This is a genomic window from Paenibacillus rhizovicinus, from assembly GCF_010365285.1.
GTDB lineage: Bacteria > Bacillota > Bacilli > Paenibacillales > Paenibacillaceae > Paenibacillus_Z > Paenibacillus_Z rhizovicinus.
Genome location: NZ_CP048286.1, coordinates 3,181,491 through 3,239,161, shown reverse-complemented (window position 1 = coordinate 3,239,161; position 57,671 = coordinate 3,181,491). Strand labels below are relative to the sequence as shown.

Here is a 57,671-nt window from a genome sequence, read left to right as displayed (position 1 = left end):
ATGATCTCCCTGCCTTTGATCGACTCGATTTATTTGGTCCGCACGAAGGATCAGATGGTGCTCAGCAATGCGACGGGCGGCACGCTGAGCGACTTTCTGGACAAACCGTTCGTGGAGCTGCACATGAGCAAGCCTTCATCCAAATGGACGGGAGCACGGATATATCGGCCGTTTACGGTGATCGAGGGCAAGCGAGTCGTGAGTCTGGTGAGGGATGTTCCTTTCATTACGGGCGAGAAAGGCTTCATCGTCGTGAACGTGGCGACGGACTCGCTCTCCAAGATGATCGCGGATCTCTATGATGCCGATGCAAGCTTCATTCGCGTCAAGGATACCTCCGGAAGCTCGCTGCTCAAGGAGGACGAGGATACGAAACAGGCGGTGCAGTCTTCCCACTACGTCTCGGGCTATACGGGGTGGACCTACCAAAGCGGAATCGTCAACGGGCGATTGATACGGCTGATTTCGCAGCTGAACAACATCTGGTTCCTGATCGGCATCGTGATGATCATCGGTTCCTTCATATGGTTAATTTACGTCACGCGGCGCAATTACAAACCGATCGAACATATCGTGACGAAAATCCGGGATTTTACGAACCCGCAAGCCGGCAGTTTGACGAAGACCAACGTCGGGGACGAATTCTCGTTCATCGAAACGGCGTTGGAACACATGATTACGGAGCATAGCCAATATCAGCGCTCCCATAAAGAAGGGCTGCCTTCGCGCACGCACTACTTGTTCCAACGGTTAATCGAAGGCGGATCGTCGCTGACGAACGAGGAATGGATGAAGGAAGCCGCGTATTTGCAGCTGCCGGACCCTTCCCGCATGCAGGCGGTATTCGTCGTGGAGCTGGACCATTACGCCGAATTCAGCAGCAGTTATTCCAGCAGGGATCAGAATCTGCTGAAATTCGCTCTTCGCAGCATGATGCAGGAGATGTCGCAGAAATTCGCGTGCATCCTATGGAGCGAATGGATCTCCGCTTCTTCCTTGAGCGTGATGGTATTCGGGACGGAGCAGGAAGACGAGCGGTCGCCGCTCATCCTGGAACTGCTGGAGGACGTGCGCGGCTGGACGGCGTCCAATTTGAAGTTGACTGTCACGATCGGTATCGGCGAGCCGGTGCGCCGCTTCTCGGATATCCCGAAAGCGTTCCAAGGGGCGCTGAAGGCGCTGAAATACAAAGCCGTATTAGGCGAGAACAGGGTCATCACGACGGAGCAGACGGTCAGCAGAGGCCAAGAGGTCCTGTTCTCGCATTTGACGATTATCCGCTCCATCGTGCAGTCGATCCGGCGGCTCGAAGATTGGGAAAGCGACTATAACGAGCTGTTCGATCGCATGAAGCAAGGCATCTTGACGAAAGAAGAAGTTACGAGCTTGATGAATTACTTGGTCTACAGCCTCAGCAACGAAATGGCGGGGATGAGCCGCGAATATTCGCAGCACTGGGAAGGCGACTGGCTGCCGAAGCTGAACGCCTGTCTGGCTGAATTCCAGACGCTCGAGCAAATGCGCGATCAAACGCTCGGCGTGCTGACGGCGCTGTCCGATACGCTGCGCGAGGCGCAAACCAAGCGACAGCATGCGGCGACGATCCGCGATGTCCGCAAGTATCTGGAGCTCAATTACGCAAATCATAATTTATCGCTGGATTATCTGAGCGACTACTTCCATCTGAACGCAAAGTACCTAAGCAAATTATTCAAAGAAGAAACAGGGGAGAAGTTCGTCGACTTCCTGATCGACGTTCGAATGAAGGAGGCGGAGAAGCTGCTGGCGAACACGCAGTCGACGGTGCAGGAGGTAGCCGAGCAAGTCGGCTATGCCAGCAATATTTCGTTCAGCCGCGTGTTCAAGAAGGTAACGGGAAGCTCTCCGAGCGAATACCGCGACTCCTTGGAGCGGAAAGCGGTCAGGTGAAATCAGTTTAGCGTAGAAAACAGTTGGTAGTGAAGGCATTGCAACGCATACAGACGAGCAGTTCCGGCGGCCCGCCGGGCTGCTCGTCTTTTGTTGAATCGGGTTTATGCGCCGATTCTTGTTTATTGTGTAAGCGATGCCATACAGGCAGAATGGGGAGCATAGAGCACCAGGAAGAAAGGAGACAGCAGCATGCCGATTCTATCGCATTGGAAACAGATCAAGCGTCATTGGCAATTGTACGTGTGCTTGTTCCCCCCGGTTCTGTATTTGATTCTGTTCAAGTACATTCCGATCACCGGAACGATCATTGCTTTCAAAGACTACAACGTCATTAAAGGCATATGGGGCAGCTCGTGGGTGGGCATGAAGTACTTCAATCAATTCTTCGATTCGCCGAACTTCTGGATGTATATCAAGAACACGCTGGGCATCAGCGTATACGGCTTGCTCGTCGGATTCCCCGCGCCGATTCTGCTGGCGCTGGCGCTGAACGAGATTCGCGGCGGCGCATTCAAGAAGGCGGTGCAGCTCATCACCTACGCGCCCTACTTTATCTCCACCGTCGTCATGGTCTCCATCATTATCGTTACGCTGACGCCGAACATCGGGGTCATCAGCAAGCTGCTTGAAGCGTTCGGGGTTCACAACTCGAATTTGATGGGCATTCCCGGGCTGTTCAAGTCGATCTACGTCTGGTCGGATGTCTGGCAGTTCGCCGGATACGGCGCGATCATCTACATGGCGGCACTGGCGGGCGTTAATCCGGAGCTCTACGAAGCGGCCAAGGTCGACGGCGCGTCCCGTTGGCAGAAGATCAGAAACGTCGACATTCCCGGCATCATTCCGGTATCGGTCATCCTGCTCGTGCTGAATTGCGGCAACGTCATGAAGCTGGGCTTCGAGAAAGTCTATCTGATGCAGAACGCGCTGAACCTAAGCACCTCGGAAGTCATCTCTACTTACGTCTACAAGGTCGGCTTGCTTACGGCGAGCTTCAGCTTCTCCACGGCGATCGGGTTGTTCAATTCCGTCGTGAACGTGATTCTGCTTCTGATGGTGAACTACACGGCCAGAAGACTGTCGGATTCGAGCCTATGGTAATAAAGGAGGCGTTAACATGGCTAGCAAAACCGCGATCAGAGAATCGGCGGGCGATCGGTTGTTTTTAGTCGGCATTTATGTTTTCCTGGCTCTCGTGCTCGTCATTATCGTAGGTCCGCTGCTGTATATCGTCAGCTCGTCGTTCAGCTCGCCGCTGGCCGTCCAGTCGGGCAAGGTGTGGCTGTTCCCGGTCGACTTCTCCCTGATCGGGTATAAGACGATCTTCAAAAATCCGCAAATCGTGATCGGCTACAAAAACTCGCTGCTCTATATGGCCGCCGGAACGGCGCTAAACGTCGTCATGACCGTATTATTCGCGTATCCGCTGGCACGCAAAACGTTGTACGGCCGGAATTTCTTCATGGTCATGCTCGTCATCACGATGCTGTTCGACGGCGGTCTCATTCCTTATTATCTCGTCGTCAAGAATCTGCACATGCTGAACACGCCATGGGCGATGATCATCCCCGGCGCGTTGACCGTGTTTCAAGTCATCGTGGCGCGAACGTTCTTCCTGTCGACGATTCCGGACGAACTGTCTGAAGCGGCCGATCTGGACGGCTGCAGCGACTGGCGCTTCATCACGAGCATCGTGCTGCCGCTGTCTAAGCCGATCCTGGCCGTCATGACGCTGATGTACGCCGTCGGCCACTGGAACGCCTACTTCGATGCGCTGATCTTCCTCAAGGATCCAAGCTTGTTCCCTCTTCAGATCATCCTGCGCAACATCTTGATTCTGAATACGATCGACCCGTCGATGATGACCAACGTCAACGTCGTGCTGGCGCAGCAGGGACTGAAGGATTTGCTGAAGTATTCCTTGATCATCATCGCCAGCGGGCCGCTTCTGATCGTCTACCCGTTCGTGCAGAAATATTTCGTCCAAGGCGTCATGATCGGCTCGCTCAAAGGGTGACCGATTGATTGACCTGCTGAATCCTGGTGAACCGTCTACCGGGCGACCGGCCGGCTAACGTAGTTAAGGAGGTGGGGCCAACCTGCCGTAAGGCAGGCGCCAGCTGCACGAAGCGATTCTCGCAGCGCGTTTGACGGAATGGTTGTTATACAAAAAGGAGGAGTCATTACCGTGAACAAAACAAAACGTACCTTTGCGGCAGCATGCACCGCCATCCTAGCCTGTACGCTCGTGCTGAGCGCATGCAGTTCTAATTCGGACAATGCACCGAACAAGTCGGAATCCGCCAACAGTCCGGCTGGGACGACCAACAATGCGGCCGATGCGCCCGCGAAAGCCGATGCACTCTTCTCGCCCGTCGGCCAATATCCGATCGTCACCAAGCCGACGACTTTAACGATGTTCGCGCCGCAGTTTCCTTCCATCGAGAACATGGACACGAACCTGTTCACGAAATACGTAGAAGACAAGACAGGCATTCAAATCAAATGGGAGCTCGTTCCGAACGACGCGTTGAACGACCGCAAGCAGCTGATGCTGGCCGGCGGCGACTACCCGGAAGTGCTGCTGCACGCCGATTTGACCAAAGACGAGCAGATGAAATACGGCAAGCAAGGCGTATTCATCCCGCTGAACGAACTGATCGACAAGTACGCGCCGAACTTCAAGAAAATCATGGAGGAGCTGCCGTACCTGAAGGGCTCCGTTACGGCGCCGGACGGCAATATCTACGCGCTGCCGCAAATCAACGAATGCTACCACTGCAACTTCGCCCAGAAGCTGTGGATCAACCAAGCCTGGCTCGATAAAGTCGGCATGAAGATGCCGACGACGACGGATGAGCTGTACGCCGTACTGAAGGCGTTCAAAGAACAAGATCCGAACGGAAACGGCAAGAAGGATGAAATTCCGCTTACCGGCTCCGACGAGATGTGGTCGGGCAACATCGCCGCCTTCATCATGAACAGCTTCATCATCGACGACTATGCGGACAAAGACAGCGGCACCTTCCTGCAAGTGAAGGATGGCAAGGTCGATCTCGTAGCCGATAAAGACGAATGGAAGCAAGGCCTCCTATTCCTCAATAAATTGTACGCCGAAGGCCTGATCGACCCTGCGGCCTTCACCCAGAACGCCGATGCGATTCAGCAGCTGGGCAACAAGGACCCTAACGTCATGGGCTCGATCACGACGGCGCTGATCAGCTATGCGTTCGGCCCGGACGATAAGCATCCGCGCCACAAGGAATACGTCACCGTTCCGCCGCTCAAAGGACCGAACGGCGTCCAGCAGACGCCTTACTTCGCCGGCGTAAGCAAATCGCAGTTCGCCATTACGAACAAAGCGACGGAAGAGCAGCAAATCGCGGCCATCCGTTTCGCGGACTCGTTGTATACGGAAGAATCGGTCGTGCTTGAAGAACATGGTCCGGAAGGCGTCGAGTGGAGAAAAGCGACGGACGGCGAGATGGACATGAACGGACAGCCGGCTAAATACACGCCGATTCCGGACACGTCGGGCAAAACGGTTAAAAACGGAGGCTGGGAGCAAATCGGCCCTTCGATCCGTACGTATCAGTACCGCGATTCGTGGACGGCGCCACAGGATCCGCTCGCGGAAGGCGGATACGAAACGAGACTGAAGCGCGAGTCGGAGAAATACGAGCCGTACATCTCCAAAGAAATGTATCCGAGCAGCGTATTCATTCCCCTTGAAGACGCGGAAATCGCCGCGCAGCTGCGGACGACGATTCGGGACTATATCAAGTCGAACATGGCCCAATTCATTACGGGCAGCAAAGATATCAATAAAGAATGGGACAGCTACGTGAAGGGCTTCGATGGCTTGCAAGTCGATAAATACACCGAGATTTATCAGAAGGGCATTGCCAATAACTAATCGCTATTGCGAAGAATGAAGTATATGAACTGATCGCACCCAACCGCACGCTTAAGCGAACGATGAGAGACGCCCGGATCCACGGCAAAGTGGTTCTAGGCGTTTTTTCCGCGTCGCTCATGTCTTTTCCCGCATCGCACGCGGGATGTCCGCCGGCAGACATGACCCTACTCCAATATTACAGCCCGGTGTATAATGAATCATCGCTGACCGTGGTGCGGATACAGGGGGGGACAAGCTATGAAGTCTTGGAAAGCATGGGCTAAATTGCATGTTTATCAGAAAGTGATTTTCGTCTTTGTAGCACTGGTTATCCCGTATAGCCTCATTAATCTGTGGATGAATCTGGAGGGACAGAAGTATGTCAGAGGCGACATCACGGACTCCACCCAATCCAATGTCAATTTCTACTCGCGGCAATTGGACGACCAGATGTCATTCATCCGCAATTTGCAGCTGCAGCTGCTGAACGAGCCCGAGCTGCAGAAGTTGAACTTCCTCGGCAAGCAGATCAATGAATTCGACAGCATTCAATTGGTTAACCGGGTGAGGGACAGGCTGATCGCGAACCTCAACTCCAGCGATTATCTCGTGAACGTCGGCGTGTACATCAAGTCGTTCGGCCGGACGATCTCCACGCAGTCGGGCATAACGCCGGTGCCGAATGCCGAGTATGACGTCGTTGCGGGGTATTCGGAGCTGCAGCCTTCGCGTCCGCTCTACTATCGCGACGGGAAGCTGTTCTTCCTGGCTTCGGCGAACAATGCCGCGATCATCGCGTACTTCCAGCTGTCCGTCCCCAGGTTCGAGGAAACGCTGCGTCCGCTCGTAGATCGTTACGGCGACTCGGGCGCGCTTCTGGCGGACGATACGTTCCGCAGCCGGATCTCCTTCAAGACGAAGGATGAAGTCGTCAAGCTGATCGGGGATCGAATCGATGCCAAGATGCCCGATCAGCCGGATGCCAGCTTTACCGTGCGAAGCGGGAAGCAGACCTACCTCGTCACCAACAGCCGCATCAGTACGCTAGGCTTAACGTTATTCACCTATCTGAATCAGAATGAGCTGACCGGACAGTTAAGGACGTTTAATATTTGGTACATCGTCTTGTCCATCGTATCGATTGTCATCATCGTGCTATTCTCCTTTTCCGTTAACCTCATGATCCATAAGCCATTAAAGCGCCTCATCGTTTCTTTTAAAATCCTTGAAGCAGACAGTCTCATTCGATCGACCGGCATCAGGCCAAACAACGAATTCGGTTACTTGTACCGCAATTTCGATCAGATGGTCCAACGGCTGAAGCTGTCGATTCGCGAGAATTACGAGCAGAAGATCGCCCTGCAGCATTCCGAGCTGAAGCAGCTGCAATCGCAGATCAACCCCCATTTTCTATATAACAGCTTCTTCAATATCTATATGATTTGCCGCAGCGGCGACATGGAGCAGGCGTCGGAGATGGCGAGAAGGCTCGGCAGCTACTATCAGTTTATCACCAGGAGCGGGAAGGACGAGGCGCATCTCGTCGACGAATACCGGCACGCGCTCGATTACTGCGAAATCCAAAGCATCCGCTTCTCCAACCGCATCGAGGTGGAAGCAGACGAGCTGCCGGCATCGTGCGCGGCGTACGAGGTCCCTCGTATAATCGTTCAGCCCGTGGTGGAGAACGCATTCGAGCATGCGTTCGAGAACGGCAGACGCCGCGGCCATGTTTATGTACGGGCGGCGTTCGAGAACGAGGTATTGCGCATTTCCGTGGAGGACGATGGAGGCGGCTTGCAAGGCGAGGCGCTGCAAGCGCTGCAGGCCAAGCTGGCCCATGCCACGGAGGCGCATGAGAAAACAGGGCTGATTAACGTCGGCAGACGGATTCGGCTTAAGTTCGGGGAGACGAGCGGGGTGTTCGTTTCGCGCAGCGAACAAGGCGGCTTGAAGGCGGAAATCGTAATTCATTTCAGCGAAAGAGGGTACTGACGGGATGAACAGACTATTGCTCGTGGACGATGAACCGTCGATCGTGGACGGCTTGATGCAGCACTTCCAGGAAACGCAGCCGGAGCTCGACATCTGCAAGGCGTATTCGGCGGACGAAGCGCTCGATATCGCCCGGAGAACGAAGATCGATCTCTTGATCAGCGACATCAGCATGCCTGGCATGAACGGGCTGCAGCTCATCGAGGAAATCGCGGTGTTCTGGCCGAGCTGCCGGGTCATACTGCTTACCGGCCACAGCGAATTCGAGTACGTCCATACGGCGATTCGGCGGAACGCCGATAATTATATTTTGAAGACGGAAGGCATTGAGCCGATCTCGGCCGCGGTACGGGCGGCGATAGCGAAGCTCGACGAGGAGAACGGCAGAAGAGCGCTGCTGGCGCAGGCGCAGCAGCAGATGACCGTGGCCGAGCCGCTGCTCAAGAAGGCCTTCTTCGAAGCGCTGCTATTGGGCGAACAGGCGGCCGACATTGCGGGCGAATGGCATTTCGCGGGATTAAATATCCGGCTCGACCGCGGCCGGCCGATGCTGATGGTGCTGGGCAAGGCAGACAGCTGGGATGAGAAGCTGTCGTACACGAAGAGAATGGACGTGCTGTATTCCATTCAGAATCTGTTCGCCCATCGCTTGTCCGCGCTGCTGAAGGAAGAACGGATCGTACACGACCGCGCGGAGCTCGTCTGGTTCATACAACCGGAGGAAGCGGCCGTTGCATTCGCGGACGCCGAAGGCGGGACGGACTGGCGAGGCGTCATCACCTACATGAAGGGGATCTTGGAAACGGTGCAGAACGACTGCCGCGACATGTTCGGCGTGTCGGCGTCCTTCGGAATCGGCGGCGGCGCGGTCGATTGGGCGGACATCGGGGGGCAGTATGAGCTGCTGAAGGCCTCGTTGAAGCGATTGGCTTATTACGGTCAGCAGATGGCCATCCTGGATCTCGGCATCCCCGACGTGTACAGGCATGAAGCGGTCAAGCCGGCGGCAGCGAACGCGGCGGACTTCAATAAACGGGTAGCCGCGCTGCAGAAGCATCTTCATGCCGGGGACGAGCAAGCGGCGGCCGACGTGACGTCCGAGCTGTTCGGCAGCTTGAAGGGCAACGTGTCCGGTCATTACATGCTGGGGCTCGAGCGCTATTATTCGCTCTTGCATGCCGTCATCTCGCATATGAACGATACCGATTACCCCGACAAGGCGGACAGCGGCTTGCGAATGGCCAGCCTTCCCGGCGCGGAGCTGCCTGTCGAGTGGGATAGCGCGCAGAGGCAGTTCATGGAATTGGTCATCTCGATCTGCCTTCGCAGGAGAGAACAGGTGGAGCGGGGAGAGAACCTGCTGTGCGAGCGGATCCACCGCTTCATTCACGAGAACTTGGGCGGAGACTTGTCATTGGCGCGCATCGCCGAGTCGGTCTTCTTCAATCCCTCGTACTTATCGCGTTGTTATAAACAGCTGACCGGCCGCAATTTATCGGAATACATCAATGCGGCGAAGACGGAGGCCGCCGTCGCCATGCTGGCGGAGACCCCGCTCAAGATTAGCGAAATCGCCTTAAGGCTCGGCTTCGAGTCGCCCTCCTACTTCACGGCGTTCTTCCGCAAGATGAAGGAAGTGTCGCCGCAGGAGTACCGGGATACCTATGGACACGCGCGCTAGCAGGAAGTCAATAGAACAGAAGCAGGTAAAGATCTTGGCATTGTTCCCTCAATGACCGGCCACTTATGATGGATATGTAAAGCACGTTCACCTTCATTGACAAGAAAAAGGGGGAGCTTGTATGGGGAAGAGCAAGGCAAGTTTAGTGCTGTTAGGTATCCTTACGGCAAGTACGGTTCTGAGCGCATGCGGGAACAACAACAACGATGCGGCGAATGAACCTGCTAAATCAACGACTTCGAACGCGGACGCCGGAAACAAAGGGAACAAAGGAAACAACGAGAACAGCCCTGCGACAAGCACCGACTCCAAAGAGACAAACAATGAAGCGCCCAAAGCGGCGGATCCATTCGGCAAATACGCCGATCCGGTAACGGTTACCGAGGTGCTCGGGTATAACCCTCCGGAAGATCCGAAGACGCCGGCGGGATTGACCCCGGACAAGAATGCGTATCTGAAAGATCTGAAGGACCAGATGAACATCGACGTGAAGTATCTGTGGACGGTGCCGACGGATCAATTCGAGCAGAAGTTCTCGATCGCGATCGCATCGGGCGACCTGCCGGACGTGATGGACCTGGATCCGCGTAACTTCGAGAAGTTCAAGAATCAAGGCGTACTGGCCGACCTCACCGACGCTTACGCCCAATATGCTTCGCCCGCATTGAAGAAATTCATGGAGTCGGACGGCGGGGCGGCCATGAAATCGGTATCTCAAGACGGCAAACTATATGCGCTTCCCGGTTTCGAGGAGCCTTTCTTGTCGACGCAGCTGCTCTGGATTCGCCAGGACTGGCTGAAGAACCTCGGCTTGGAAGCTCCGAAGTCCATCGACGAGCTCGAGAAAGTGGCCGAAGCGTTCACGAAGAACGATCCGGACAAGAACGGCAAGAACGATACGTTCGGCATTACGCTGCCGAAGACCGTAGTCGGCTGGGCCTTCGACGCAAGAGGCTTCTTTAACGGCTTTAACTCGTACATGGGCGGCTGGACGAAAGGCGCGGACGGCAAGCTTGCCGCCGGCGAAATTCAACCCGAGACGAAGGCGGCGCTCGCCAGGCTGCAGTCATGGTACAGCAAAGGGCTGTTGGATAAGGAATTCGGCTTGAAGGACGAATCCAAAGTCAGCGAGGACATCATCGGCAGCAAAGTCGGTATCGCCTACGGGGAATGGTGGGTTGCGAACTGGCCGCTCAATTTGAACAAGGACAAAGACAAGAACGCGGATTGGATCGCCCTGCAAATTCCGTCGATTGACGGACAGCCTGGCAAATCGCTCGTGCCGACCGTGCGCATGGGGCATATCGTCGTGGCGAACAAGAAATTCAAGAATCCGGAAGCCGTCGTTAAAATGGCGAATTTCTACATCGAGATGAATACGAAGAAATATTATGAAACGAATAAACCGGAGAACGGGTACGTGTACAACTGGTTCGTGCCAAGGATCTTCAACCCGACGGATATCGAGAATATCTACACGAACGTCAACAATGCGCTCGGCAAGAAGCTGACCGAGATCGAGGATCAAGAAACGCCTTATTACACGAACTCGCAGCAGGTGCTTGATGCCGCCAACAAATACTTGGCCGGCGACAAGAGCGGCTCGGTATGGGGCTTGTACAACAGCCGCGTCGACGAGAACGGCGGTTGGGGTCTCACCCGTCAAATCCGCGACAACAAACAATTCGTGTTCAACGAATACTACGGTCCGGCAACGGAAACGCAGATCGATAAAGGCGCCCAGCTGGATAAGCTCGTGAACGAAACCTTCGTCAAAATCATTATGGGCTCGGCGAAAATCGACGAGTTCGATAAATTCGTCAGCAGCTGGAAGGCGCTCGGCGGCGACGATATCACGAAAGAAGTCAATGCGTGGTACGACAAAAACAAGTAATCCTGCAGCTTAGAGACCCGCAGCTGAATGAATAAACGGGCGATGGGATGCAGTGCGGAATCATTCCGGCATGCTTCCCATTTCCTGCTGCTTAAGCTTGAATGACCGGGCCGGCGACTATTCTTGACTCTGGAGGCCGTTGATCATGAAGGATGCATCGATCGGAAGAAAACGAAAGTTTCGGGAAATGCCGCTGCACCTGATGCTCCTGCCGGGCGTCATCGTAACCTTGATTTATGCGTACGGACCGATGTTCGGCATCGTGATGGCGTTTCAGAAGTTCCAGCCGCTGCAGGGCTTCTTCAAGTCCAAGTGGGCGGGCATGAAGAACTTCGATTATATTTTCCACCTGCCCGAATTCAATCAGATCTTATGGAATACCGTCATCATTTCCGTGTTGAAAATGGCGTTCGGACTGATCGTGCCGCTGGTGCTGGCGCTGCTGCTGAACGAGCTGACGAGGGATTGGTTCAAGCGGTTCGTGCAGACAAGCGTGTTTCTGCCGTTCTTCCTGTCCTGGACGGTGCTCGGCGGAGTCATGCTGGATATCTTCTCCCTGCACGGGCCGGTGAACGCCATCCTGCACAGCTTCGGCATCTCCCCGATCATGTTCATGGGCAACGGCGATTGGTTTCGCGGGATCATCGTCGGCTCGGACGTATGGAAGGGCATGGGCTACAACATGATCGTCTTCCTCGCCGCGATCGCGGGAATCAACGCGAGCCTGTACGAGGCAGCGGAGGTGGACGGCGCGGGCAAATGGAAGCAGATGCTTCACATTACGCTGCCCGGGATGGCGCCGATCATTATTTTGCTCGCCACTCTGAGTTTGGGCAATGTGCTCAACGCGGGGTTCGACCAAATCCTCATTCTGTATAATTCCATCGTGTACGATAAAGCGGATGTCATTGACACGTACGTGTACCGGTTAGGCTTGTTCAGTCAGCAATTCTCGCCGGCTGCGGCCATCGGGCTGTTCAAGTCGGTGATCTCGCTCGGCATGGTGTCCGTGTCCTATTATATGGCCTACCGATTCAGCAGATATCGGATCTTCTAGGCGGCGAGGGGAGAAGTCGTATGGTGTACAAAGCATCGTGGAGCCGCAAGGTGTTCATCTTCTTCAACGTTGTGCTATTATCCGCCATTCTGGCGCTGGGCATCTTGCCGTTCATCCATATGCTCGCGATTTCGTTAAGCTCCACGACGGCGGCCGCGGCAGCGGAAGTAGGCCTGTGGCCGGTCGGGTTCTCGCTGGAGGCTTATCGTTATCTCGGCCAGAAGGCGGAATTCATCCACTCGCTGGGCGTTTCCGTGGAGCGGGTCCTGCTGGGGACGGTCGTCAATATGCTGTTCGTCGTCATCACCGCGTATCCGCTCTCGAGGAGCAACGGGCAGTTCCGGTACCGGACGCTGTACGTATGGTTCTTCGCGGTGACGATGTTCTTCGGCGGGGGACTGATTCCGACGTACGTGATCGTGAAGGAGACGCATCTGCTGGACTCGATCTGGGCGCTCGTGCTGCCCGGCGCGTTGAACGTCTGGAACGCGGTGATGCTGCTCAATTTCTTCCGGGGCATTCCGAAGGAATTGGATGAAGCCGCGACGATCGACGGTGCGGGCCATTGGACGCTGCTGTGGAAAATCTATCTGCCGGTCTCGCTGCCGGCGCTGGCGACGATTACGCTGTTCACCGTCGTCGGGCATTGGAACTCGTGGTTCGACGGGATTCTGTACATGAATTCGCCGGCGAATTATCCGTTGCAGAGCTATCTGTCGACGCTGGTTACCTCCATCAACAAGCAGGCGATTTCGCTCGACGACTTGAGCCGATTGGAGAACATCAGCGAGAAAACGCTGCGAACGGCGCAGATTTTCCTTGGCGCGCTGCCGATCATGCTGGTGTATCCGTTCCTGCAGAAATTTTTCATTAAAGGGATTACGGTCGGCAGCGTGAAAGAGTAGGATGGAATTGAAACGGTGACGCCGTTAAGCTGCATAGACAGGGAGTGGGGCGACGCAATGGCTGAGAAGATCAAAGTAGCGCTGATCGGCGCCGGGCTGCGCGGGCAGGTGTATACGAATTACGCGATCGACCATCCGGACCGGATGCAGGTCGTGGCGGTGGCCGATCCGAACGCGGTGCGGGCGGAGACGTTCAGGCAGCGTCACGGCATCGACGAAAGCCTGGTGTTCGGCGATTGGCGCGAGCTGCTGGCGCAGCCGAAGCTAGCGGACGCGGTCATCATTTGCACGCAGGACAAGATGCATTACGAGCCGACGATGAGCGCTTTGGACGCGGGGTATCACGTGCTGCTGGAGAAGCCGATGTCTCCCGACCCGCAGGAATGCGTGGAGATGGGGGAGAAAGCGGCACGGGCCGGACTGATCTTCTCGATCTGCCATGTGCTGCGTTATACGGCCTTCTTCGGAACGCTGAAGAAGCTGCTGGACGAAGGGGCGATCGGGCAGCTCATGTCCATTCAGCATAATGAGAATGTCGGGTACTGGCATCAGGCCCACAGCTTCGTACGCGGCAACTGGCGCAATGCGGCGGAGTCGAGTCCGATGATTCTCGCGAAATCATGCCACGATTTGGACATCCTTCTCTGGCTGGCGGGGGCGGACTGCGTAAGGCTGTCGTCGTTCGGGTCGCTGTCGCATTTCCGTGCCGAGCAGGCGCCCGCGGGTGCGGCCAAGCGTTGCACCGACGGCTGCCCGGCGGCGGACGACTGTCTCTATTATGCGCCGGCCGTCTATCTCGGCGATAACCCGAGCTGGATGGCCATGGCGATCAGCGACGATCAAAGCTACGAGGCGCGCCTGAAGGCGCTGCAGACGGGACCGTACGGACGCTGCGTGTACCATTGCGACAACGATGTCGTCGATCATCAGGTGGTGAACATGGAATTCGCCAATGCGGTGACGGCCGTGTTCACGATGAGCGCCTTCACGCAGGAATGCAGCCGGACGATCAAGCTGATGGGGACGAAAGGCGAAATTCGCGCCGCGATGGAGAAGAACGAGATCGAGCTGATCCGGTTCGGCGCAAGCGAGCCGGAACGCATCAGTCTCGAAACGCCGGACGGGCATATCGGCCACGGCGGAGGCGATTTGGGCTTGATTCGCGACTTCGCGGAGCTGGTGCGCGGGCGCCGGGACAATGTTGACGGACAGGCGAGCGGCGGTCTTACCTCTGCCGTGCATTCCGTGCAGAGCCACTTGATGGCGTTTGCCGCCGAACAATCCCGACTGGCCGGCACCGTCGTCGAGGTGGAACGGTTCACGGAGCAGTTCCGGCAAGGATTTTTGTCGCAGGAAGCGCTCTAGCTTAATTAATTCAAAGTAAACCCAGTCCTTAAGAGGGCTGGGTTTGTTTATGTCGTTAATTATAGTCGGCCATGAAACCATTCCGAATTTCATGTAGTATAGGAGATAATGGAAAGCCTTTCGAAGGAGGGACTTGCGATGGGGATCTTATCAAGGTTCAGGGATGTCATGAAGGCCAATATGAACGGATTGCTGGACCGGGCGGAAGATCCGGAGCAAGCGGCGGATGCGTATATGCGGAGCTTGAGCAGCGACCTGGGTCAAGTGAAAGCGGAGACGGCATCGGTGCTGGCGGAGGAGAGCAGAGCGAAGCGGGCGTTGGACGAATGCGGCGCGGAGATTGCGAAGCTGCAGCGGTATGCGGAGAAGTCCGTGGAGTCGGGCGATGATGCGAACGGGCTGAAGTTTCTGACGATGAAGACGAAGCAGACCGCGCAATGCGGGGAGCTGCAGGCAGCCTATGACCGGGCGTCCGCGAAAGCGGCGATGATGAAGCATATGCAGGATAAGCTCGTGGCGGATGCGGAACGGCTGGAAGCGCGGCAGGCGGAGCTGAAGGGCAAGCTTGCGGATGCCAAGGCGCGGCAGCAGGCGAACGCAGGCGGCGCGAACGCGGCTTTCGGCGCGATGGAAGAGAAAGCCAGCCTGGCCTTGAACGAAGCGCTGGCGCTTGCCGAGCTTCGGGCCGGGACGCAGGAAGACGACCTGGATACGTTGATCGCGCAGCTCGAGAAGAATGCCGAAGCGGGCACGCCGGCAGCCGCGGCGGCGACAAGCGCCGAAGATGAGCTCGCAGCCATGAAAGAAAGACGAAAACCGAGGTGAGCAGCGTGGAGGAGGTTATCGAATACAAGTGCCCCAATTGCGGCAGCGGGATGGTTTTCGATGCGGCGACGGGGATGCTGTCCTGCCCCGGCTGCGGACGGAAGGATAATATCGAGCAAGCTCCAGATCCGCTGCAGAATCAGACGTCTGCGGAGCATGCGGAACATGCGGTGAACGAATATCACTGCAGCAGCTGCGGCGCCGTCATCGTCACCGAACCGGAGACAAGCGCAACGAGCTGCAGCTTCTGCGGTTCTGCCGTCGTGCTCATTGACCGGGTGTCCGGCCAATTTGCTCCGGCGATGGTCATCCCTTTCGCAATCACCAAGGACGAGGCGATGAAGGCATTCAAGAAGTGGTGCAGGAACGGTTTGCTAACGCCGCGCGGATTCATGACGGCGGACCGGATCGCGGGCATAACCGGGATGTACGTCCCCTTCTGGCTGTATGACTTGCATAACGATATCGAGGTTCATGGCCAGGCGACCAAGGTTAGAATCTACGAGCAGGGCGATTACAGGTATACGGAGACGCAGCATTTCGCTATCTATCGAAAAATCCATCTCGATTACGCCAGGCTGCCGATCGATGCCTCGGAGAAAATGAACGATGAGTTGATGGATAAGCTGGAGCCTTTTCCCTACGGGCAATTGAAAGCGTTCAAGACGCCGTATCTGGCCGGGTATATCGCGGAGAAATACAGCTATAATGACGAACAGTTATTGCCGCGGGCCAAAGACAAAACCAGCCCCTACATCGATGCGTATATTTCTTCCACGGTATCCGGCTATACGACCGTCAATTACACCGACAAGCATATCGATACGAACATGAAACAGGCGGATTACGTGCTGCTTCCCGTATGGATGGTGAGGTATAACTTTAATCGGACGGAGTACACGTTTGCCATGAACGGCCAGACGGGGAAAGTCGTGGGCAAGCCTCCGACCAGCAAAGCGAAGGTAGCCGCATGGTTTGCGGGCGTGTCCGCCGTTTCCTTCCTTGGCTTAAAGCTCGTCGCCTGGATGATGGGAGGCGGGTTCCTATGAGAAGGAGAAGGCGTTTCGCGGCTGTCGCCGTCCTCATGATGTTCGTGGCCTGTTTAACGGCATTAACGCTGCCCGTCCGGTCCTCTGCTGCGCCAGTAGTCCCCGTCGGACCGAAAAATCTGATCTATGATCAAGCGAATCTGCTCAGCCAGCAGGAAGAAGACGAGTTGAACGCCTTGGCGAATCGCTACGGGGCCGACAGAGAGACGGACATCATCGTGTACACGTCCAATAACGCGGAGAATCGGGACGTCCAGCGGCTGACAGAGGATTTCTACGACGAACATGGGCCAGGGTACGATAAGATGTTCGGCAATGCCGTTATTCTGACCATGGATATGAAGAACCGGGGGATTTACGTGGCCGGCTTCGGCAAGGCGGAAACCGATCTCGACAACGGCAGGGTGGATAAGGTCATCAACGCGATTACGCCGGATCTAACGCGGGGGGATTATGCGAAAGCGTTCGAAACGTATATAACGCTGACGCACAAGTATATGGGATTCAAGCCCGGCGTAAATCCCGATAATATCCTGTTTGCGATTTGGTTTCAACTGGGAGCGGCGCTCGTCGTCGGAGCAATCGTCGTCGGCGTCATGGTTTACCGTTCCGGCGGCCGGATTACGGTGAATCGGTCGACTTATGAGGTGGCCGGTACGTCGGGCGTGCTGGATCACTCGGACCAGTACCTGCGCTCGACCGTAGTCAAGAGCAAAATCGAGAGGAACAAGGGCGGCGGCTCGGGCGGCGGCGGTGGCGGTGGGACCAGCAGCGGCGGCCATTCGCATAGCGGAGGCAGAGGTTCCTTTTAGCAGCCAAGAAGTGACGAAGCGATCGGCGATGGATGGAACGAACAAACGATCAAACGATCAAACGATCAAACGATCAAACGGAATCAAGCATGAATCCAATATGGACCGTGGAAGGATGGGATTGGTATGGGGCTTTTCGGAAAACAGTTTGCTAACGTAGTCGAATGGGAAGAGTTCAGAGACGATATGATTTTCTGGAAGTGGAGCAACCGGGAGATCAAGAAGGGGAGCAAGCTCGTTATTCGCGCCGGCCAAGACGCGATCTTTCTGAATAACGGCAAGGTGGAAGGGATCTTCAAGGACGAAGGCTCGTTCGAGATCGATTCGGACATCATCCCGTTCCTGTCGACGTTGAAAGGGTTCAAGTTCGGCTTCAACAGCGGCATGCGGGTCGAAGTGCTCTTCGTGAACACGAAGGAATTCACCGTTCGCTGGGGTACGCAGAATCCGGTATTGATTCCGACGCCGCAGCTTCCGGGCGGGATGCCGATTCGCGCGAATGGCACATTTAATTTCAAGGTGAGCGACTACTTGGCGCTGATCGATAAGATCGCCGGGATCAAACAGGCGTATTTGGTCGAGGATGTCAAAACCCGGATGACGTCCGTGCTTGATCAACTGCTGATGAAATGGATCAGCCGCGAGGGCAAGGATATGTTCAATCTGCAGGCGAATGCATCGGAGATCGCGAACGGGATTCGGGAAGATTTGGATATGCAGCTGATGGACATCGGGATCGCGATCACGGGCTTCCAGGTCATGAGCTTTAATTATCCGCAGGAAATTCAGGATATGATTACGAAGACCGCTTCGCATGAGATGATCGGCAACCTGCAGAAGTACCAGCAAGTGAGCATGACGGACGGCATTGCGTCGGGCAAAGTGCATGGCGGCGGTGCGGCTTCGGACATGGCGGGCATGATGATGGGCATGAATATGGCCAATGAAATGATGAAAAACATGAATCGCAATCAGGATCAGCAGCAGCCGGCGGCTGACAAAGGCTCGAGTGCGGCCGCGCCTTTGCCTTCGTCATCGGAAGGCAGCAAGAAGCCGAACTTCTGCCCCAACTGCGGCGCCAAGAACGAAGGCGCGAACTTCTGTCCGAATTGCGGCCAGAAGCTGAGTTAGGGAGCGGGCGGCGGCGAAGTCACATATAGCGGCACATCGAGTATCATGACAAACGACACATCGAGCGCAGAAACCTGATTTACTCGGCGGCGAAGCGGTAAAGCGATAAGGGGTTTCGAAGTCCCGCAGTCCGTAGTCCGTAGTCCGTAGTTCGAAGTCCGGAAGTCCGAAGCCCCGAAGTCCTGTAGTTCGAAGTCCGAGGTCCCGTAGTCAAGTAGTCCCGTACTTCTTCGCCTTCGCCATCCTAATAACTCCGACCGCACAAGGTCGGGGTTATTTATCGTCTTCTTTGATCAAAAGGCTTTTTTAGAATAATACAAGAAAATGGTTTTAATACATAGTTGTTGATTTTAAACAGGAATAAGTGTAAACTTTGTGAATCAATAACCCATTCGGATGAAAGGAGTTGCGGAATATGCTGGAGTTGAGCTTTGACGACCCGGAAAGGCTGGTCGCCGTCTCGCATGCCTTATCGACTCGATCGCGAGTTGACATTCTCCGTTTACTAAGTTCCCGGAAGCTGAACGTAATCGAAATTTCGGAAGCGCTTAAACTGCCGGTTTCGACCGTTGCGAATAACGTCAAGATATTGGAAGCGGCGAAACTGATCAATACCGAGCTGCTGCCGGCTTCGCGCGGAGCGATGAAGGTGTGCAGCAGGAACTACGACGATATTCACCTCTCGTTTAATCAGGATCGGTCGATGCCCAAGGGCGCTTTGCACGTTTATGAAATGGAGATGCCCATCGGGTATTACGGCGATTGCGAAGTATATCCTACCTGCGGGATGGCCAATGCGGAAGGCATGCTCATCCGCGAAGACGAGCCGGCAAGCTTCTACCATCCTAAGCATGTCGGGGCGCAGATCATTTGGTTCCGGAAGGGGTTCGTGGAATATCTGATTCCGCTGGAGCTTCCGCCCAAGGCTCGCATCGAATCCATGGCGCTGTCGCTGGAGCTGTGCTCCGAAGCGCCGAATTACGATAACAACTGGCCTTCCGATATCTCCTTCTGGATCAACGGAGTGGAGATCGGAACGTGGATGAGCCCAGGGGACTTCGGAGACCGCAGAGGGAAACTGAATCCGGCCTGGTGGCTGGATTGGATGACCCAGTACGGGTTTCTGAAGACGTGGCGCATTGACGGGGAGCGGACGACGCTGGATATGGAGAAGGCCTCGGATGTGACCATTAGCGATTTGAAGCTTACTTACCGCCCGAATGTAAAGGTGCGGATCGGCGTCAAAGGCGATGCGATTCATCAAGGCGGGGTAAACTTGTTCGGGCGCCAATTCGGGGATCATGAGCAGGAGATCCTTTTGAAGGTCTATTACTCGTTAGACGAAGAAATATAAGATGTCGTGGACACTGATTACAGGATTCTTGTAATCAAGTGTCCTTTTTACTTAATTGTTACAATATTTAAGTATGAAACCGTTGACATTGGTTATTTTTAACGATAATATGTAAAAAAAGATACAATATATATGAAACGAATCAATAATCTTGTTTTGTATCTTGGAATCGACCCCTGCAAAGGCAATGGTTCAGCGGTTTTATGCAATGATCAGCGGACATACGCATGCGCAGGAGATAGAGGAAAGGGGGGAATCGAGTGAACAGATGGTCTCTTGTTGCTTCAGGCTGCTGCGTGGCAGCTTCGCTCGTGTTGTCGTCGTGCGATATCGGCAGCGTGGGCTCGGCGAAAGCGGCAACCTTCGCGAACCCGATCATGAACGGGGGCGCGGATCCTTGGATGATTCAGCATGACGGTTATTATTATTACACGCATACGGTCGGTAACGCCATACAGATATGGAAGTCCCGGTCATTGACGGATATGGCAGGTGCGGAGACGGCGGTTATATGGAAGCCGCCCGCAACCGGACCGAATTCGGCAGATATTTGGGCGCCGGAGCTGCACTGGTTTAATGGCAAATGGTATATCTACTACGCCGCGGACGATGGCCGTAACGAGAATCACCGGATGTTCGTACTGGAGTCGGCCACGGACGATGCGCTGGGCGAATACGAGGATCGCGGCAAGATCACAGATTCAACCGATAAATGGGCAATCGACGGCACCGTTCTTAGCAAGCCGGACGGATCGCTGTACTTCATCTGGTCAGGCTGGGAAGGAGACGTGAACGTAAGCCAGCGGCTGTACATTGCGCCAATGAGCAATCCTTATACGATCTCAGGCGATAGAGTGGAGCTTTCCAGACCGACGCTGGATTGGGAAATGATCGGGGAACCGACCATTAACGAAGGGCCGGAAGTGCTCGTCTCGGATAAGAAAATCAACCTGATTTACTCGGCCAGCGGAAGCTGGACGGACGATTACACGCTTGGCCTGCTGACGGCCGATCCGGGCAGCGATCCGCTCGACCCTGCTTCGTGGACGAAGAAGCCGGAGCCGGTCTTCAAGAAGACCGACCGGGTATTCGGGCCGGGGCATAACTCCTTCGTAAAGTCTCCGGACGGCAAGGAGGACTGGATCGTCTACCACGCGGCCATCACGTCGGGCGCGGGCTGGAACCGGAACGTGCGCACGCAGCCGTTCCAATGGAATGAAGACGGCACGCCCGATTTCGGCGAACCCGTCGCGCCGGGAGCATGGCTGCCGCTGCCGTCCGGCGAACCGGCACGAATGCGGCTGGAAGCCGAGAAGGCGAAGCTGGAAGGCATGCAAGCGACGGAGAACGAAGAGGCTTCCGGCGGCAAGATCGTCAGCGGGTGGACTGACGAAGACAGCGGCGTTGAATGGGAGATTGAGGTCGAGAAGGACGGCGTTTATCGCCTTGCACTGCGTTACTTGAATGAAGCATCCGTGCCGCAGCACCTCAATATGACCATTGGCGGCAAGCTGCATGTCGACGTCTCGCTCGATACCGGCTTAAAGGGAGAATGGTCCAATGCGTTCATCCCTGTCGGACTGAAGAAGGGCAGCAACACGATTAAGCTGGGCGGAGGCGGAAGCCGGTTGTCGCTCGATTCGATCGATGTGCTCGCTCCCGAAGAATAAGCCGGCACCGTGTGGCGGAAATGAAAGGGGCAAGTGACGTTAAGATGAACAACCAGGCTACCTTCCGTAATCCGATTGTTGCCGGTGCTCCCGATCCTTGGGTGTACAAGCATGTTGACGGCTGCTACTATTTCATGTCCACGCAGTCAGGGCATCTGAAGCTTACCCGATCGGACAAGCTGACCAAGCTTGCCCAAGGGGACAGCAGAACGATCTGGACGCCGGCATCCGCCGGATCCTACAGCTATAACCTATGGGCGCCGGAGCTCCATTGGCTCCATGGCAAATGGTACGTTTACTTCACAGCCAACGACGGCGGAGGAGACGAAACCCGCCGAATCTGCGTCTTGGAGAACGAAGAGGCGGATCCGATGAGAGGCGAGTGGACGTGGAAGGGACCGCTGCAGACGCCTGTTCCCGGATTGGATGGCACGGTGATGCGGCACCGGGATCAATTGTATTTTCTATACGCGGGCTACGGACATTTTCCGGACTACGGTTCGGCGATCTATATCATGCGAATGGCCGATCCTTGGACGGTAATCGGCGAGCATGTCCTGCTGACGGCGCCGACGCTGGAATGGGAGAAGCAAGGCGGCATGGCGATTAACGAAGGCCCGGTCCTTCTGCGCCGCAACGGCCGCGCGTTCCTCGTCTACTCGGCAAGCACCACTTGGTCGGAGGATTACGCGCTCGGCATGCTGACCATGGATGAAGCCGCCGATCCGATGAAAGCGCATTCCTGGACCAAATCTATGCAGCCCGTATTTCGCAAAAGCGTGGATAACGGGGTGTTCGCGCCGGGACACAACAGTTTCACCGTCTCTCCGGACGATCTGGAGGATTGGATCGTCTATCATGCCTTGCCGGCTCCCGGCGCGGAGCTGGGCCTGCGTGCCACGCGCATTCAGAAGATAGGCTGGAAGCCCGACGGAACACCGGATTTCGGCGTTCCTCTCGGCGATCACCAAGACATTGCCGCTCCATCGGGCGAATGCCCGGATTGACTTGGAAGCAGCATGGCCATTATAAGCTTTCCTTTATCAAGAGGAGGATGGATATGAGCAAAATGAAAAAACGCGTCATGAGCCTGCTGGTGGTGTCGACTATAGCCACGATGAGCTTGGCGGCATGCAGCTCGAACAATAATGCCGAGAACGCGAAGGCGACTTCGGATAATACGGCCGAAGCGACGAACAACGCCGGAACGAACAACGCCGGGACGAAGAACGCTGCAGCGAACGGCGCGGATGCGGCTGTTGCCGATCTGGGCACCGTCATTCGCGGGAATAAGACGCCGACGCAAGAGCAGCAGGACGAAGTCAACAATACGACGAACGACTCCTATCTGGCCGATATGTTCGATCAGAAGCTCCCGAGCAACTATTCGGCGTACCCTTACAAGAAGGACGTCACGTTGGACATCTGGATTCCGGCCAACTCCAATATCGCGGACATGAATAATCAAGCCGTGAAGAAACAAATGGAGAAGCTGACCGGCATTAAAGCGAATTTCATCTCGCCGCCGGTCGGACAAGAAGCGGACGCGTTCACCTTGATGATTTCTTCCGGCGATCTGCCGGACATTATCATGGAGCCTGAGCGTTATCCGGGCGGCTTCGAGGCAGGCGTTAATGACGGAGCCTACCTGGATCTGACCGACAAAATGGAGAAAAACGCGCCGAACTATACCGAATGGCGGAATTCGGACGAAACGAGAAGGAAAACGACGATCACCGACAGCGGGAAGGTGCTGGGCTTCTACGGCATCGCGCCTTACTCGGAGTGGACCTGGTTCGGGATGCTGATCAAGAAGGAAGCGCTCGAGAAGACGGGAATGGAAGTGCCGAACACGATCGACGAATGGCATCAATTCCTGCTGAAATGCAAAGAAGTCGGTTACAGCGAGCCGCTCAACTACGGTTCGACGTACGGCCAAATCTTTACGGGCATCATCAACGGCGCGTTCGGCGTATGGGATTGGACGTTCCTGGATTCCAACGGCAAAGTGCAATGGGGACCGGCTCAACCAAAGGCCAAGGATTACCTGGCTACGATGCAGCAATGGAACAAAGAAGGCCTGCTGAACAAAGACTGGGCAACGGCCGACTTTAACCAACGGATGGCCAGCGCGATCTCCGCGAAAACGGCTGTCATGATGGACTCGCCGGATACGATGTGGAGTTACTGGAAGCAGCAGAACAATATTGATTTCGTCGGGGCGCTGAATCCGGTATTGAACGCCGGCGACAAATCCGCTACCACGTATAAGAACTTCGAAAGAACGGGCCGTTCGGCTGCGATCTCGACGAAGAGCAAGAACGTAGAAGCTGCGATGGCATGGCTGGACTTCGCTTATTCCAAAAAAGGCTGGGAGATGCTGAACTACGGCGAGTACGGCAAAGTCCATCTGATCGACGAGAACGGCAAGCCGTACTATCCTGCGGACAGCTACGTGTACAAAGACCCAGATGGTCAACCGGTATCCACTGCGCTGGATAAATACCGGATGCATAGCTGGCCGGATATTCGCGACGAGCATAACTCCAACCCGCTGATCGTGGCGGAAGGAAGCTATTCGGGCGATATCCGGAAGAATTGGACGGAGAACATGGATACCAGCATGGCGGAACCGCCGATCACCTTCACGCAAGACGAAGCATCGCGTGAGGGAGAGCTGGGGAACCAGCTGTCCACGCTCCGCGGTGAGTACTTCGCGAAGATCATTTCCGGGGAACTGCCGGTTGATGCGTACGACAAGTTCTTGAAGGAAGCCAAACAAATGGGTCTGGATGAATTCCTTAGCCTGCATCAGGCAGCATTGGATCGTTACAATCAAAGATAAGTTTCGTTAAGTAACTTTACATGGAGAGACGGGCATGCCCAGGCTGCTGCCGACGGCGCGTGCCCGTACCATTCCATGCCAATACAGTGAGGTGGTTGGCGCATGGAGATCATACGCAAGAGCACGAGGTCCATCCTGAAACGAGACTTTAAAAAGAATTGGTTCGCCTACATGCTCGCCATTCCGGTTCTTGCATGGTTTCTTATCTTTTGTTACGGCCCCATGTGGGGCATTCTGATCGCTTTCAAAGACTATAAACCGTTGCTGGGCTTTTCCGAAAGCCACTGGGTAGGCTTCAAGCATTTTATCGATTTTTTCGAGGGTCCTTATTTCTGGCGCGTCGTGAAGAATACGCTGCTGCTTAACGTGTGGGGAATTGTGTTCGGGTTTACCGCTCCGATTATATTGGCGCTGCTATTAAATGAAATTCGTGACGGCCTATTCAAGAAGACGGTGCAAACGTTAACGTACATGCCTCACTTTATCTCGATTGTCGTTGTCTGCGGGATGATCCATATTTTCACTGCCGACGAGGGCGTTGTTACTCAATTATTGCAATTCATTACCGGGAAGGACTACTCTTCGCTGCTCGGATACTCGTCCTTCTTCAGGTCGATATATACGTTTTCCGGCATCTGGCAGAATGTCGGGTGGGAATGCATCATCTATCTGGCTGCAATGAGTGCGATCGATTCCACGTTGTATGAGGCCGGCGAGATGGACGGCATAGGCAGGTTCGGGAAGATGTGGCATATTACGCTGCCCCAAATTCGTCCGGTTATCGTCATCCTGTTTATCTTCGCGGTTGGCGGTTTGATGGCGTCGGGCTACGAGAAAATCATTTTGCTGTACACGCCGATGACCTATGATACGGCCGATGTTATTGCTTCCTACGTGTACCGCAGAGGTTTGCGGGAATCGAGCTTGAGTTTCTCTACGGCCGTCGGATTATTCAGCGCAATTGTCAATTTCGCCTTGTTATGGGCAACTAATAAAATCGCCAAACGCAATTCAGATGTAAGCCTATGGTAGGAAGGGGGCTCCGGATTGGACTATGATTAGACGCAGATCAATAGGCAATCTTACGTTCGATGTCGTCATCTATATCTTATTAATCCTGTTAACGGTAGCTTGCTTTTATCCCATTTTGCATATTTTGCTGGCTTCATTCAGTAATCCGAGCAAACTGGTCGCCCATAGCGGCGTATTGTTTAAACCGCTAGGCTTCACCTTGAATGGCTATAAGCTGATTTTCAGGGACGATAGTCTGCTGGTTGGCTATATGAATACCTTTCTGTACGTGGGCTTGGGCACTGTAATCAACATGGTCTTGACTATCATGGGCGCGTTCGTGCTATCCAGACGGGATCTGTACTTCAAGAATCATTTCATGATTGTGATTACCATCACGATGTTCTTCGGCGGCGGTCTTATACCTTGGTTCCTTCTCATGAAGGATATCCATCTGTACAACAATTTGTGGGCGATGGTGCTGCCTACCGCCTTGAACACGTGGAATATGATTATCCTGCGAAGCGGCTTCCAGTCCATACCGGTCGAACTGGAGGAAGCCGCGATCATCGACGGCGCGAGTCAGGCCAAATTACTGACGAGGGTCATTATCCCGCTGTCCAAAGCGACGCTGGCCGTGATCTTCCTGTACTATTTGGTCGGCAACTGGAACTCGTGGTTCAATGCCATGGTCCTGTTGAAGGATCGTGACATGTTCCCGCTGCAGCTCCTGTTGAAAGAGATTTTGGTCGCTAACGACACTTCGGCCTCCACGATGGGAAGCGCCGGCGGCGTCGTGATCGACAGCGCGTCGAGCGCGACTGCTTACCGGGAATTAGTGAAATACTGTACGATCGTCGTTTCGACGTTACCGATTCTGATTGTTTATCCTTTCTTGCAGAAGTACTTTGTAAAAGGGGTATACGTCGGTTCGATTAAAGGCTAATGGGAGAAAGCAAGGAGCGAATAACATGGAGCAATTCGACACAACGAAACCGCGTTCAGAGTATCCCAGACCGCAGTTTATCCGCAAAGCATGGTTGAGCCTTAACGGAGCATGGGATTTTAGTTACGACGATCAGATGGTCGGCGAGGACGAACAATGGTATCGGGCGGACTCGGCCGCATCGTTCTCGAAGAAGATAAACGTACCTTTTGCGTTTCAAAGCAAACTTAGCGGCATTAACGACCCTTCGATTCACGATGTGGTATGGTATCGCAGAACCTTTGAAGTTCCGGCGGACTGGCAAGGCAGACGGGTGATGCTGCATTTCGGCGCGGTCGATTACTTGGCGAAAGTCTGGGTCAACGGGCAATTGATGGCCGTGCACGAAGGAGGACATACGCCGTTTCAGGTGGACATTACATCCATGCTGGCGGAAGGCGGCAACGTCATCGTGCTTCGGGCCGAAGACTTCAGTCGCGATGTGACGTTGCCGAGGGGCAAGCAATATTGGCTGGAGAATTCGGCGAGCATCTTCTATACGCGCACAACCGGGATTTGGCAGAGCGTATGGCTGGAGCCGGTTGCTCCCGTCCATCTCAAGAAGATCAAGCTGACGCCGGATATTGACCGGAACGAGATCGGGGTTCGCGCCTTCTTCGCCGGGTTCAACGTATCGGACGAGCTGAAATGGCAAGTGACCGTGTCTTATCAAGGGAAGACGATCGCGGATGACCAGTACGTGGTCAAGCATGCGGAAGAGCAGCGGGCGATTGGACTTAACGACTTCACGGATCACGGTCTGGGCCGCTTATGGAGCCCGGAGCATCCGAATTTATATGATGTTACGCTGCGGCTGCTTCGGGGTCAAGAAGTGCTCGACGAGGTCGAGAGCTATTTCGGAATGAGGAAGTTCTCGATCGAGAATGGAAAAGTAAGCTTGAATAATCGTCCCTATTATCAACGATTGGTACTCGACCAGGGGTATTTCCCTGAAGGGATCTTAACGGCACCTTCGGATGAGGCCTTGAAGAACGATGTCGAGCTGGCGAAGGCAATGGGATTCAACGGTCTGCGCAAGCATCAGAAGACGGAGGACCCTCGTTTCCTGTATTGGTGCGATAAGCTCGGCATGCTGGCGTGGAGCGAGGCGGCGAACGCCTACGACTACTCGGAGGAATATGTACGCCGCTTTACGAAGGAATGGCAGGAGATCATCGACAGGGACTATAACCATCCGAGTATCGTGACGTGGGTTCCGCTGAACGAGAGCTGGGGAATTCCGAACGTCTTGATCGATAGGCGTCAGCAGCAGCATGGACTAGCCATGTATCATCTCACGAAGTCGTTGGACGACACCAGACTCGTCATCAACAACGACGGCTGGGAGCAAATGAGCACGGATATGGTCACCATTCATGATTACGAGAGTCGCCAAGAGGTGCTGGAAGAAAGATACGCAACCGTGGATTCGGCCGTGCAAGGCATGCCTTGCAACCGTCAGATCTTTGTCGGCGGCGCTGCGTATCAAGGACAGCCTGTGCTCGTAACAGAGTTTGGCGGCATCTCGTTCAAGAAGAGCGAGTGGGAAGGTTGGGGCTACTCCGGCGCCGAGAACGAGGAAGATTACCTGATCAAGCTGAATGCGGTAGTGAGCCCGATGCTCGCATCGCAGGTCGTGCAAGGATATTGCTATACGCAGTTGACGGACGTCGAGCAGGAAATCAATGGACTGCTTACTTATGACCGACAGCCGAAAGCGCCGCTGGAAGCGATTCGCAAGATTATAACCGGTAAGTAAACGACGAAGCTGCAAGCATACAGCTATTATTCAGAAAGCTAGGTGAGCCTGAATGGCGATAAGCAGATACCGTCAAGATTACCCGAGACCGCAGTTCGTCCGCGAGGACTGGCTGAACCTGAACGGCACGTGGGAGTTCCGATTCGACGACGCAGGAGAAGGAGAGCGGGACCAATGGTTCCGCAACTTCCAAGGCGACCGCCAGATCGAGGTTCCTTTCGTTTATGAAACGAAGGCAAGCGGCATCGGGGAAGAGGAGTTCCACCCGGTTGTATGGTATAAACGGACATTCGCTGTTCCGGCCGAACAGGCAGGCAAGCAGGTCCTGCTGCACTTCCAGGCGGTGGATTATGAAGCAAAGGTATGGGTTAACGGCGAGTATGCCGGGCGTCACGAAGGCGGCTACGCTGCATTCTCGTTCGATATTTCCCGTTACCTGAAAGACGGCGCGGCGAACGAAATCGTCATGCGGGCGGAAGACAGCAACAGCTGCACGCAACCGCGCGGCAAGCAGCGCTGGCGCAAGGATAATTTCGGCTGCTGGTATGTCCAAACGACGGGCATTTGGCGGACGGTTTGGTTGGAATACGTGGAGGCGCAGCATCTCCATTCGGTTAAGATTACGCCGGATGTCGACGCCAATGCCGTCCGCTTCGATTACCGGGTTTCCGGCAACGCGGCTGCGTCGTTGAAGGTAAACGCGAAGATTACGATGGACGGCGAAATCATTAAAGAGACGAGCTTGAACGTCGACCGTTCTTATCTATCGGCCAGCATTGAACTGATCAGCGAGAAGCGAGAGTGGCGGGTCGAGCATTGGCATCCGGAAAATCCGAGGCTGTACGAGGTCGAGTTCACGCTCACGGACGGCGATCGCGTCTTAGACCGAGTCCATTCGTACTTCGGCATGCGCAAGATCTCGATCTTGAACGGCAAGGTGCTGTTGAACAACAGCCCGCTCTACCAGCGCCTCATTCTCGATCAAGGCTATTTTGCGGACAGCCATCTGACCGCTCCTTCCGAAGAGGCGATCATTGAGGATATCGACAAAATTCTAGCCATGGGCTATAACGGCGTCCGCAAGCATCAGAAGATCGAGGATTCGCGGTTTCTGTACTGGTGCGACGTTAAAGGCCTTCTCGTGTGGTCGGAAGCGGCGGCGACCTATGAATTCAACGATGAAGCGGTCGAACGGTTTACGCGGGAATGGATGGAGATCGTTCAGCAGCAATATAATCATCCTTCCATCGTGACGTGGGTTCCGTTCAACGAATCCTGGGGCATCGGCAACGTGTTCTCTGACCGGAGGCAGCAGCAGTTTACCGAGTCGATCTATTACCTGACGAAGGCGTTCGATCCGAATCGCCCGGTTATCGTGAACGACGGCTGGGAGCATACGATCTCGGACATCCTGGCGCTGCACGATTACGAGGAAGACGGGGAGACATTCCTGCGCCGGTACGAGGATAAGAATGCAATCACCAGCAACGAAATTGCGCACTGCAACTTCAAGTATGCGTTCGCGCAAGGTTACGAGTATCGAGGCCAGCCGATCATCATTAGCGAATTTGGCGGCATCGCCATGCGCTCCGACAAGGGCTGGGGGTATGGGAACCAAGTCGAAGGCGAAGAGGCCTTCCTCAAGCGGTTCCGCATTATTACGCAGGCCATCAAGGACACCGATTACATCTGCGGCTATTGCTATACGCAGGTATCGGACGTGCAGCAAGAGGTGAACGGGCTGCTCACCGAAACCCGGGAGCCGAAGATCGCGATGGAGAAAATTCGGGAGATTAATCTGGCGAAGCGGAATCTATAATGCAATGCCCATAGAGACGCCTGGCACCATTTCGCATGGATGCTGGGCGTCTTTCCGTCTTTCATGCAAGCGAGAGCGTTCCGGCATAGAAGAAGGATCAAGACTCGAATAAGTAATGATAATTCTTCCATGTCATGCTATCATTGGTTCTAAGGAACTAATATCGGCGAGGTGTGAATATGTCTATGGAACTATCGGTGGCCCATTGTCCTGGCTGCGGGAACATTTTTCAGAAGAACTTGCGAAATTTGTGTACGAGTTGTACGTCGGAAGAGGATGGACAGATTTCATCGATCGAGAACGCACTTAGAGGCAACCGTCGTATGAACAACGATCAAGTGGCTGAATTGACGGGCGTGTCATCTCAGAGAATCCGGTCGCTCATTCGCAGAGGCAGGCTGAGGCTCTTCGATTATCCGAATCTGGCCGATGCTTGCGATTTATGCGAGGAGCCGATCCGCCAGGGGAAGCTGTGCGTGAAATGCCTGACAAGGCTTAAAGGCGCGATCGAGAAAGATCAGGAGAAGTTGAGGCAGCAGCGGGAAAACGTGTTTTTGTCGAAGTTTAGACGATGAGGCCGGCTGCATGCCAGTCATAACGATTATGATGGTCATGAGGGCCGGTTCGCGATGCTACGTAATTGGAAAATCATGCCCTTTACATGAATAACGCCACGCTCATGTTATAATCAAGTATTCGAATCACACAGAAACGAGAGTGGATGGTTGTCATGCTGGAGTTTAAGGACTGGAATCAGAAAGTGAAAGAAACGTTTAACGCGACCAGCAACGAGGTCGTATTGACGGTGACGGAAGCGGGTAATCTATTGGGGCTCTCGAAGGATCAGATGAAGATATTCGTGGACAAGAACAGCCTCACTAAAGTATCGATTATGCGCAGCGTTCACCGTTATCTGCTGTTGAAGAGCGAAATCGATGGCATACTTGCGCATAAGCAGGAAACCCGCAACGGATGATTTCGCAAATTTGACGAATTTGTGCTATAATGAAGTCACATACAGGAGAACATGTCACATTCTGAAAGGGCTGCGATGCTGCTTCTTTCGGTGTGTGGCTTTTTTATGATTTAAATGAGGGGGAGGACTTGGTTATGTACTATTCTCGGAAGAAACCCATCGCTGATTTACCGACTGAAATGACGCCCATTTGGTCGTGCACAAAGGAAGGCTGCAACGGATGGATGAGGAAAAATTATTCATTTGAAGAGGTTCCCACTTGCGCGCAGTGCAAGTCTCCGATGACTAACGACATGAAAGAGCTCCCTATTTTGCATGAATCGAGCTATGATCGAAATGCAGCCGCGAAGAAGGCGAAAGAAGAGTAGAGCCGCAGAGTCCGCATAGGAAAGGCTTGCTTCTTGAACGTTATGACGTCCGTGCAGAGGCTCGAAAGCATGGCGCCGACATTGAAAACCACAACCGCTAATGGTTGTGGTTTTTTGTTGTATGATAAGCGCACGCATTCGCATGATGCGCCTCTCTCGTTAAAATTATCCATAAGAGCCATATCTTAAATGATAGATTCATATGCTACACTATGCAGGGAGGTGAGGATATGAGTTTGTTAATCATGTTGCTGCTCGCGGCTGCGTGCGCCTCGGGCTTGGTTTTGTTCCACCGCAATACGATTCCCGTCCGGCGTCCAAGCAGTTCCCCGCTGTCTCCGGAGAAGTCGAAGTTGTCCGTCATCATCCCGGCAAGGAATGAAGAACGGAACTTGCCTCATCTGCTGGCCTCGCTCCACGTTCAAACCTTCAAACCGTTCGAAATCATCGTAGTGGACGACAACTCGGAAGATCGGACGAGAGCCGCCGCAGAGAGCTATGGCGTGACCGTCGTCGACGGCACGCCGCTGCCGCCGGGCTGGACGGGCAAGAATTGGGCGGTCTGGAACGGATACAAACGCGCGTCCGGCGATCTGATCGCCTTCCTGGATGCCGATGTCCGGCTCGGGCCGGTGGCGCTGGAGTCGCTGGTTGCGGCTAGAGCGCAGTCGGGAGGCGTGGTTTCCGTCGTACCGTTCCACCATACGGAGAAGCTGTACGAGAAGCTGGCGCTCATCCCCAATATTCTGGGTCTGTTCGCGTTCACGTCGCCGTTCGAACGGACGAACCCGAAGAAGGGTCTCTACGGCTCATGTATCCTCACGTCACGATCGGATTACGAGCAGGCGCAAGGCCACGAAGCGGTCAAGTCCGAGCTGCTCGACGATTTGAACCTCGGCGCCAAGTATAGGGAGGCCGGCATACCGGTCACGAACTTTATCGGACGCGATAAGGTCTCCTTTCGCATGTATCCAGGGGGCATTCGCAGCGAGGTCGAAGGCTTCAGCAAAGGAGCGGTTCTCAGCACGGGCAAGCTGAACGTGCGAACGACGCTGCTCGTTGCCGTATGGCTGATTGGCTTAATCGCAGCGGAAGCGGCGCCTTTCGTGCTTGCGGCTTCCTGGGCGATGCCGTTCATCATCGGTTACGTGCTGTACACGCTGCAGATTTATTATTTCGTCCGGTATACCGGACGGTTCGGCAGATGGATGCCTGCGCTACATCCGCTGAGCACGCTATTCTTCCTTTTCATTATGCTGTACTCGGTGTACCAGGTCGCGTTCTTGGGCCGCGTCGCATGGAAAGGCAGACGGGTCGAAGTAGGAGGACGAAACAAATCATGATCATGCTATGGACGCTGCTATCGTTCCTGTCCGGTTCCTTGATGTTCTCGTACTGGCTCGGCCTGCTGGCCAATCATAATCTGAAGGATGTCGGCGACGGCAATCCCGGGGCGCTGAATCTGTGGCGGGCGGCCGGGTATACCTATGGGCTTGCCGGCATCGCGCTCGATTTCCTGAAAGGATACGTGCCGGTGGTCGTGCTGATCGCGACCGGTTCCGTGGAAGGCTACGGCATCGTGCTCCCGTCTGCAGCCGCGATCCTCGGTCATGCGTTCTCGCCCTTCATGAGGGGGAGGGGAGGAAAGGCGATCGCGGTAACGTTCGGCGTCTGGAGTGCGCTGACGGGCTTCGCGGCATCGCTCGCCTATGCCGTCATTCTCGCGCTGCTGCTGGCCGCTTCCCGTATATTCACGAGAGGCAAGCCGACGAGCTCGGATGCGGACGGATTCCAGGTCGTGCTCGGTATGCTCCTGCTGGCCATATTCTTGATCGCCGGCCGCTACTCCGGCGCGATTCTCTTATGCTGGCTCGCGAGCTTCCTGCTGCTGGTCTATACGCATCGCAAGGAGCTGCGCCGATTCTTCGCGCGCTTCGTCCAGCAGCGCTCTTGAGGATACCGAGGCGAGTCGCGAAGCAGGGCCAGGCGTGACAAAGTGTTACCGGCAGCGGCAGTGCCTGATTCGGGTCCCAATAACGAAGCGCGAGGCCAAAACAACTGGAAGGGCGGACAACCGCTCTTCCAGTTGTTTGCATTTCCGCTCGTCCGTATGGTAAGATGGCCTTACTTTCAAATGGAACGGAGGGTTACGCGTGATAGATTTTATCCGAGTTCGCACTTTGCGCGGCTAATTGAATAGCGCCAAGGCTCTGCCTGCGTGCAGAGGACTCAGGATAGGTCTGTCCCTTAAAGGTAACCCATGAAGCATATGGACGCGAACGGAACCAGCGCCGGAAGGGCGCCGGTTCTCGCGTTGCCTTTAACTCATTCGACAAGCGCATCGATCGTAAGCACTCGCCGGTTCGGCGGGCTTCTTTCGCTAACCGCGCGTCGAACCGACCTTGATTTCCCGATCGGGTATGGACGGCATCAGGCTTCCGTTCCCGCAAGGGTCCTTGAGTTCCTCTCTTTCGTAACCGCGAAACGCACAGGCCCGAGCGCCCGTGCGTTTTATTTGTATTCCGCGATCATCCCATTCACGAAGGAGGAATTTCTATATGGAACAAGCGATGAACAACAAAGCCGTCATCGTCGGCGTGAATCTCAACGATCGGCCCGATTTCGCCTACTCGATGGAGGAATTGCGCAATCTTGCGGAAGCCTGCAACATCGAGGTCGTCGGCGAACTGACGCAGAACGCGTCCAAAATCACCAGCTCCCACTACTTGGGCACGGGGAAAGTCGGGGAGCTGTCCGCGCTCGCGGAAGGGCTGGACGCTTCGACCGTTATATTCAACGACGAGCTGTCGCCGTCGCAGCTTCGCAATTTGGAGGGTGCGCTGCAGAAGAAGGTCATGGACCGGACGCTGGTCATTCTCGATATTTTCGCCGAACGCGCGCAGACGCACGAGGCACAGCTGCAAGTCGAGGTCGCGCAGCTGCAATACATGCTTCCGCGGCTCGTCGGCCTGCGCGAATCGCTGGGCCGCCAAGGCGGCGGCTCCGGCATGAAGAACAAAGGCACGGGCGAGACGAAGCTGGAACTCGACCGCCGCCGCATCGAAGAGCGGATCTCCGCGTTGCGGGCGGAGCTGGAGAAGCTCGTCTCCCGGCGCCAGGTGCAGCGCAAGCAGCGGCAGAAGACCGGCGTGCCCGTCATCTGTCTCGTCGGCTACACGAATGCGGGCAAATCCAGTCTCATGAACGCGATTCTGGATCAGTACATGCCGGATTCGAACAAACAGGTGCTGGCCAAAGACATGCTTTTCGCCACGCTGGAAACTTCGGTCCGCAGCATCGAGCTGCCGGATCACAAGTCGTTCCTGCTGACGGATACGGTCGGCTTCGTCAGCCAGCTGCCGCATCACTTGGTCAAAGCCTTCCGCTCCACGCTGGAGGAAGTCGCCGAAGCGGATCTGCTGATCCAAGTCGTCGATTATGCCAACCCCGAATACGAGCGGCTCATTGACGTGACGAACGAAACGCTGAAGGCGCTGGGCGCGGATCATATTCCGATGATTTACGCCTACAACAAGACCGATCTGACCGGCGAACGATACCCGCGCTCGGAAGGCGACAACGTGTATCTCTCCGTCAAGGAGGGAGCGGGTGTCGAGGAACTCGTCGCGCTCTTGAAGGACCGGGTATTCCAAGATTATATCCAGTGCGACGTCGTCATTCCGTTCGCGGAAGGACGGCTGGTGGCGTACTTCAATGTGAACGCCCATGTCCAGGCAACCGATTACGAAGTGAACGGCACACGTCTGACGATGGAGTGCAAGAAGGCGGACTACGAGCGGTATAAGCATTTGTTCGTAGAGCCGGCGCCAGTGGATTAACGGAACAGCTGCTGCGCCGGCGAGCTCGCAAGGCAACCGCCTTTGCTTATCGGCGTAGCAATCCGATTTCTCCCTCGAGGCAACCCGACCCCCCGCACCGCGGGCGCGCAGGGTTGCCTTCTTTGCGTTCTACGGCGGTAGACGACAAGGGGCCGTTAAGCTTCCTTTACGGCTGATTTGCCCGGCCTCTTCAGGCGAAGAACCGGTGCCGATTTATTCGCCGCGCAAGTTGAGGTATAATGTCCGCAATCCATCATTGATCCACGAGAGAAGGCGCGCTTGTTTGAACGTTCGGAAAACCTATCGCAATTACATCCAGAATAACCTGTTCGTCAAAATCATTCTCGTGTTCGCCATTATCGTCAATTTAACGATCATCACGCTCTCGTACCTGCTCTTCAATATCATGTCGGCCTCCATCGTGAACAATGAGCTGAACAGCCAGAAGCAGGCGATGGAACGGGTGAACCGCTACATGGAGCAGAAGTACGATTGGATGCAGGACACGGTGCAGGACATTTACCGCAACAGCCTGCTGGCGAGCAACGCGTCTTATTTCCTGCGCCATTCCTATAGCGATTACGCGCAATACATCCTGGACCAGAATTACGCCGGCGGCAACGAGAGCGCGGTCGACATTCTCGGCTATTTGGCCGACAAGATGGATGCAGACCCCGATATTCAAAATATTTTGCTGTACAGCACGGACATGCAGCAGCTCTATACGTTCAGTGCGAACGGCCCGCGGAAGCTGTATGCGACCGACCGGACCCATTCGTACATTCCCGAGATCATGGCGGAAGAAGGGCCGGCCTCGGGCACGCCGAACATCTGGATAAGGAAGCTGATCAACCAATGGAATACGCAGCTGTACGCGATGCGCCTTCAGCTGAACGACAAGAATTCGCTCGAGAACATCGGGCAGCTGCTCGTCTATTTCGACGCCGGCATGGTGAACCGGACGCTGGACCAGAAGCAGGTTCCGTTCAAAGGGACCGTCCTCGTCCTGACCCCGGACGGGCAGGTCATGGCCGATTCCTCGAATCGATACTACGGCAAGCCCTTCCCTTATATGCAGCAGATCGGTTCGCTCCAGGACGTTGAAACGCTGGACGAGCCATCGTACATCTCGACGCTGACGCAGAATCAGGCAGGCTACATCGTCGTCGGGATCCTGCCGAAGAGCGTCGCGGCCGGCGCGTATGCCGGGTTGAAGCGGACGATAATCCTCATCAGCTCGATCTGCATCGCCGTCGCGGTGATTATTCCGTCGATCGTCATCTTCAGCATCGCCCGCCGGACGAATCGGATCGTCCATTTCATGCGGAAGGTGGAAGGCGGCGATTTGAAGGCGCGCCTGCAGGACCAACGGGAAGATGAGCTCGGCCAAATTTCACACAGCTTCAACGACATGCTGGACAAGCTGGATAAGCATATCGACCGGGAGTACAAAGCGGGGCTGCGGCTCAAGCAGACGGAGCTCGCCGCGCTGCAGGCCAAAGTCAATCCGCATTTCCTATACAACACGCTGGAGGTCATCCGCATGCGCGCGATGTCGCAGGGAGCCGTGGATGTCGGCGAAATGATCTACAGCTTGGCCGCGCTCTTCCGCAACACGGTCAGCAGCCGGGCGGAGAACACGCTGGGCGAGGAGCTGGAGATGTGCAGGCTGTACCTCGAGCTGTTCCGTATCCGGTATAAGGATAAATTCACGTACGCGATCGATTGCGAGCCGGAGCTGCTGCCGGTTCAGGTCCCCAAGCTGCTGCTGCAGCCGATCGTCGAGAATTACATCGTCCACGGGTTGAATGCACGGCGCAAAGACAATCGGCTCACGATCGAGGCCATCCGAGAGGACGGCTTGATTCGGGTCTTCGTTCGCGATAACGGCAAAGGCATCGATCCGGACAAGCTGGAGCGGCTAATGCTCCGCCTGCGGATGCCGGAAACCGAAGAGGAGCAATCGTTCGGCCTGCGCAGCGTGCATGAACGAATTCGCCTGATCCATGGACCGGCGTACGGACTGGATATCGTCAGCGAACAGGGACAGGGAACGACGGTGACGCTGAGTTGGCCGGCCGCTGCCGAGCAAAGGGAGGAAGCGCACGATGTATAAAGTATTGCTCGTGGATGACGAGCCTTTTATTACGGAAGGGTTGAGCGATGCCGTGGACTGGTCGGCCTTCGGCCTGGAGGTCGTCGGCAGCGCGGAAGACGGCGAGGAAGCGCTGGAGCGGCTGCGGGAAACGGGAGCGGACCTGCTCATCACGGATATTTCGATGCCGATCATGACGGGGCTGGAGCTGATCCGCGAAGCGCGCGCGCTGCTTCCGCAGCTCAAGGTCATCATTCTAAGCGGCTTCAACGAATTCGATTACTTAAAGGAAGGCATGCGTCTCGGCATCGAGAACTATTTGCTGAAGCCGATCCGCTTCGAGGAGCTGGAGGCGACGCTGACGGATACGGTCCGCAAGCTGAACGCGGACAAGCCGATGCCGGCCTTCGGACAGGACGAGATCGAGATTCTGCGCGACAACGTGATGACGCGCTGGGCGAACGGACGAATCGCGCCGCTCGAATTGGCGGAGCGTACGGCGCTGCTCGGCATCGATCTGTCGAAGCCGTTCGCCGCGCTGGCTATTATCGGCTCCCGAGAGGAGGCGGGGAATGACGCCTCCCCCTCTGCGTTCTCTTCCCTTTCCCTGTCATCTTCCTCTTCCCTTGCCTCATCCGCTGAAGCGGACCGGAATCCGGCAGCGGAGCTGAGAGACGAAGCGGGCTTGTCGTTCGTTCAGTTCCATAACGAAGAGGGCGAGCTGGTCGTGGCCTGCTGCTGCATAGAAGGCGGCCTGCAGGATCAAGCTAAGGTCACGAAAGCGTTGGAACGGCTGGCGGATTCATGGGAAAGCCGTTGCGGGAGTCCGCTTCGCATCGCCGCGGGCGACCTGCTGCCGACGGCCGATGCCGCGCGCAGCTATGAACGGGCGCGCCGGGCGCAGCAGTTCTTCCTCCTGCAGCCGGATCGGCGGCTTATCGCCTATGCGGAGATCGCGGCGGAGTCGGCTGCTATTCCAGAGGGACTGTTCGAGTGGGAGGCATATGCCAATTCCATCGCCGAGAAGGACAAGGACGAGCTGCTGCGCCGGATCGAACGCGATTTCGCGGCGATTCGGACGTCGGAAGGCTTGAATCCGAGCCGGGCGAAGGGAGCGGCCGTCGAGCTGATCATTCTGATGAAGATGGAAGTCGACAAGCTCGGGCGAGCGGATGCGGCCGACGTCTTCAAGAATATCCTGGATCAGGCCGTGGCCGCGCAAACGCTGGAAGCCGTGGAGTATGCCGTCAAGGCGGCGGCGCTGGTCATGGCGGGCTTGTTCGCCGGCGAAGACATGAGTCCCGTCATCAAACAGGCGCTGCGCTATATCCGCGAGCATTACGCGGAGGCGCTGACGCTGAAGTCGCTAGGGCATGAGTTCCACATTCATCCGAATTATCTGGGGCAGCTCTTTCACAAGCAGACGGGCGATACGTTTACGGATTACTTGAATAAATACCGGATCGACAAGGCCAAGGAGCTGCTGGCCGACAGCAGGCTCAAAGTCAGCGAGATCGCCAGGCAGGTCGGCTATTGGGAGACCGGGTATTTCTATAAACAATTCAAGAAACATGTCGGCATGGCGCCGGGCGACTTTAAGGAACTGCTGTGACGATTGCCGTCGCGCGGTTCCTTTCTTTAGTTTGTACACTTAATCTTTGTTTTCTATTATTTTTGAAAATGGTTTCATCTTCTAAGATGAAAGAGCAAACAGTCGCGACTATGCTTCACGAACAGATAAAAGGGAGGCAACACCATGAGAACCACTCGCAAAAAGGCAGCTATCGGGCTGACGTCCGCCATGGCCGTCATGCTCTTGTTAAGCGCTTGCGGAAGCAACAACAGCAACACCGCTTCGAACAATTCCGGCGCGTCCGGCGAAACCGCGAAACCGGTCGAATTGAACTGGTACACGATCGGCACGCCGCAGAAAGACGTCGACAAGGTTATGGAAGCGGTTAGCGCATATACGAAGGACAAAATCGGCGCTACGGTCAAAATGACGATGATCGACTGGGGCGATTACAACCAGAAGCTGCAAGTGCTGACGGCTTCCGGCGCGGACATCGACATCATGTTCACGGCCGCATGGGCGTTCGACTACGTGCAGAACGCGCGCAAAGGCGCTTTTGCCCCGATCGACGACCTGCTGACGCAGTACGGCAAAGGCATTACCGATACGCTTGACCCGGCCTTCCTGGAAGGCTCCAAGGTCGATGGCAAGAACTATGGCATCCCGGCGTACAAAGAGCTTCCGACCGCGGAAGTATGGCGTTTCAACAAGAACCTGCTGGACGCGAACAAGCTGAGCATCACGGACGTCAACTCCCTGGAGAGCTTGGAGCCGCTGCTGAAAACGGTGAAACAGAACAATCCCGACGTGACGCCGCTGCAGGTGGACAAGAACTACCAGCCTTACATTCCTTACGATTACCTGATCGAGAAATTCCCGCTGGCTGTTAAGCTCGGCGATACCGGCTATAAAGTCGTTAACGTCTTCGAGACGCCGGAGATGAAGCAAGCGCTGCAAACGATGCGTAAGTACTACCAGGCCGGCTACATTCCGACGGAAGCGGCAACGCTGGAATCGTCCTCGGACGTGCAGGCGACAGGCAAATGGTTCGCGGATAAAGCGACCACGCAGCCGTTCGCGGACAACGTATGGTCGACAAGCTACGGCTACCCGATCGTATCGACGCCGATGAGCGACGCCTTGATCTACAACTCGTCGGTCATGGGTTCCATGCAGGCGATTTCCTCCAACTCGAAACACAAAGAGAAAGCGATGGAATTCCTGAACCTGCTGAACACGGATCCGGTGCTTCGCAACATGGTTGACTCCGGTATCGAAGGCACGCATTACAAGAAAACCGACGGCGACTACATGGAGAACCTGCCGGAATCCAAGAACTACGACATGCCGACGTTCGCCCTGGGGAACATCATGCTGACTTACTTGAACCCTGGCGATCCTGCCGACAAATGGGAGCAATTCAAGAAGTATAACGCAGCCGGCAAACCGGCGGCACTGCTCGGCTTCAACTTCGATCCGACGAAAGTGTCGAGCGAAATCGCAGCCGTGCAGAACGCGAAAGAAGCATTCTGGGCGCCGCTTATGACGGGTACGGTCGATCCCGAGAAATACGTACCGCAGGCGATCAAGAAGCTGAACGAGGCAGGCCTTGGCAAAATCATGGCCGAAGCGCAAACGCAGCTTGATGCTTGGAAAGCAACTAAAACGAAGTAAGACAAGCAGTAAGACGCTTTCTCATAGTACCGAAGGGCGAATGTTCGGCATTCGCCCTTTTTTATGAGGATGAGCACGCAGCGCGCCAAGCGCCGCGAACCGAATTTGCTTAAGAAAGGGTGAACCCCGAATGAAAGCCATAGGGCGCTTCTTCAGAGACATGAACCGTAATAAAGCCCTGCTCCTCATGGTGCTTCCGGCGACCATCTGGTTTATTTTCTTCTCGTACTTGCCAATGTTAGGCACGGTCATTTCATTCAAGGAATACCGCGTGCACGGCGGTTTCTTGTCCAGCATCATCCACAGCCGCTGGGTCGGCTTCGATAATTTCAAGTTTCTGTTCAGCACGAAAGATGCATTCATCATTACGCGCAATACGCTGCTCTATAATATCGTCTTTATATTCATTGGACTCGTTCTGGCGGTGGCCATGGCCATCGTGCTTTCCGAAATCGCAAACAAGCGGCTGGCGAAATGGTACCAGACCGGCATGTTCATGCCGTACTTCTTGTCCTGGGTCATCGTCGGTTATTTCGTATATAGCTTCCTCAGCTTCGACCGGGGCATGGTGAACAAGATCGCGGCTTCCTTCGGGATGGATGCGACGCAGTGGTATTCCGAGCCGAAATATTGGCCGTTCATCCTCGTCATCGTGTTCTTGTGGAAATCGCTCGGTTACAACAGCGTCGTCTACTTGGCGGCCATTCTCGGCATCGACAAATCCTTGTACGAGGCGGCGATGATCGACGGCGCGAACAAGTGGCAGCAGATTCGGAACATTACGCTGCCGATGCTTTATCCGCTTATGACCATCTTGACCCTGCTCGCGATCGGCCGCATTTTCTACGCCGACTTCGGGTTGTTCTACCAAGTTACCCGGGATTCCGGAACGCTCTACGGCGTCACGAACGTTATCGACACGTACGTGTACCGCGGTCTGAAAACGACCGGGGAAATCGGCATGAGCACGGCGGCGGGCTTGTATCAATCGTTCGTCGGCTTCGTACTCGTTATCACTTCCAACTATATCGTGCGTCGGTTCAACAAGGACAACGCGCTATTCTAATAAGAAAGGAGCAACCTTCATGGCATCCTTGACCAAAAACCAGGATTTCCACCGGCTTTCCCCGGTATGGAACATCCTGTTCAACCTTATCGCCGGCATATTCGCGCTGGCCTGCGTCTTCCCGTTCCTATTCGTTATGATCATCTCGTTCACCGACGAGAAGGCGCTCGCGCGGGATGGATATTCCGTCTTCCCGAAGAAATGGAGCGTCGACGCTTACAGCTACCTGTTCAAAGCGGGCGACCAATTGCTTCGCTCCTACGGGATCACGATTCTCGTCACGGTCGTCGGCACGATCATCAGTTTGATCATGATTTCGCTGTTCGCGTACGCAATCTCGCGCAAAGGGTTTAAATATCGCAAATTTTTCTCTTTCTTCGCCTTCTTCACGATGCTCTTCAACGGCGGACTCGTTCCGAGCTATATCGTTACGACGAGGCTGCTCGGCTTGGAAAACTCGTTATGGGCGCTCATTCTGCCGCTTGCCGTTAATGCGTTCTATATTATGATCATGCGCACGTTCTTCTCCACGATGATCCCGGACGCCATCGTGGAATCCGGCAAAATCGACGGCGCCGGGGAATTCGGCATTTTCTTCCGCCTCATCGTGCCGCTCGCGCTGCCGGGCTTGGCGACGATTGCCCTGTTCAGCACGCTTGGCTATTGGAACGATTGGTTCAACGCCTTGCTGTACATCGACGATCCGAATCTGGTTCCGCTGCAATCGATGCTGATGCGGATCGAGAACAGCATGCAGTTCATTCTGGCGAACAGCAACAACACCTCGCTCGGCGTGGGCGTGCTGCAGTCGATGCCGCAGGATACGTCGCGGATGGCGATGGTCGTGCTCGCGACGGGGCCGATCGTGCTCGCTTATCCGTTTTTTCAAAGGTACTTCGTACAAGGTTTGACAGTCGGTGCCGTAAAAGAGTAATGTCGTTAAGGTAAAAAAAGAGAGAGAGGGACCATACAATGGAACAATTCAGATTACCGAAAATCGACATGCCGGCGCTGCCCCTGCCGCAATCCATTCAGGACGTGCTGGCGGAAGCCGAGACGAGATTGGCGCACCGGCCCAAACTGCTTCAACTGTTCAAGAACTGTTTTCCGAATACGCTGGAGACGACGACCAAGCTGCTCAATGACGGCACGACATTCGTCATCACGGGGGATATTCCCGCGATGTGGCTGCGCGACTCCGTAGAGCAAGTCATGCATTACGTGCCGTTCGCGAAGGAAGACGCCGATTTGCAGCGCATCATCAGCGGACTGATCAAGCTGCATATGCGCAATATCGTCATCGATCCGTACGCGAACGCCTTTAACGAGATGGCGAACGACTGGCATTGGAACACCGATGACAAGACCGACATGTCGCCATGGGTATGGGAACGCAAATTCGAGCTGGACTCCATCTGCTTCTCGATGCGCCTTGCTTTTGCCTATTGGAAAGAAACCGGCCGCGCGGACATCTTCGACGCGGACTTCAAGATCGCCATGCGCGCGACGGTCGACCTGTGGAAGCGGGAACAGCTTCACTTCGAACGCTCGCCTTACCGCTTCGAGCGGGATAACGGCATCATGCACGATACGCTGCAGAACGAAGGCCGCGGCATGCCGGTCAACTATACGGGCATGGTCTGGTCGGGCTTCCGTCCGAGCGATGACGCCTGCGACTTCCATTACAACATTCCGGACAACATGTTCGCCGTCGTTACCCTTCGCCAAATGCGCGAAATCGCCGAGTTCGTCTTCCGCGACCTGTCGTTCGAGCAGGAGATGGCGAAGCTGGAGCGCGAGATCAACCACGGCATTCAGCTGTACGGCATCTACCGTCATCCTGAATTCGGTCCGATCTATGCATACGAGACGGACGGCTTCGGCAATCATTGCCTGATGGACGATGCGGGAACGCCCGGACTGATTTCGATTCCGTATCTGGGCTACGTTGACGGCAGCGATCCGATTTATCAGAATACGCGCCGTTTTGCCCTGAGCAAAGAAAACCCGTTCTATTACGAAGGCGCGGCAGCCCGCGGTATCGGCAGCCCGCATACGCCTCCGGGCTACGTCTGGCATATGGCGCTGTCCATGCAAGGTCTGACGGCTTCCACGGACGAAGAGAAGCTGGCCATGATCGCGATGCTGGAAGCGACGGACGCGGACACCGGTTTCATGCACGAAGGCTTCCATTCCGACGACCCGGCCGTGTTCACGCGCAAATGGTTCGCATGGTCCAACAGCTTGTTCTCGCAGCTGGTGTACAAGGCGATGAAAGCAGGTTTGCTCGATGGCTAACGGGACGACGAAGACGATCGTTTTCTACGACGGCTCGTTCCCGGGCTCCGCTGCCGTTTCGGCGGCGGAGCTGGAACAGCTTCGCCGAATCGGAGACGTCTGCGGAGCCGAAGAGCTGGCGGGCCGGCTCGATGAAACGGACGGCGGCGTGTTCGTATCGCTGCACGCGCCGTACTTTCCGAGCGCGGTTTGGGAATCGCTGCTGGCGTTCCTGAAACGCGGCGGCGGCTTGATCAGCGCCGGCGGAGCGCCGTTCCGCCGTCCGGTGAGGCAAGAAGCCGGCGCTTGGGTCACCGAGCCCGAGCAGACGGCCTATCACCGTCAGCTGCGCATTCACGAGATGCTGCCTGTACAGGCTGCGCCTGTCGCGACGCTTGTGGCAATGGAAGAAATTCCGCTGTTCCGAGGCCGGGAGGCGCTGCTTGCCGTTTCGGATACGTGGAATCTGGTGCCGCATGTCACGAAGACTAGCGATCTGCCGCATCAAATGGGCTCTGCCGGTCCGATGGACGCGCATATCTATCCGCTGCTGAAGGGCGTCTCGGGCGAAGGCCGCGAGGTTGCCGCTCCGGTCGTGCTGTGGGAGAACACGAAGGGCGATTTTGCCGGCGGACGCTGGCTGTTCGTCAATCAGCCGCTTGGCGCGGATTTCTTTGCGCGCGGCGGGATCGACGCTTTGCGCGAGTGGACGGCGTTCTGCGCAGCTGGCGTGAAGGAGCTGTGGCTGAAGCCGAGCTATGCGTCCTATGAGCTGCACGAGCGTCCGCTGTTGACGCTGCAGGTGCAGAAGCTGGGCCGCGGCGGAGCGCGCGCGGGATCGGAGACGACGCGCTGGACGTTTGCGATCGAAGTCTCCCTTCTCGGCGAAGAGGCGGCTGTGTTCGCGTATGAGCACGAAGTCGAAGCAGGGGCGGCGCTGGAACTGATCCGCATTCCGCTTCCGTTCGATATTCGTCCGGGCTATTACGTCGTGTCGTGCACGGCGAAATCGGCGGACGGCGAGACGCGTTTGCTGCGCCAGGGCTTCTGGGGCACGGATGCCGAGCTGCTTCGCACGGGCGGCATGCTTTCGCGCGGGCGCGATTATTTCGAGAAAGACGGACGCCCGATGCCTGTCGTCGGCATGACGTACATGACCTCGGACGTGGCGCGCAAGTTCTTGTTCCTGCCGAACGTATCGGTATGGGACCGCGACATGGCGCAGATGCGCAAGGCGGGCATCAACTGGATCCGTACGGGCATTTGGACGGCGTACCGCAACATCATGCAAGTGGACGGGCATGCTTCCGAAGAGGTGCTGCGCTCCATCGACGCGTTCTTCATGACCGCGAAGCGCCATGGGCTGCAAGTGACCTTCACGTTCTTCTCGTTCACGCCGGAGACGTGGGAAGGCGTCAATCCGTACCTCGATCCGCGCAGCGTGGAAGCGCAGAAGCGGTTCATCCGCTCGATCGTCAGCCGCCATCGCGAGACGGCGAATGTCGATTGGGATCTGATCAACGAGCCGTCGATGTTCGATCCGCCGCGTATTTTCTCCGACGGACCGCGGTCGAGCCGCGATCGTTTCGAGCGCGAGGCTTATGCGGCATGGCTGGCGGAGCGCCACGGTTCCGTGGAACAGCTGCGCGAGCGCTGGGGCATGACGCCAGGCGAGCTGCCGGACTTCGCTGCCGCCTCCATTCCGGAGCCGGAGGAAATCAACTTCGACGTGCAGGATATGCATCAAGGCAAACGCGGCACGCGCTGGCTGGATTACGCGCTGTTCTCGATGGACATGCATAACCGCTGGGCGAAAGAGCTCGTGAATGCGATCAAAGAAGGCAATCCGGGGCAGCTCGTAACCGTTGGCCAAGACGAAGGTTTGGGCGCGCAGCGTCCGTCGCCGTTCTTCTACGGCGAAGCGGTGGATTACACGACCGTTCATTCCTGGTGGCTGAACGACCATCTGCTGTGGGACGGTATCTTCGCCAAGACGGCGGACAAGCCGAACGTGGTACAAGAGACGGGCATCATGTACGTGGAAACGCCGGAAGGCTTCGCGAAGCGCACCGAGGAAGAACTGCGCGCGATGCTGGAACGGAAGTACGCTTATTCGTTCGCAACCGGCGGCGCAGGCGCGGTGCAGTGGATTTGGAACACGAACTTCTACATGGACAATGCGAACGAGTCGCATATCGGCGCCTTGCGCGCAGACGGAACGGAGAAGCCGGAGGCCGACGTTTCTTACCGGTTCGGCAGCTTTATGGAGGAGATCCGCGATCTGTTCCGTGAGCGCGAGCTGGAAGACGTTGCCGTCGTATTCCCGTACTCCAACGATTTCTCGAACCGCAAGCTGGCGTTCGACGCGACGACGCGCCTCACGCGCGTGCTGGGTTACGAGCTGAAGGTGCCGTTCCGCGGCGTGTCGGAGTATCATCTGGAGTCGCTGGCATCGGCACCGGCTAAGCTGATTATCGTGCCATCCGCGCATAACTTCGCCGAAGAGGCGTTTGCGCGCCTGCTCGAAATCGTAGACCGGACGGGAGCGACGCTCTTGTTCACGGGTCCGCTCGGACTCGATGCCTACTGGCGCTCGGCAGACCGTCTTGCGGACGCTTTCGGCGACCGTAAGCTGAGCAATGTCGTTCGCGAAGAACGGATCGCAATCGGGGAGAGAGCCTATCCGGTTTCGTACGGACAGCGGAGAATCGCCGAAGTGTTCAAAGAAGCCGTTCGCGAAGGCGGCGCCGTTCCTGCGGCGACCGACCGGGTGAGGGAAGCGGCCTATGGACAAGGAAGCCTGATCTGGTGCCCGCTGCCCGTCGAGCTGAACGAACGCGTCGAACCGGTCGCGGCGCTCTATGCGCACGCGCTGGAAGCGGCCGGCTGCCAGGCTGACATGGCGTGGATCAAAGGCGGAGACCTGCCTGGCATCTATGGCCGGAGCCTGCGTTTCAAGGACGGCGAGCTCTTCGTCTTCGTGTCGGAGTACGCGCATGATACGGAGATCAAGGTTCGCTCCGCGTCGACCGGTACGGCGTATACGTTCGTGCTGGAACGGGAACGGGCGGTCTTGTTCGCCGTCGACCGCGAAGGCCGCGTAACGTCGGTTTACCGTCCGGATGAGGTCGAAGTGGCTGCGTCTGCGGCCGGAACGAGCTTGGAATAGGAAAAGCGAAACGAGTTTGGAAAAGCGAAACGAGTTTGGAATAGCGAAAGCGAAAGGGAAAGGGGAGCTAACGATGGCGAACGGAGATAACAAGCGAAGAACGGCGCATATCATCTCGCACACCCACTGGGACCGCGAATGGTATTTGCCTTACGAGAAGCATCATGTGCGTCTGATCGCGCTGATGGATACGCTGATGGACACGCTGGAAAAGGACACGGAATACCGCAGCTTCTACCTCGACGGACAGACGATCATCATCGAGGATTACCTGCAGGTGCGTCCCGACCAGCGGGAACGTCTGGAGAAATGGATCCGCGAAGGCCGGATTCATATCGGACCTTGGTACGTGCTGCAGGATGCGTTCCTGACGAGCAGCGAAGCGAACGTGCGCAACCTGCAGATCGGACATCAAGATGCCGCGCATTACGACACGATCGCGAAAGTCGGATATTTCCCCGACACGTTCGGCAATATCGGCCAGGCGCCGCAGCTGATGCGGCAGGCGGGCATCGACAACGCGGTGTTCGGCCGCGGGGTTAAGCCGACGGGCTTCAACAACGAGGTTGCGGACTCGGCGTACGAATCGTCGTTCTCCGAGCTCATCTGGGAGGGACCGGACGGCTCGCGCGTACTGGGCATTCTGTTCGCCAACTGGTACAGCAACGGCAACGAAGTGCCGGTAGACGAAGCGGAAGCCAAGGAATACTGGGACCGCAAGCTGGCCGACGCCGGCAAATACGCTTCCACGGGACAGCTGCTGTTCATGAACGGCTGCGACCATCAGCCGATTCAGACGGATCTGCCCGAAGCGATCCGCACGGCGCGCAAGCTGTATCCGGACACGGATTTCGTGCATTCGAACTTCACGGACTATCTGGCCTCGCTGCAATCCGCGCTGGACACGGACCTATCGGTCGTGCGCGGCGAGCTGCGCAGCCAGCGTACGGACGGCTGGTCCACGCTCGTGAACACGGCTTCCGCGCGGGTGTATCTGAAACAGATGAACCAAGTCGGCCAGACGATGCTCGAGAAGGTCGCCGAGCCGTTGGCTGCGTTCGCGCATGCCGCGGGCAAAGCCCAGTACCCGCATCATCTGCTGAACTATGCTTGGAAGACGCTCATGCAGAATCACCCGCATGACAGCATCTGCGGCTGCAGCGTCGACGAGGTTCACCGCGAGATGATCACCCGGTTCGATAAGAGCCGTCATGTTGCGGAAACGATCGTTGACGACAGCAAGCTGTCGCTCGCAAGCGCCGTCGATACAAGCGGATTCGAGCGCTTCGGCCGCGACGCGCTGCCGTTCGTCGTGTTCAACACGACGGGCTGGTCGCACAGCGGCGTCGTCGAAGTCGAGCTTGACGTTGCGCGCGTGTATTTCCGCGACGGCATCGGCTTCAATGAAATGACCCGCATGATGAAGGCGGTCGACGTTACGGGCCGCACGCTCGTCGATTCGGACGGCAAAGCCGTTTCCCATACGATGGCGGACCTCGGCCTGCAGTTCGGTTACGACCTGCCGGACGATAAATTCCGTCAGCCGTACTGGGCGCGCCGCGTGAAGCTGACGTTCGAAGCGTCCGTAGCGCCTGCGATCGGCTTGCAGGCCTACGCATGGGTGCTTGACGCGGCTAGCACCGTTTCGGAAGCGTCGCTCTTGACCGGCCCGCGCGCGATGGGGAACGCGCAGCTGGGCGTCGAGATCGCCGAGGACGGCACCCTGGCGGTGACGGACTTCGCGAGCGGCCGCACGTACCGCGATTTGCTGATTTACGAGAACACCGGGGACATCGGCAACGAGTACATGTACAAGCAGCCGGACGGCGTGCCTGCGCTGACGACCAAAGGCCTCGCGGCCGAAATCCGCGTAATCGAAGACAACGCGTACCGCGCGTCGTTCGAGATCGTGCATCATTGGTCCATCCCGGCATCGGCCGACGAGCTGTTCGAGCAAGAGAAGCAGGAAGCCGTCTATTACCCGTACCGGAAGGCCGGCCGTTCGAAGGAGCTCGTGCCGCTCACGATCCGTACCGTCGTCAGCCTGGAGCGCTCCGGCCGCGGCGTAGGCATCCGCACGACCTTCAATAACCAAGCGAAGGATCATCGCGTGCGCGCTTTGTTCCCGACCGATCTGGCCGCGTCCGTGCATCGGGCCGATGCGATCTTCGAAGTGGCGGTTCGCGACAACGAACCGGCTGCCGAGTGGGAGAATCCGAGCAACGCGCAGCATCAGCAGGCTTTTGCGGATGTCAGCGACGGCGCGCAGGGACTCGCGATCGCGAACAAAGGCTTGAACGAGTACGAAGTACTTCGCGACGGCCGCAATACGATTGCCGTTACCTTGCTTCGCTCCGTGGCGGAGCTCGGCGACTGGGGCGTCTTCCCGACGCCGGAAGCGCAGTGCCTCGGCGAGCATACGGCCGAGCTGCTGATCCTCCCGCATCAAGCGGACGGAACGGCGGACGGCGCGTTCGCGGCGGCGTATCAGTTCCAAACGCCGTGGACAGCCGTCCAAACCGGCGTACACGGCGGCACGCTTGCGCCGGCGCATGCATTCCTGGCTTGGGAAGGCGAAGGCGTTGCCTTCTCGTCGGCCAAGATCGCGGGAGCGACGGGCGACCTCATGCTGCGCTGGTTCAACCTGCGTCCTGAGGCGGCGTCGCTGAGCGTTCAGCCGAACGTGGAGACGGCTGCATCCGTGTATAAGAGCGACGTGCTCGAGCGCACGGTCGAAGCCGTGACGCCTTCGGGCGAAGCGGCCGCCGCGTTCGCGGCGAAGCTCGGCCCGTGCGAGATCTTCACGGCGGGCGTGGCCCTGAAGTAATTGAGAATAGAGAAACCCGACGTTTTGTAGCGTCGGGTTTCTTTTTATTCTCGCGCGGGGGGCCCGGCTCGCGAAGCAGGCGGGCAGGCGGGCTGCTTCGCGGACTAGCGAGCGAGGCGGCCAGTGGCTGGGTCTTTGTACGAAAAATCGTACAAAGAAGCGAGCGAATCAGCCCGTCGCTGGGGTTTTGTACGAAAAATCGTATAATGAAGCTAGCGAGGCAGCCAGACACTGGCGCTTTGAAGCTAGAATAAAAAGTGGACACAACGTTAAGAAGAAGTGAAAAGTTGTGTCTACCCGTCGCAGGGGTTTTGTACGAAAAATCGCACAAAGTAGCGCGTGAAGCAGTCCGTCACCGACGCTATGCACGAAATATCGTACAAAATAGCATACGGGGCAACCAGCGTATACGGCAAAGCAGCTAGCAAACGCAGCAGTATCCCGATCACGAAAGTCGAGCCAATCCGGCAAATGTCTAATAATGGTTGTCCGTAGATTCCTTGTTATGCTAAACTACAACATATGAATACTTGCTCATATATTGCAGATATAATGGGGTGGACAAATTGGACAAGCTGAATGCAATGGAAGAAGATATCAAGGATTGCTGCGATGTCACCATTATCCATGACGACGTGGTGTCGGCGGCGGCGCAGGTTCAACTGACCGATGATATGGTGGTCAAGATGGCGAATTTCTATCAAGCGCTGAGCGATCCGACCCGATTACGCATCGTGCATACGCTCATTCATGCGGAAATGTGCGTCTGTGATCTCGCGGCCGTGCTGGAGATGACGCAGTCCTCGATCTCCCATCAGCTGCGCTATCTCAAAAACCTCGCGCTCATTAAGCGCCGCAAAGTCGGCCGCATGGTCTATTACAGCATCGACGACGAGCATGTGCTCACGCTGTTCGAAACCGGTCTTGCCCATATTTCGCATCGATGAAAGGGGGATACGCAGATGAGTCACAATCATTCTCACGGGCATGGCGGTCATGGACACGGCCATGATCACAGTCACGGCGACGTGTTTCATACGCATGCGCCGATCGGCAAGATGAAGCTGGCGTTCTTCCTCAGCTTCTTCATCCTCATCGTGGAGGTCGTCGGCGGATTCATCTCGCACAGCCTGGCGCTGCTGTCCGATGCAGGGCATGTGCTGACCGACATAGCGGCGATCGGGCTCTCCTGGTATGCGATGAAGCAGTCGCTGAAGGCGCCTTCCGAGGGCTACACGTTCGGCTACCATCGCTCGGGCATTTTGGCCGCGTTCATTAACGCGCTCTCGCTTATTCTGATTGCGGTCGTCATTTTGTGGGAGGCCGTCAGACGGTTTCAAGCGCCTGAAGAGGTGGGGAGCACGTGGATGTTTATCAGCGCCGGCGTCGGGCTTGTCATGAATCTATACCTCGGCCTCGGGCTGAGCAAAGAGGATAATATCAACGTGCGCAGCGCCGTGCTGCACATGATGGGCGACGCGGCGGCTTCGGCCGGCGTTATCGTCGGAGGGCTGATCATCCGCTTCACCGGATGGTACGTGGTCGATCCGATCCTGAGCGTGCTGATTGCCGTATTGATCGCGTTCGGCGCCGTCGGCATCGTCCGCCAGACGATCCATATTCTCATGGAGGCGACGCCGAAAGACGTGCCGCTGAACAAGGTCGCCGAGGCGATAAGCGCCGTCCCCGGCATTCATGGCGTGCATGACTTGCATGTATGGAGCATCACGAGCGGCAGAAATGCGCTGTCCTGCCACGTAACGCTGGACGGTGCAACGACGATTGAGCAGAGCCAGGCGCTGCTGCGGGAGATCGAGCATCGCCTGCTGCATCTGAACATCGGCCACTGCACGATTCAGATGGAGGACGATCGTCACCCGCATGGCAATTCGATCTTGTGCGACGGCGCAGAGCCGGAGCATGATCACCATCATCATGAGTCTCATGATAGCCATGATCATTAACGGAACGAAAGATAAACCGCGTTAATCGTAACGAAGGAGCTGTACCGACGTCATTTTCCTAATGGCGTTCGGTCAGCTCCTTTTTTGGCGGCAGCGGGCAGCAAGCGGCTGTAAGCGGCCAGCAAGTTGGCAATCCACGTTGCACCAGGCAATCAACGTATTTTCCGCTTCGCCTTCAGCGAATACGACAGGACCAGCTCCACGACCGCGATAAGCATGAAGATCGTCCCCAGCTTATGCCGGCCCGTGTCGTACAAGGCGGCAGCGGCCGTTCCGAAGATGACAAGCTGAATGGCGAAGCGCATCAGGCTGCTGACCGGCATGGACGCTTTGGGAGCGACGAAAGTGCCCCACAGCACGGCGACCAGCGCAGGCGTTCCGACGCCTGCCGCGATTCGAACCCACTGAGCGGCCCCCGGGAGCTTGAACCCCCAGTAGCAGAATGCCGCAAGCGCGCACAGTTCGAGCAGAAAAAAGACGAGATCGATCAGAAGCATATCGAATCCTCCCCGGGAAGAATGGTGTCCGTGGTACATCATACGCTTCATCCTATCAGACTAGACGGGGGAATTGTACAACAATTAGCGGACGCCCGCGATGCGGATGGACCGCGCATGGGGAGACTTGCCGATTGTCATGTTGATCGCAACATGCAGCCTGTGCCGTGAGGATTCAACGCCTGTCCATATCGGTCGCCGTGAGCGGCTCATATAGCAATGTACAAGCCAATGAAGGAGGAGATGGATATGAGCAGATTTTTAGATGCGAGAACATCGCAAAACGCCAGTTTCGAAGAGTCGATTGAAATTCCATTCGAGTCCACCGAGCCCGTATTGTTCGGTCAGGTGGGATTGAACGTCGTCCAGCCCGGCGGAGTCATTCGCGTTCAGTTTTCGGCAACCGTCTCGATTGAATTCCTTGGCGAGTCTTCCGGGGCAGGCATTCTCGTCCAGATCATTCGGGGAACGGACCCGTCCGATACGCTGGTGTATAGCGGCCTATGGGCGGAAGGGCCGACGGGACGTCGATCGTACGCACGATTACCGTTGCCGGGGCCGACTTCGACGTGCCTGCGCCGCCCGAGAACGAGCTCGTCTACTCGGCGTTCGTCAGCACCAGCAATCTGGGGCCGATCCGGTTCGGTCCGGAAAGCTTTTATGCCACTGCATTTTCCGACTTCTAGCAGAAGCGCGAAGCAAGACAGCGATACCTGATCACCAACTGCGGATTGCCGGCGGCCTTTCACCTACAGGCTCGCCGGCTTTTCTTCGTAAATGAACAAAAATTATCATTTTTATAGAAATAAAAGTTTTTTACCGAAAATCAATATGCCCGTAACATGAGGCTTACACTTCGACCTTATAGTCATGGAGAGAGAAGAGAAACCATACGGATGAGGCTCGAGAAGGGCCCGCCGCCTAGGAGGATAACCGTAACATGATGAACCGGCTACATACCAACAAGCCTGCCAAGGCTGCGATCGTACTCGCAACTGCAATCATGATTATGACAGCCTGCGGACAAACCACCGACAATGACAACACCACGGCAAGCGGCAATGCCGACACGAATGCCAATACAACAGCGAACGCGAACGGACAGGCAGCAGACAACGCTGGCAGCGGCAACGACGCTTCAGCCAATGCGAGCGGAGCCGATGCAGCGGCTTCGGAGGATTCGGTCGACGCCCTGTATGCGAAAGCCAAAGAAGAAGGCAAGGTCATCGTCTACTCGACGTCCGGCCGCGCCAACGATGCCGCCGAGACATTCATGAAGAAATATCCGGAAATCAAAGTCGAAGTGAGCAAGGTCAAGTCCGACGAGATGATGGACAAAGTCATGAAGGAACAAGATGCCGGTCAATTCAATCCCGACGTTATCCTGACGAAAGAAGTCAGCGGCGCTGTCGAAGAAGAGATGGTTAAGCCGGGACGCTACATCAAATATCTGCCTGAGGATATCGCGCCGAACGTTGACGAGCCTTACCGCACGCAAGCGGAAGCCTATGCCAACTATGTGGAATTCCGGACGATTTTCTACAATGCCAAGCACTATGCGGAAGTGCCCGTGAAGAACTGGTGGGACCTGACGACGCCGGCGTTCAAAGGCAAGGTATACACGGCCGACCCGCTCAGCTCCCCGGCGTTCATGGATCTGTTCACGACGATGGTCAACAACAGCGACGATATGGCGGCGGCGTACAAAGAAGAATTCGGCAAGGACATCGTCCTGAACGGCACCGAGAATGCCGGCTACGAATTCATCAAGGAATTGTTCGACAACGGCCTGATCGTGCTGAAAGGCAGCGACGACGTTCTGGATGCCATCGGCAAAGCGGACAGCGACGCGGTCGGACTCGCGGTATCGGGCGACGTTTCGAAGAACGAAGAGAACGGCTGGACGATTCAGCCGGTCTACGACATCAAGCCGAAGACGGCCGTTCCGGATTCCGGTTACTTCTTCCTCGCGAACAAAGCGCCGCACGAGGCTGCCGCGAAGCTGTTCATCCGCTGGATGATGGGCGAGACGGACGGCAAGGGCGAAGGTCTCGCGCCGTTCAACGAAGTGGGCTCGTGGGTACCGCGCTCCGACGTGCAGACGAAGAACGACGTTTCGTTCGAGTCGCTCAACCTGTGGGCGTTCGACGGCGAGGCGCTTTACAATTCGGCACCGAAAGTACGCGACTTCTGGATCAAGCAAAAGTAAACGGATCGAAAGTCATTATTGGCAAGGGTGGAGAGAGCATTGGCGAACAAACCGGCGCTGACCGACCATCGGGCGCGGTTGTATAACCAGACCTTGAATTGGCTGCGTAATCCCGTTCATCTGATCGGGGTTGCAGCCCTTATCTTTTTATCGTACACGATTATATGGCCCGTGCTGAAAATCACGTATACGACGTTCATGTGGCGGCAGCAGGACGTCCGGCTGACGGCCGAAGCGAATCCGGGCCACTTCACGCTCTATCATTGGATTCGCGTGCTCGCCAGCGACATGAGCGCCTCGTTATTTTATAAGCCGATCCTGAACTCGCTGGCCGTGGGCGTTACGGTATCCGCGCTTTCCATGACGATCGGCTGCGGACTTGCATGGCTCGTGACGCGGACGGATATTCCGCTGAAGCGGACGATTTCGTTCCTTGCGGTCATTCCGTACCTGCTGCCGGCATGGATTCTGTCCCAGGCGTGGCTGACGTTCTTCAAGAACGGCAAGATCGGCGGGACGCCCGGCATTCTCCAATCGCTGATTCACGTTTCGCCGCCCGATTGGCTGTCTTACGGTTTCGTGCCGATCGTGGTTTCGCTGTCGCTGCACGACAGCGTCTTCTTCTTCCTGATCGTCGGCGCGGCGCTCAGCTCGATGAACAGTCAGCTGGAGGAAGCGGCCAGCGTGGCCGGAGCGCGGAGGTTCACGATTCTGCGGCGGATCGTCATGCCGCTCGTGCTGCCTTCGATGCTGTCGGGATTCATTCTGATCTTCACCAAAGCGATCAGCTCGTACGGGGTTCCGGCGCTGCTCGGCACGCCCGTTAACTTCTACATGATTTCGACCATGCTCTACTCCAGCATGCGCTCCCGGCTCACGACGGAGGCGAACGTGCTCAGCTTGACGCTCATGATCATCTCGATGCTGACGATTTATCTGAATCAGCGGGTCATCGGGCGCCGGCGGAGCTTCGTGACCGTCTCGGGCAAAGGCAGCGCGCGCACGCTTACGCCGCTCGGCTCGTGGAGGGTGCCCGCCGCGACGCTGTCCACGCTGGCGATGGCCGCGATTTCCATCGTGCCGCTTCTCGTGCTGCTGGTGCAGTCGTTCATGCTGAAGGAAGGCTCCTACAACCTGAGCAACTTCACCATGCATTATTGGTCGGGCGGTTCCGATCCGGCGATTAACACGGGGGAGAAGGGCGTGCTGCGCAATCCGATCTTCATGCTGGCGCTCAAGAATTCGCTCTATATCGCGGGAGCCGCGTCCATCATCGCGGCGGTTATCGGCTTGGTGCTCGGCTATGTCGTGGCGCGGGGGCGGCAATCGTGGCTTGGACGCATGGTCGACCAAGTGTCGTTCCTGCCGTACCTGATTCCGGGTATCTCGCTGGCGGCGCTGTACATTTCGATTTTCGCCAAGCCGGTCTTCTTCATTCCGGCGCTGTACGGCACGATTACGCTGCTGATTCTGATTACCGTCGTGAAAGAGCTGCCGTTCACCGTGAAAGCGGGCAGCGCCGCGATGATGCAAATCGGGCCGGAGCTGGAGGAAGCCGCGCAGATCGGGGGAGCATCCTGGTTTACGCGTTTCCGAAGGATTTTGCTGCCGCTGAACCGCAAGAGCCTTGTGTCTATCTTCCTATTAGTATTCATTGGCGCGATGAAGGAGATGGAGCTGATCATCATGCTCATCACGCCGCGGACGGAGACGCTGACGACGCTGACCTTCTATTATGCCGAGAAGGGCTACGAGCAGCTCACCAACGTGATTCTGATGATTATCATCGCCATCGTCATTGCGGTCTACGCCGTGGCGGTCAAGTTCGGCAAGGCGGATCTGACGCAAGGGATAGGAGGTCAATGACATGACAACGGCGGCAATCGAATTGAACAATATCCAGGTGCGCCTGCAGCAGAAGCAAGTGCTGGACGGGATCGATTTGACCATCGAGCAGGGGGATTTCATCACCTTCCTCGGCCCTTCCGGCTGCGGCAAGACGACCTTGCTGCGCACGATCGCGGGGCTCCAGCAGGCGGATGGCGGATCGATCCGGATCGGCGGCCGCGAGGTTGCCAACGGGGAGACGAATTTCCATATGGAGCCGTCGAAGCGCGGTCTCAGCCTGGTGTTCCAAAGCTACGCGCTGTGGCCGCATATGACGGTATTCGAGAACGTGGCGTTCGGCCTGCAGGTGCGCAGGATGGGCAAAGCCGAGGTGAAGCGGAGCGTGCAGGCGGCGCTGGATAAGATGCGCATACCGGAGCTGGCCGGCCGTTATCCGAGCGAGCTGTCCGGCGGCCAGCAGCAGCGCGTGGCGATCGCCCGCGCGATCGTGACCGAGCCGGATATCCTGCTGCTCGACGAGCCGCTCTCCAACTTGGATGCGAAGCTGCGGGTCGAGATGCGAGCGGAGCTGAAGCGGCTGCATCAGGAGCTGAACACGACGATCATCTACGTCACGCACGATCAGCACGAAGCGATGTCCTTATCGACCCGGGTCGCGGTGTTCTTCGGCGGATCCTTGGTGCAGACCGACAAGCCGCGCCTGCTGTATAAGCATCCGAAGACGCTGCAGGTGGCCGATTTTATCGGAAACGCGGGACTGCACCTGAACAGCATGGAAGGCGTCATTACGCATGAGCGCGGGCAAGCTTGGCTGAAGACGGCGGTGGCGGCCATTCCGGTCGAAGGCTGCGAGCTGGAGACGCACAAGGACGTGGTCATGACGATCAAGCCGGAGGATATTCGCTTGTACGACCGGCAAGGGCCGGACCGTATTGCCGCTGCCGTCGAGGCGGTCTTCCCGTCCGGAGCGGAAACGCTCGTGCAGCTGAACGCCGCCGGCGGCACCGCCATGATGGTTCGCGTCATGGGCGACGCCGATTATGAGCCGGGGACCGTGCTTTATGCGGATCTGCGCAAGGAACAACTGAATTTCTACGACAAACGGACGGGCATTCGCATGGAGCATGTCACGCCGATTTCGAACACATTGGAGGAATCGCATCATGAAGATCGACTTTCACATTCACGTTAAGCTATCTAAGAAAACCAATTTCGAGCAGGAGCATTTCGGCAGCATGATTAACGAAGCGCGGGCGCAGGGCCTGGACGCCATCACGCTGACGGAGCATTTCAACACGCACC

The 57,671-nt window shown here is 56.3% G+C and carries 44 protein-coding genes (2 of these 44 cut by a window edge); 43 read left to right on the top strand and 1 reads right to left on the bottom strand.

The features are described 5' to 3' along the window. The 38 genes from GZH47_RS14370 to GZH47_RS14185 form a co-directional block, all read left to right on the top strand. Positions 1-1,929, top strand: the 3' portion of a protein-coding gene (locus GZH47_RS14370) for a helix-turn-helix domain-containing protein (RefSeq protein WP_162640710.1). It extends 309 nt beyond the left edge of the window; only the last 1,929 of its 2,238 coding nucleotides appear in the window; the start codon falls outside the window, past its left edge; the stop codon is at positions 1,927-1,929. Between the two features lie 192 nt (positions 1,930-2,121). After that, complete coding sequence (locus GZH47_RS14365; protein ID WP_162640709.1) at positions 2,122-3,033, top strand: ABC transporter permease; 912 nt, start codon at positions 2,122-2,124, stop codon at positions 3,031-3,033. A gap of 16 nt (positions 3,034-3,049) precedes the next feature. Beyond that, the gene (locus GZH47_RS14360) at positions 3,050-3,949 is read left to right on the top strand and encodes a carbohydrate ABC transporter permease (protein WP_162640708.1); all 900 of its coding nucleotides are present in this window, start codon (positions 3,050-3,052) and stop codon (positions 3,947-3,949) included. A gap of 171 nt (positions 3,950-4,120) precedes the next feature. Next, a complete protein-coding gene (locus GZH47_RS14355) occupies positions 4,121-5,848 on the top strand; it encodes an ABC transporter substrate-binding protein (protein ID WP_225446489.1) in 1,728 nt (575 codons plus the stop codon). Between the two features lie 240 nt (positions 5,849-6,088). Next, positions 6,089-7,825 carry a sensor histidine kinase gene (locus GZH47_RS14350; RefSeq protein ID WP_162640706.1) on the top strand — a complete coding sequence of 579 codons (1,737 nt, stop codon included), beginning with the start codon at positions 6,089-6,091 and terminating at the stop codon, positions 7,823-7,825. 4 nt (positions 7,826-7,829) lie between these two features. Then, positions 7,830-9,506 (top strand): response regulator transcription factor, encoded by a 1,677-nt coding sequence (locus GZH47_RS14345; RefSeq protein WP_162640705.1) that lies wholly within the window; start codon positions 7,830-7,832, stop codon positions 9,504-9,506. Positions 9,507-9,627: 121 nt separating this feature from the next. Further along, positions 9,628-11,400, top strand: coding sequence for an extracellular solute-binding protein (locus GZH47_RS14340; RefSeq protein WP_162640704.1), 1,773 nt, complete (start codon positions 9,628-9,630; stop codon positions 11,398-11,400). Positions 11,401-11,545: 145 nt separating this feature from the next. Further along, positions 11,546-12,457: an ABC transporter permease gene (locus GZH47_RS14335; protein ID WP_162640703.1), complete on the top strand. Its 912-nt coding sequence runs from the start codon at positions 11,546-11,548 to the stop codon at positions 12,455-12,457. 20 nt (positions 12,458-12,477) lie between these two features. Next, on the top strand, positions 12,478-13,362 hold the full coding sequence (locus tag GZH47_RS14330; RefSeq protein ID WP_162640702.1) for a carbohydrate ABC transporter permease: 885 nt from the start codon (positions 12,478-12,480) through the stop codon (positions 13,360-13,362). Between the two features lie 57 nt (positions 13,363-13,419). Continuing rightward, the gene (locus GZH47_RS14325) at positions 13,420-14,727 is read left to right on the top strand and encodes a Gfo/Idh/MocA family protein (RefSeq protein ID WP_162640701.1); all 1,308 of its coding nucleotides are present in this window, start codon (positions 13,420-13,422) and stop codon (positions 14,725-14,727) included. Positions 14,728-14,865: 138 nt separating this feature from the next. Then, positions 14,866-15,552, top strand: a complete 687-nt coding sequence (locus GZH47_RS14320; RefSeq protein ID WP_162640700.1) for a PspA/IM30 family protein — start codon at positions 14,866-14,868, stop codon at positions 15,550-15,552. Then, on the top strand, positions 15,549-16,601 hold the full coding sequence (locus GZH47_RS14315; RefSeq protein WP_225446488.1) for a TFIIB-type zinc ribbon-containing protein: 1,053 nt from the start codon (positions 15,549-15,551) through the stop codon (positions 16,599-16,601). The genes GZH47_RS14320 and GZH47_RS14315 overlap by 4 nt, the downstream gene beginning before the upstream one ends. After that, the gene (locus GZH47_RS14310; protein ID WP_162640699.1) at positions 16,598-17,413 is read left to right on the top strand and encodes a TPM domain-containing protein; all 816 of its coding nucleotides are present in this window, start codon (positions 16,598-16,600) and stop codon (positions 17,411-17,413) included. The genes GZH47_RS14315 and GZH47_RS14310 overlap by 4 nt, the downstream gene beginning before the upstream one ends. Positions 17,414-17,539: 126 nt before the next feature. Beyond that, positions 17,540-18,544, top strand: a complete 1,005-nt coding sequence (locus GZH47_RS14305; RefSeq protein ID WP_162640698.1) for an SPFH domain-containing protein — start codon at positions 17,540-17,542, stop codon at positions 18,542-18,544. A gap of 415 nt (positions 18,545-18,959) precedes the next feature. After that, positions 18,960-19,898, top strand: coding sequence for an ArsR/SmtB family transcription factor (locus GZH47_RS14300; protein ID WP_162640697.1), 939 nt, complete (start codon positions 18,960-18,962; stop codon positions 19,896-19,898). Positions 19,899-20,158: 260 nt separating this feature from the next. Beyond that, entirely contained in the window at positions 20,159-21,568 is a 1,410-nt protein-coding gene (locus GZH47_RS14295) for a family 43 glycosylhydrolase (RefSeq protein ID WP_162640696.1), read from the top strand. Positions 21,569-21,612: 44 nt separating this feature from the next. Continuing rightward, positions 21,613-22,575 (top strand): glycoside hydrolase family 43 protein, encoded by a 963-nt coding sequence (locus tag GZH47_RS14290; RefSeq protein ID WP_162640695.1) that lies wholly within the window; start codon positions 21,613-21,615, stop codon positions 22,573-22,575. A 53-nt stretch (positions 22,576-22,628) separates the two neighbouring features. After that, the gene (locus GZH47_RS14285; RefSeq protein ID WP_162640694.1) at positions 22,629-24,413 is read left to right on the top strand and encodes an extracellular solute-binding protein; all 1,785 of its coding nucleotides are present in this window, start codon (positions 22,629-22,631) and stop codon (positions 24,411-24,413) included. A 102-nt stretch (positions 24,414-24,515) separates the two neighbouring features. Next, positions 24,516-25,445 (top strand): ABC transporter permease, encoded by a 930-nt coding sequence (locus GZH47_RS14280; protein ID WP_162640693.1) that lies wholly within the window; start codon positions 24,516-24,518, stop codon positions 25,443-25,445. A gap of 22 nt (positions 25,446-25,467) precedes the next feature. Next, positions 25,468-26,370, top strand: coding sequence for a carbohydrate ABC transporter permease (locus GZH47_RS14275; RefSeq protein WP_162640692.1), 903 nt, complete (start codon positions 25,468-25,470; stop codon positions 26,368-26,370). A 25-nt stretch (positions 26,371-26,395) separates the two neighbouring features. Next, the gene (locus GZH47_RS14270) at positions 26,396-28,168 is read left to right on the top strand and encodes a glycoside hydrolase family 2 protein (RefSeq protein ID WP_162640691.1); all 1,773 of its coding nucleotides are present in this window, start codon (positions 26,396-26,398) and stop codon (positions 28,166-28,168) included. Positions 28,169-28,220: 52 nt separating this feature from the next. Beyond that, the gene (locus tag GZH47_RS14265; RefSeq protein WP_162640690.1) at positions 28,221-29,987 is read left to right on the top strand and encodes a glycoside hydrolase family 2 protein; all 1,767 of its coding nucleotides are present in this window, start codon (positions 28,221-28,223) and stop codon (positions 29,985-29,987) included. A gap of 323 nt (positions 29,988-30,310) precedes the next feature. Beyond that, positions 30,311-30,562 (top strand): hypothetical protein, encoded by a 252-nt coding sequence (locus GZH47_RS14260; protein ID WP_162640689.1) that lies wholly within the window; start codon positions 30,311-30,313, stop codon positions 30,560-30,562. A 155-nt stretch (positions 30,563-30,717) separates the two neighbouring features. After that, positions 30,718-30,963, top strand: a complete 246-nt coding sequence (locus GZH47_RS14255) for a DNA-binding protein (protein ID WP_162640688.1) — start codon at positions 30,718-30,720, stop codon at positions 30,961-30,963. Between the two features lie 134 nt (positions 30,964-31,097). Further along, a complete protein-coding gene (locus GZH47_RS14250; protein WP_162640687.1) occupies positions 31,098-31,331 on the top strand; it encodes a cold-shock protein in 234 nt (77 codons plus the stop codon). Positions 31,332-31,561: 230 nt separating this feature from the next. Further along, positions 31,562-32,674 carry a glycosyltransferase gene (locus tag GZH47_RS14245; protein ID WP_162640686.1) on the top strand — a complete coding sequence of 371 codons (1,113 nt, stop codon included), beginning with the start codon at positions 31,562-31,564 and terminating at the stop codon, positions 32,672-32,674. Further along, positions 32,671-33,285: a glycerol-3-phosphate acyltransferase gene (locus GZH47_RS14240; protein ID WP_162640685.1), complete on the top strand. Its 615-nt coding sequence runs from the start codon at positions 32,671-32,673 to the stop codon at positions 33,283-33,285. Before GZH47_RS14245 ends, GZH47_RS14240 begins: the two co-directional genes overlap by 4 nt. Before the next feature lie 604 nt (positions 33,286-33,889). Next, positions 33,890-35,170 (top strand): GTPase HflX, encoded by a 1,281-nt coding sequence (hflX, locus tag GZH47_RS14235; protein ID WP_162640684.1) that lies wholly within the window; start codon positions 33,890-33,892, stop codon positions 35,168-35,170. Between the two features lie 283 nt (positions 35,171-35,453). Next, positions 35,454-37,286, top strand: coding sequence for a sensor histidine kinase (locus GZH47_RS14230; RefSeq protein WP_162640683.1), 1,833 nt, complete (start codon positions 35,454-35,456; stop codon positions 37,284-37,286). Next, the gene (locus GZH47_RS14225; RefSeq protein ID WP_162640682.1) at positions 37,279-38,877 is read left to right on the top strand and encodes a response regulator transcription factor; all 1,599 of its coding nucleotides are present in this window, start codon (positions 37,279-37,281) and stop codon (positions 38,875-38,877) included. Before GZH47_RS14230 ends, GZH47_RS14225 begins: the two co-directional genes overlap by 8 nt. Before the next feature lie 144 nt (positions 38,878-39,021). Further along, positions 39,022-40,512, top strand: a complete 1,491-nt coding sequence (locus GZH47_RS14220) for an ABC transporter substrate-binding protein (RefSeq protein WP_162640681.1) — start codon at positions 39,022-39,024, stop codon at positions 40,510-40,512. 130 nt (positions 40,513-40,642) lie between these two features. After that, positions 40,643-41,578: an ABC transporter permease gene (locus tag GZH47_RS14215; protein WP_162640680.1), complete on the top strand. Its 936-nt coding sequence runs from the start codon at positions 40,643-40,645 to the stop codon at positions 41,576-41,578. A 19-nt stretch (positions 41,579-41,597) separates the two neighbouring features. Further along, on the top strand, positions 41,598-42,512 hold the full coding sequence (locus GZH47_RS14210; protein WP_162640679.1) for a carbohydrate ABC transporter permease: 915 nt from the start codon (positions 41,598-41,600) through the stop codon (positions 42,510-42,512). Between the two features lie 38 nt (positions 42,513-42,550). Beyond that, positions 42,551-43,876 carry a glycoside hydrolase family 125 protein gene (locus GZH47_RS14205; protein WP_162640678.1) on the top strand — a complete coding sequence of 442 codons (1,326 nt, stop codon included), beginning with the start codon at positions 42,551-42,553 and terminating at the stop codon, positions 43,874-43,876. Continuing rightward, positions 43,869-47,024 carry an alpha-amylase family protein gene (locus GZH47_RS14200; RefSeq protein WP_162640677.1) on the top strand — a complete coding sequence of 1,052 codons (3,156 nt, stop codon included), beginning with the start codon at positions 43,869-43,871 and terminating at the stop codon, positions 47,022-47,024. The genes GZH47_RS14205 and GZH47_RS14200 overlap by 8 nt, the downstream gene beginning before the upstream one ends. Before the next feature lie 73 nt (positions 47,025-47,097). After that, positions 47,098-49,851, top strand: a complete 2,754-nt coding sequence (locus GZH47_RS14195) for an alpha-mannosidase (RefSeq protein ID WP_162640676.1) — start codon at positions 47,098-47,100, stop codon at positions 49,849-49,851. A gap of 584 nt (positions 49,852-50,435) precedes the next feature. Further along, the gene (locus GZH47_RS14190) at positions 50,436-50,798 is read left to right on the top strand and encodes an ArsR/SmtB family transcription factor (protein WP_162645252.1); all 363 of its coding nucleotides are present in this window, start codon (positions 50,436-50,438) and stop codon (positions 50,796-50,798) included. Between the two features lie 15 nt (positions 50,799-50,813). After that, on the top strand, positions 50,814-51,815 hold the full coding sequence (locus tag GZH47_RS14185; protein ID WP_162640675.1) for a cation diffusion facilitator family transporter: 1,002 nt from the start codon (positions 50,814-50,816) through the stop codon (positions 51,813-51,815). Between the two features lie 152 nt (positions 51,816-51,967). On the opposite strand, the gene GZH47_RS14180 is transcribed toward GZH47_RS14185, so the two are convergent. Further along, positions 51,968-52,312 (bottom strand): YrdB family protein, encoded by a 345-nt coding sequence (locus GZH47_RS14180; RefSeq protein WP_162640674.1) that lies wholly within the window; start codon positions 52,310-52,312, stop codon positions 51,968-51,970. 503 nt (positions 52,313-52,815) lie between these two features. On the opposite strand from GZH47_RS14180, the gene GZH47_RS14175 reads away from it, so the two are divergent. The 5 genes from GZH47_RS14175 to GZH47_RS14155 all read left to right on the top strand — a co-directional run. Next, positions 52,816-52,998, top strand: coding sequence for a hypothetical protein (locus tag GZH47_RS14175; protein ID WP_162640673.1), 183 nt, complete (start codon positions 52,816-52,818; stop codon positions 52,996-52,998). Between the two features lie 254 nt (positions 52,999-53,252). Next, positions 53,253-54,521 carry an ABC transporter substrate-binding protein gene (locus tag GZH47_RS14170; RefSeq protein ID WP_225446487.1) on the top strand — a complete coding sequence of 423 codons (1,269 nt, stop codon included), beginning with the start codon at positions 53,253-53,255 and terminating at the stop codon, positions 54,519-54,521. Between the two features lie 39 nt (positions 54,522-54,560). Beyond that, complete coding sequence (locus GZH47_RS14165) at positions 54,561-56,387, top strand: ABC transporter permease (protein ID WP_162640672.1); 1,827 nt, start codon at positions 54,561-54,563, stop codon at positions 56,385-56,387. 1 nt (position 56,388) lies between these two features. Then, entirely contained in the window at positions 56,389-57,561 is a 1,173-nt protein-coding gene (locus tag GZH47_RS14160; protein WP_162640671.1) for an ABC transporter ATP-binding protein, read from the top strand. Then, a protein-coding gene (locus GZH47_RS14155; protein WP_162640670.1) for a PHP-associated domain-containing protein crosses the window boundary here: on the top strand, positions 57,533-57,671 show its start. 620 nt of this gene lie beyond the right edge of the window; the window shows 139 of its 759 coding nt (coding positions 1-139); its start codon is at positions 57,533-57,535; its stop codon lies beyond the right edge, outside the window. The genes GZH47_RS14160 and GZH47_RS14155 overlap by 29 nt, the downstream gene beginning before the upstream one ends.

Bases quoted from the DNA above. Each gene is read 5' to 3' on its own strand.
- GZH47_RS14365 (WP_162640709.1), top strand. From the start codon at position 2,122: ATGCCGATTCTATCGCATTGGAAACAGATCAAGCGTCATTGGCAATTG.
- GZH47_RS14360 (WP_162640708.1), top strand. From the start codon at position 3,050: ATGGCTAGCAAAACCGCGATCAGAGAATCGGCGGGCGATCGGTTGTTT.
- GZH47_RS14350 (WP_162640706.1), top strand. From the start codon at position 6,089: ATGAAGTCTTGGAAAGCATGGGCTAAATTGCATGTTTATCAGAAAGTG.
- GZH47_RS14345 (WP_162640705.1), top strand. From the start codon at position 7,830: ATGAACAGACTATTGCTCGTGGACGATGAACCGTCGATCGTGGACGGC.
- GZH47_RS14340 (WP_162640704.1), top strand. From the start codon at position 9,628: ATGGGGAAGAGCAAGGCAAGTTTAGTGCTGTTAGGTATCCTTACGGCA.
- GZH47_RS14335 (WP_162640703.1), top strand. From the start codon at position 11,546: ATGAAGGATGCATCGATCGGAAGAAAACGAAAGTTTCGGGAAATGCCG.
- GZH47_RS14330 (WP_162640702.1), top strand. From the start codon at position 12,478: ATGGTGTACAAAGCATCGTGGAGCCGCAAGGTGTTCATCTTCTTCAAC.
- GZH47_RS14325 (WP_162640701.1), top strand. From the start codon at position 13,420: ATGGCTGAGAAGATCAAAGTAGCGCTGATCGGCGCCGGGCTGCGCGGG.
- GZH47_RS14320 (WP_162640700.1), top strand. From the start codon at position 14,866: ATGGGGATCTTATCAAGGTTCAGGGATGTCATGAAGGCCAATATGAAC.
- GZH47_RS14310 (WP_162640699.1), top strand. From the start codon at position 16,598: ATGAGAAGGAGAAGGCGTTTCGCGGCTGTCGCCGTCCTCATGATGTTC.
- GZH47_RS14305 (WP_162640698.1), top strand. From the start codon at position 17,540: ATGGGGCTTTTCGGAAAACAGTTTGCTAACGTAGTCGAATGGGAAGAG.
- GZH47_RS14300 (WP_162640697.1), top strand. From the start codon at position 18,960: ATGCTGGAGTTGAGCTTTGACGACCCGGAAAGGCTGGTCGCCGTCTCG.
- GZH47_RS14290 (WP_162640695.1), top strand. From the start codon at position 21,613: ATGAACAACCAGGCTACCTTCCGTAATCCGATTGTTGCCGGTGCTCCC.
- GZH47_RS14285 (WP_162640694.1), top strand. From the start codon at position 22,629: ATGAGCAAAATGAAAAAACGCGTCATGAGCCTGCTGGTGGTGTCGACT.
- GZH47_RS14280 (WP_162640693.1), top strand. From the start codon at position 24,516: ATGGAGATCATACGCAAGAGCACGAGGTCCATCCTGAAACGAGACTTT.
- GZH47_RS14275 (WP_162640692.1), top strand. From the start codon at position 25,468: ATGATTAGACGCAGATCAATAGGCAATCTTACGTTCGATGTCGTCATC.
- GZH47_RS14270 (WP_162640691.1), top strand. From the start codon at position 26,396: ATGGAGCAATTCGACACAACGAAACCGCGTTCAGAGTATCCCAGACCG.
- GZH47_RS14265 (WP_162640690.1), top strand. From the start codon at position 28,221: ATGGCGATAAGCAGATACCGTCAAGATTACCCGAGACCGCAGTTCGTC.
- GZH47_RS14260 (WP_162640689.1), top strand. From the start codon at position 30,311: ATGAACAACGATCAAGTGGCTGAATTGACGGGCGTGTCATCTCAGAGA.
- GZH47_RS14255 (WP_162640688.1), top strand. From the start codon at position 30,718: ATGCTGGAGTTTAAGGACTGGAATCAGAAAGTGAAAGAAACGTTTAAC.
- GZH47_RS14250 (WP_162640687.1), top strand. From the start codon at position 31,098: ATGTACTATTCTCGGAAGAAACCCATCGCTGATTTACCGACTGAAATG.
- GZH47_RS14245 (WP_162640686.1), top strand. From the start codon at position 31,562: ATGAGTTTGTTAATCATGTTGCTGCTCGCGGCTGCGTGCGCCTCGGGC.
- GZH47_RS14240 (WP_162640685.1), top strand. From the start codon at position 32,671: ATGATCATGCTATGGACGCTGCTATCGTTCCTGTCCGGTTCCTTGATG.
- hflX (WP_162640684.1), top strand. From the start codon at position 33,890: ATGGAACAAGCGATGAACAACAAAGCCGTCATCGTCGGCGTGAATCTC.
- GZH47_RS14225 (WP_162640682.1), top strand. From the start codon at position 37,279: ATGTATAAAGTATTGCTCGTGGATGACGAGCCTTTTATTACGGAAGGG.
- GZH47_RS14220 (WP_162640681.1), top strand. From the start codon at position 39,022: ATGAGAACCACTCGCAAAAAGGCAGCTATCGGGCTGACGTCCGCCATG.
- GZH47_RS14215 (WP_162640680.1), top strand. From the start codon at position 40,643: ATGAAAGCCATAGGGCGCTTCTTCAGAGACATGAACCGTAATAAAGCC.
- GZH47_RS14210 (WP_162640679.1), top strand. From the start codon at position 41,598: ATGGCATCCTTGACCAAAAACCAGGATTTCCACCGGCTTTCCCCGGTA.
- GZH47_RS14205 (WP_162640678.1), top strand. From the start codon at position 42,551: ATGGAACAATTCAGATTACCGAAAATCGACATGCCGGCGCTGCCCCTG.
- GZH47_RS14200 (WP_162640677.1), top strand. From the start codon at position 43,869: ATGGCTAACGGGACGACGAAGACGATCGTTTTCTACGACGGCTCGTTC.
- GZH47_RS14195 (WP_162640676.1), top strand. From the start codon at position 47,098: ATGGCGAACGGAGATAACAAGCGAAGAACGGCGCATATCATCTCGCAC.
- GZH47_RS14190 (WP_162645252.1), top strand. From the start codon at position 50,436: ATGGAAGAAGATATCAAGGATTGCTGCGATGTCACCATTATCCATGAC.
- GZH47_RS14185 (WP_162640675.1), top strand. From the start codon at position 50,814: ATGAGTCACAATCATTCTCACGGGCATGGCGGTCATGGACACGGCCAT.
- GZH47_RS14180 (WP_162640674.1), bottom strand. From the start codon at position 52,312: ATGCTTCTGATCGATCTCGTCTTTTTTCTGCTCGAACTGTGCGCGCTT.
- GZH47_RS14175 (WP_162640673.1), top strand. From the start codon at position 52,816: ATGGGCGGAAGGGCCGACGGGACGTCGATCGTACGCACGATTACCGTT.
- GZH47_RS14170 (WP_225446487.1), top strand. From the start codon at position 53,253: ATGATGAACCGGCTACATACCAACAAGCCTGCCAAGGCTGCGATCGTA.
- GZH47_RS14160 (WP_162640671.1), top strand. From the start codon at position 56,389: ATGACAACGGCGGCAATCGAATTGAACAATATCCAGGTGCGCCTGCAG.